Origin of the sequence: Vibrio sp. ED002 (assembly GCF_023277445.1) — a bacterium.
GTDB classification, from domain to species: domain Bacteria; phylum Pseudomonadota; class Gammaproteobacteria; order Enterobacterales; family Vibrionaceae; genus Vibrio; species Vibrio jasicida.
This window is the reverse complement of the sequence record NZ_CP080239.1, coordinates 922,132-979,802: the sequence shown is the minus strand read 5'-3', so window position 1 is coordinate 979,802 and position 57,671 is coordinate 922,132. Positions and strand designations below refer to the sequence as shown.

General features: G+C 46.1%; 45 protein-coding genes (2 of these 45 only partly in view). 27 read left to right on the top strand and 18 right to left on the bottom strand.

Translation table 11 applies throughout. From position 1 onward, the window contains the following. Positions 1–4,894 carry the end of a retention module-containing protein gene (locus ITG12_RS21050; RefSeq protein ID WP_248874999.1) on the top strand. Its footprint begins 13,736 nt before the window's first position, so the window shows 4,894 of its 18,630 coding nt (coding positions 13,737–18,630); its start codon lies off the left edge, out of view; the stop codon is at positions 4,892–4,894. Between the two features lie 147 nt (positions 4,895–5,041). Here ITG12_RS21050 and ITG12_RS21045 read toward each other — a convergent pair whose 3' ends face one another. The 3 genes from ITG12_RS21045 to yccS all read right to left on the bottom strand — a co-directional run bounded on the left by ITG12_RS21045 (position 5,042) and on the right by yccS (position 7,997). Continuing rightward, entirely contained in the window at positions 5,042–5,308 is a 267-nt protein-coding gene (locus ITG12_RS21045) for a hypothetical protein (protein WP_038867958.1), read from the bottom strand. Between the two features lie 114 nt (positions 5,309–5,422). Then, positions 5,423–5,584, bottom strand: a complete 162-nt coding sequence (locus ITG12_RS21040) for a hypothetical protein (protein WP_164492032.1) — start codon at positions 5,582–5,584, stop codon at positions 5,423–5,425. Positions 5,585–5,843: 259 nt separating this feature from the next. After that, positions 5,844–7,997 (bottom strand): YccS family putative transporter, encoded by a 2,154-nt coding sequence (gene yccS / locus ITG12_RS21035; protein ID WP_042606028.1) that lies wholly within the window; start codon positions 7,995–7,997, stop codon positions 5,844–5,846. Positions 7,998–8,290: 293 nt separating this feature from the next. Between yccS and helD the strand changes: the two genes are divergently transcribed. After that, positions 8,291–10,360, top strand: coding sequence for a DNA helicase IV (helD, locus tag ITG12_RS21030; RefSeq protein ID WP_248874997.1), 2,070 nt, complete (start codon positions 8,291–8,293; stop codon positions 10,358–10,360). Positions 10,361–10,458: 98 nt separating this feature from the next. Here helD and ITG12_RS21025 read toward each other — a convergent pair whose 3' ends face one another. After that, positions 10,459–10,914 (bottom strand): methylglyoxal synthase, encoded by a 456-nt coding sequence (locus ITG12_RS21025; RefSeq protein ID WP_038867953.1) that lies wholly within the window; start codon positions 10,912–10,914, stop codon positions 10,459–10,461. 64 nt (positions 10,915–10,978) lie between these two features. After that, positions 10,979–12,028 (bottom strand): TMAO reductase system periplasmic protein TorT, encoded by a 1,050-nt coding sequence (torT, locus tag ITG12_RS21020; RefSeq protein WP_283102968.1) that lies wholly within the window; start codon positions 12,026–12,028, stop codon positions 10,979–10,981. Positions 12,029–12,071: 43 nt separating this feature from the next. Between torT and torS the strand changes: the two genes are divergently transcribed. Further along, the gene (gene torS / locus ITG12_RS21015) at positions 12,072–15,035 is read left to right on the top strand and encodes a TMAO reductase system sensor histidine kinase/response regulator TorS (RefSeq protein WP_248874993.1); all 2,964 of its coding nucleotides are present in this window, start codon (positions 12,072–12,074) and stop codon (positions 15,033–15,035) included. An 81-nt stretch (positions 15,036–15,116) separates the two neighbouring features. On the opposite strand, the gene ITG12_RS21010 is transcribed toward torS, so the two are convergent. From ITG12_RS21010 to ITG12_RS20985, 6 genes are all read right to left on the bottom strand, one after another. Further along, positions 15,117–15,308 (bottom strand): hypothetical protein, encoded by a 192-nt coding sequence (locus ITG12_RS21010; RefSeq protein ID WP_005447215.1) that lies wholly within the window; start codon positions 15,306–15,308, stop codon positions 15,117–15,119. Between the two features lie 18 nt (positions 15,309–15,326). Next, positions 15,327–17,684 (bottom strand): fatty acid cis/trans isomerase, encoded by a 2,358-nt coding sequence (locus tag ITG12_RS21005; RefSeq protein ID WP_248874991.1) that lies wholly within the window; start codon positions 17,682–17,684, stop codon positions 15,327–15,329. 130 nt (positions 17,685–17,814) lie between these two features. Further along, positions 17,815–19,740, bottom strand: a complete 1,926-nt coding sequence (locus tag ITG12_RS21000; protein ID WP_095760160.1) for a TonB-dependent receptor — start codon at positions 19,738–19,740, stop codon at positions 17,815–17,817. A gap of 108 nt (positions 19,741–19,848) precedes the next feature. Beyond that, a complete protein-coding gene (locus ITG12_RS20995; protein ID WP_248874989.1) occupies positions 19,849–21,189 on the bottom strand; it encodes a sensor histidine kinase in 1,341 nt (446 codons plus the stop codon). Then, positions 21,186–21,944 carry a response regulator transcription factor gene (locus ITG12_RS20990; RefSeq protein ID WP_248874987.1) on the bottom strand — a complete coding sequence of 253 codons (759 nt, stop codon included), beginning with the start codon at positions 21,942–21,944 and terminating at the stop codon, positions 21,186–21,188. The genes ITG12_RS20995 and ITG12_RS20990 overlap by 4 nt, the downstream gene beginning before the upstream one ends. Positions 21,945–22,150: 206 nt before the next feature. Continuing rightward, entirely contained in the window at positions 22,151–23,716 is a 1,566-nt protein-coding gene (locus tag ITG12_RS20985) for an arylsulfatase (protein WP_038867939.1), read from the bottom strand. 345 nt (positions 23,717–24,061) lie between these two features. Between ITG12_RS20985 and ITG12_RS20980 the strand changes: the two genes are divergently transcribed. After that, positions 24,062–25,609: an arylsulfatase gene (locus ITG12_RS20980; protein ID WP_038867937.1), complete on the top strand. Its 1,548-nt coding sequence runs from the start codon at positions 24,062–24,064 to the stop codon at positions 25,607–25,609. A gap of 152 nt (positions 25,610–25,761) precedes the next feature. Beyond that, the gene (locus tag ITG12_RS20975; protein WP_248874985.1) at positions 25,762–28,113 is read left to right on the top strand and encodes a multiheme c-type cytochrome; all 2,352 of its coding nucleotides are present in this window, start codon (positions 25,762–25,764) and stop codon (positions 28,111–28,113) included. Here the strand turns inward: ITG12_RS20975 and ITG12_RS20970 are convergent. Continuing rightward, positions 28,100–28,969, bottom strand: coding sequence for a LysR family transcriptional regulator (locus tag ITG12_RS20970; RefSeq protein WP_038867932.1), 870 nt, complete (start codon positions 28,967–28,969; stop codon positions 28,100–28,102). The genes ITG12_RS20975 and ITG12_RS20970 overlap by 14 nt on opposite strands. A 126-nt stretch (positions 28,970–29,095) precedes the next feature. On the opposite strand from ITG12_RS20970, the gene ITG12_RS20965 reads away from it, so the two are divergent. From ITG12_RS20965 to yegS, 20 genes are all read left to right on the top strand, one after another. Further along, positions 29,096–30,619, top strand: a complete 1,524-nt coding sequence (locus ITG12_RS20965; RefSeq protein ID WP_248874983.1) for an arylsulfatase — start codon at positions 29,096–29,098, stop codon at positions 30,617–30,619. Positions 30,620–30,714: 95 nt separating this feature from the next. Beyond that, entirely contained in the window at positions 30,715–32,031 is a 1,317-nt protein-coding gene (locus tag ITG12_RS20960; RefSeq protein WP_248874981.1) for an anaerobic sulfatase maturase, read from the top strand. Between the two features lie 65 nt (positions 32,032–32,096). Continuing rightward, entirely contained in the window at positions 32,097–33,080 is a 984-nt protein-coding gene (locus ITG12_RS20955) for a MoxR family ATPase (RefSeq protein WP_038867926.1), read from the top strand. Between the two features lie 12 nt (positions 33,081–33,092). Next, the gene (locus ITG12_RS20950; RefSeq protein WP_038867924.1) at positions 33,093–34,055 is read left to right on the top strand and encodes a DUF58 domain-containing protein; all 963 of its coding nucleotides are present in this window, start codon (positions 33,093–33,095) and stop codon (positions 34,053–34,055) included. Next, the gene (locus ITG12_RS20945; protein WP_248874979.1) at positions 34,056–34,607 is read left to right on the top strand and encodes a DUF4381 domain-containing protein; all 552 of its coding nucleotides are present in this window, start codon (positions 34,056–34,058) and stop codon (positions 34,605–34,607) included. It begins immediately after the preceding gene. After that, positions 34,600–35,691, top strand: a complete 1,092-nt coding sequence (locus ITG12_RS20940; RefSeq protein ID WP_248874977.1) for a VWA domain-containing protein — start codon at positions 34,600–34,602, stop codon at positions 35,689–35,691. Before ITG12_RS20945 ends, ITG12_RS20940 begins: the two co-directional genes overlap by 8 nt. Beyond that, positions 35,684–37,429, top strand: a complete 1,746-nt coding sequence (locus tag ITG12_RS20935) for a VWA domain-containing protein (protein ID WP_248874975.1) — start codon at positions 35,684–35,686, stop codon at positions 37,427–37,429. The genes ITG12_RS20940 and ITG12_RS20935 overlap by 8 nt, the downstream gene beginning before the upstream one ends. Then, positions 37,426–38,733, top strand: a complete 1,308-nt coding sequence (locus tag ITG12_RS20930) for a BatD family protein (RefSeq protein ID WP_248874974.1) — start codon at positions 37,426–37,428, stop codon at positions 38,731–38,733. Before ITG12_RS20935 ends, ITG12_RS20930 begins: the two co-directional genes overlap by 4 nt. Positions 38,734–39,339: 606 nt before the next feature. After that, on the top strand, positions 39,340–39,738 hold the full coding sequence (locus ITG12_RS20925; protein WP_005431832.1) for an ATP synthase subunit I: 399 nt from the start codon (positions 39,340–39,342) through the stop codon (positions 39,736–39,738). After that, positions 39,739–40,506 (top strand): F0F1 ATP synthase subunit A, encoded by a 768-nt coding sequence (atpB, locus tag ITG12_RS20920; RefSeq protein ID WP_038867911.1) that lies wholly within the window; start codon positions 39,739–39,741, stop codon positions 40,504–40,506. 48 nt (positions 40,507–40,554) lie between these two features. Next, a complete protein-coding gene (gene atpE / locus ITG12_RS20915) occupies positions 40,555–40,791 on the top strand; it encodes a F0F1 ATP synthase subunit C (protein WP_004730405.1) in 237 nt (78 codons plus the stop codon). 43 nt (positions 40,792–40,834) lie between these two features. Continuing rightward, positions 40,835–41,305, top strand: coding sequence for a F0F1 ATP synthase subunit B (locus tag ITG12_RS20910; protein ID WP_038867908.1), 471 nt, complete (start codon positions 40,835–40,837; stop codon positions 41,303–41,305). A gap of 8 nt (positions 41,306–41,313) precedes the next feature. After that, the gene (locus tag ITG12_RS20905) at positions 41,314–41,856 is read left to right on the top strand and encodes a F0F1 ATP synthase subunit delta (protein WP_248874972.1); all 543 of its coding nucleotides are present in this window, start codon (positions 41,314–41,316) and stop codon (positions 41,854–41,856) included. Positions 41,857–41,868: 12 nt separating this feature from the next. Beyond that, complete coding sequence (gene atpA / locus ITG12_RS20900) at positions 41,869–43,407, top strand: F0F1 ATP synthase subunit alpha (protein WP_248874970.1); 1,539 nt, start codon at positions 41,869–41,871, stop codon at positions 43,405–43,407. 21 nt (positions 43,408–43,428) lie between these two features. Then, positions 43,429–44,289, top strand: a complete 861-nt coding sequence (gene atpG, locus ITG12_RS20895) for a F0F1 ATP synthase subunit gamma (protein ID WP_039976906.1) — start codon at positions 43,429–43,431, stop codon at positions 44,287–44,289. Between the two features lie 23 nt (positions 44,290–44,312). Then, entirely contained in the window at positions 44,313–45,698 is a 1,386-nt protein-coding gene (gene atpD, locus ITG12_RS20890; RefSeq protein WP_042602448.1) for a F0F1 ATP synthase subunit beta, read from the top strand. Between the two features lie 15 nt (positions 45,699–45,713). Beyond that, on the top strand, positions 45,714–46,151 hold the full coding sequence (locus ITG12_RS20885; protein ID WP_042602447.1) for a F0F1 ATP synthase subunit epsilon: 438 nt from the start codon (positions 45,714–45,716) through the stop codon (positions 46,149–46,151). A 207-nt stretch (positions 46,152–46,358) separates the two neighbouring features. Beyond that, on the top strand, positions 46,359–46,784 hold the full coding sequence (locus tag ITG12_RS20880) for a bifunctional diaminohydroxyphosphoribosylaminopyrimidine deaminase/5-amino-6-(5-phosphoribosylamino)uracil reductase RibD (RefSeq protein WP_009704172.1): 426 nt from the start codon (positions 46,359–46,361) through the stop codon (positions 46,782–46,784). Positions 46,785–46,923: 139 nt separating this feature from the next. Next, positions 46,924–47,826 (top strand): LysR family transcriptional regulator, encoded by a 903-nt coding sequence (locus ITG12_RS20875; protein ID WP_248874968.1) that lies wholly within the window; start codon positions 46,924–46,926, stop codon positions 47,824–47,826. A 12-nt stretch (positions 47,827–47,838) separates the two neighbouring features. Further along, the gene (gene yegS, locus ITG12_RS20870; RefSeq protein ID WP_248874966.1) at positions 47,839–48,744 is read left to right on the top strand and encodes a lipid kinase YegS; all 906 of its coding nucleotides are present in this window, start codon (positions 47,839–47,841) and stop codon (positions 48,742–48,744) included. A gap of 66 nt (positions 48,745–48,810) precedes the next feature. On the opposite strand, the gene ITG12_RS20865 is transcribed toward yegS, so the two are convergent. The 4 genes from ITG12_RS20865 to ITG12_RS20850 all read right to left on the bottom strand — a co-directional run bounded on the left by ITG12_RS20865 (position 48,811) and on the right by ITG12_RS20850 (position 51,889). Further along, a complete protein-coding gene (locus tag ITG12_RS20865) occupies positions 48,811–49,146 on the bottom strand; it encodes a NirD/YgiW/YdeI family stress tolerance protein (RefSeq protein ID WP_038867894.1) in 336 nt (111 codons plus the stop codon). A gap of 17 nt (positions 49,147–49,163) precedes the next feature. Further along, entirely contained in the window at positions 49,164–49,811 is a 648-nt protein-coding gene (locus ITG12_RS20860) for an AcfA family outer membrane beta-barrel protein (RefSeq protein ID WP_038867892.1), read from the bottom strand. Between the two features lie 136 nt (positions 49,812–49,947). After that, positions 49,948–50,928: an HAD family hydrolase gene (locus tag ITG12_RS20855; protein ID WP_038867889.1), complete on the bottom strand. Its 981-nt coding sequence runs from the start codon at positions 50,926–50,928 to the stop codon at positions 49,948–49,950. A gap of 172 nt (positions 50,929–51,100) precedes the next feature. Then, positions 51,101–51,889: an SUMF1/EgtB/PvdO family nonheme iron enzyme gene (locus ITG12_RS20850; RefSeq protein ID WP_038867887.1), complete on the bottom strand. Its 789-nt coding sequence runs from the start codon at positions 51,887–51,889 to the stop codon at positions 51,101–51,103. 176 nt (positions 51,890–52,065) lie between these two features. Between ITG12_RS20850 and ITG12_RS20845 the strand changes: the two genes are divergently transcribed. Together ITG12_RS20845 and ITG12_RS20840 are read left to right on the top strand one after the other, a co-directional pair. Further along, positions 52,066–53,388 (top strand): anaerobic sulfatase maturase, encoded by a 1,323-nt coding sequence (locus ITG12_RS20845; RefSeq protein ID WP_038867885.1) that lies wholly within the window; start codon positions 52,066–52,068, stop codon positions 53,386–53,388. Positions 53,389–53,398: 10 nt separating this feature from the next. Then, a complete protein-coding gene (locus tag ITG12_RS20840; RefSeq protein WP_105067075.1) occupies positions 53,399–54,472 on the top strand; it encodes a HEAT repeat domain-containing protein in 1,074 nt (357 codons plus the stop codon). 253 nt (positions 54,473–54,725) lie between these two features. Here the strand turns inward: ITG12_RS20840 and ITG12_RS20835 are convergent, their stop codons facing one another. Both ITG12_RS20835 and ITG12_RS20830 read right to left on the bottom strand, forming a co-directional pair. Next, complete coding sequence (locus ITG12_RS20835; RefSeq protein ID WP_248874963.1) at positions 54,726–56,372, bottom strand: VRR-NUC domain-containing protein; 1,647 nt, start codon at positions 56,370–56,372, stop codon at positions 54,726–54,728. Positions 56,373–56,467: 95 nt separating this feature from the next. After that, positions 56,468–57,671: the 3' portion of an OFA family MFS transporter gene (locus ITG12_RS20830; protein ID WP_042602439.1), read on the bottom strand. Its footprint extends 29 nt past the window's final position; only the last 1,204 of its 1,233 coding nucleotides appear in the window; its start codon lies beyond the right edge, outside the window; its stop codon occupies positions 56,468–56,470.

Genomic DNA, 57,671 nt, shown 5'->3' with positions numbered 1-57,671 from the left:
GGATGCGCTAGGTCATATAGACTTTACTATTAATACATCCGCAGGTGGCCAAGCGGGCGCCAATATCATCAAATATCAAGAATTTGATAATTCGTCAGATGAAGTTGTAACGCAGCTAGTTGTGCAGTTCAGCAATACCGACCCTGAAATTCTTGATCAATTAATCATTGTTGGTGCCTCTAATGAAGGTGATGGCCGTTGGACGATCACCGACGAGGAAAACTTTTCTATTATCGCACCTGCGGGGTTAGACCTAACGCCAAATGATGATTCTGATGATGCGGACAATGGTGGTATCTCATCGATTGGTTTGACGATTTATGCTGAAGTCAATGACTTAGGTGAAGATGCGGTAGAGAAAGACGCGACCGTTATTCGTCAAACCGATATCACTTTAGAGTTCCCAACTGATATCGCACCACAAATGAGTGTGGCGGCTGAGATTGATTTAGACAATACCGTCCAGATTGATGCTAATGAAGACAATCTGATTGATTTTGGCTCGCAGCTTGCGTCGAAACTTACCACGATTAACAGCGATGGTGTTGAAGACGTTCTTACGGTTGTGATTGACCCTTCTGTCCCTGGGGCTCCTCCGGGCCTAGTGGTTGTGGGTACAGACGTTGACTTTGTCGATGGTAAATACGTTTTCCAAGCGAGTATTGATGCTAGTGGCAATATTACGGGCTTAGACAGTCTCACCTTACGTGTTGGTGAAGACTGGGCAGGCGACTTTGAGCTACCTGTTATCTTTGTGACTACCGATACATTGTCAGGTGATGAGAAGAGCACACTTGAATCTATCCCGGTACAAGTATTGCCGATTGCGGACGTGCCGAGTTCTTCTGGTGATCAACCGCTTGATACTGATGTGACGCCAGATATCACATTGGATATAACTGGCACGCTTGGCCTAGACGCAGATAAACAGCCAGTAAATGACCTGAGTGTTGATGTCCCTACCAATGATGGCGTCGGCTATGAAGATGGTCTGATTCAACTGAACTTGAATATCGACTTTGCGGACGATCGCAATGGCATATTGGCAGGGAGAGAAACGCTTACCAATGTGAAATTGACGCTGGATGATACGACTCTAGGCGAATTTGTAGATTCGAGTGGTAACTCATTAGGCACAAGTGTTGAGTTCAGTGCTGCTGAGATTGCGGCGGGTGCTTTGGATGAAGTTTTATTCAAACCGAAAGAGAACTACCCAGTTGGTGGTGGACAAAATACGGTTCAAATTAACATTGAAGGAGAGATCACCGATACTGCTCTTATCGATCAAACGACGCTTGCGAATCCTGGAGATAACGTGGATGTGCGTACATTCACCGATAGTGTGTCGTTTGAAATTACGCCTGTTGTGGATGACATTACGATCAGCGGCGCCGATCCTACACAGCCAATTGAGATATCGGGTGATGAAGATACGCTCATATCACTCAGTCAGTCGGGCACTGGTCTCACCATTAGCCTAAATGATAATGATGGCTCTGAAGAATTTGTATCCTTGAAACTCACGGGGCTACCAACAGATTTTCTCGTGGATTCAAACTCGTCTGATTACACGGTCAAAAATAATGGCGGAGGTGAATGGAGTATTCAACTTGCCAACCCAGGTCAGACATCTATTGACCTAAGTGACATTGAAATTCAACCACCGAAAAACTTCAGTGGTGAGGTGGATATCGGTATCACGGTATTTACTCAAGAAGAGCTGTTGAAAGTACCGACTGAGCATACGGGTACTTTCAAGGTCACCATCGATCCAATTGGTGATGATGTTGATGTAAACCCAGATTCCTTGGTGTCAGGTAACGAAGGCGAGGACATTGATATCAACATCAATGCGCTGGTAGTTGATAACAAAGAATCGATTGGTGATGGTGCGAACTATCAAGAAAACGATCCAGAAACGCTACGTGTCGAGATTACAAATGTGCCAGATGGTGCAAGTATTGAACTTGCAGACGGCACGGCGTTTGTTGACCAAGGTGGCGGTGTGTTCGTTCTAGAGATTGATGCTCAAGATCTGGATAAAGTGGTCTTTAACTCTGGCGATCGCAACGACAATTCTTGGAATGGCACATTAGAGTTTAAAGTGCAGGCCGTTGATACTGGCTTAGATGGAAGCCAAAGCCTAGGCACACCAAAAGAGTTCGATGTTAATGTCGAGGTAGAAGCTGTTAACGATCGCCCAGAGTTCGTGAATACAGTGGATGTTGAAACGCAAGAGGATACTCCGTTACTGCTTGATGGCTTCAGCATTACAGACGTTGATGCGGTGCTAGATGATCCGAACGCTGAGTACGTGCTCAATGTTAATGTAGATAGCGGTATCTTGGAGTTCAACCCAACGCTCATCACTACTTACAACCTAACCGTGAGCGGTGATGGTACGGACTCTGTTGAGCTGAAAGGCACTGTGGCCGATCTAAACAATGCCATTGCAAACGGTTTGATTGAATTTAATCCGGACCTGAACTTCTTTGGTGACGTTCAGGTGGACGTGACAATCGATGACCAAGGCAATGAAGGTATCGTGATTGGTGGGGTAGATGACACCCTAAATACCAACAGCAGCAGCTTCAATATTGAAGTGACAGCGGTGAACGATACCCCAGAAACTACGCCAGTGACGCTACCGGATATTGAAGAAGACAGTGGTGTGTTCTCTATCTCTGAAGCGGATCTTATTGCGAATGCGACAGACGTAGAAAACGACAACCTCACTGTTAGCAATGTTCAGTTAACCGATCCAAGTTCGGGCAGCATTACTTTCAACAGCGGCACTGGCGAGTGGGAGTTTACTCCAGCACCAGATTACAACGGTCCAGTTGAAATCACGTACACCATTACAGATGATGGCACGACAGATGGTGCATCCGATCCTAAATCGGTTAATGGCAGCGCGTCGTTCAATGTAACGGAAGTAAACGATGCACCAACAACGTCTGAAGTGACACTTTCTGATGTAGCGGAAGACAGTGCGGCGGTGGAGATTACCCAAGCTGATTTATTAGCGAATGCGTCTGATATTGAGAACGACACGTTGACGGTGAGTAGTGTTCAATTGGCCGACCCAAGTAGCGGTACATTGGATTTCGATAACGTCTCAGGTACATGGTCATTTACACCTGCGCCGGGCTATAACGGCACGGTGAATCTGACTTACACCATTACTGATGACGGTACGACGAACGGCGCTTCTGATCCTCAGACAGTGTCAGGAACGGCAACCTTTGAAGTCACCGAGGTGAACGATTCTCCGGTAACATCTGAGGTAACGCTAAGCAGTACGGAAGAAGATGGCGGCGCGGTGACGATTACTGCGACAGAGCTTCTGAGTAATGCGAGCGACCCTGAATCGGACAACTTGACCATTAGTAATGTTGCTCTGGCGGATCCTTCGGCGGGTACGTTAACGCAAGTCAATGCGACAGAATGGACGTTTGAACCAGCTGCAGACTTCTTTGGTGACGTTAATTTCACTTATGAAATCACAGATGACGGAACCACTAACGGTGCGCCAGACCCAATCACAATTGCTGGCACAGCAGTGTTGAATGTTGAAGCGACCAATGACGCACCTGAAATCACAGCTACGTCGGTAACGGATACGATAAACGAAGCCGATGGTCAGAAAATTACGGGTATTAGTGTAAGCGACATCGACTTCACTGGTGCACAGGCGAATGAAATCATGACGGTGACTCTAGCAGTGACTGAAGGTGACGTTCGTGTTGAGCCGCCGGCAGGTAGTGGTGTCACTGTAGGGGCGGGTATGTTTGGTGAAATTATCCTAATGGGTACACCAGATAACATTAACTCCGTTCTTGGCGCGACAGATGCTTCTGAGGGCGTTTTTGTGGATGCAGGAGACGTGGATGCTGCTTCAATCACCTTATCGGTTAAAGTCGAAGACAACGGTGTGTACTTTGAAAATGCATCGGGTACAGCATTGGAGGCGAATCAAGATTTCACTATCAATGTGACCCCAGTGGCTGATGCGCCAACGTTAGGTATCGACCCTCAGTTTAACTACGTTCGTCAAATTGCTGCTAGCCAAACCGCGAGCAGCCAAGGTCTTGCAATTGTGGGTATTATGGCTGCATTGACGGACATTGACGAGGTGCTTTCACTGGAACTAACGGGTGTACCTGCTAGTGCAGAGGTGACAAGTGGTGTTTCTCCATCAGGCATTAGTTTCGATGGCACCACTTGGACAGTACCAAGCGATGAAATTGATACGCTAGAGATTGTGGCGACGGACACCAACAGTGGTATTGATATCGGTTCTTACGATATTTCTGTTACCGCGATATCAACAGAATCTAATGGTGATGAAGCCCAGTCTGCACCTGTCCAAATTAGCTTGGATGTGAGCGGTGATAACGACGATATTGATCAGTCAAGTGCAACAGACGACAGCTACCTAGTTGGTGGAGACACAGGCATTAACTTAATCGGTGGGGAAGGTGACGACCTTATCGTGGGTGGCGATGGTGATGATGTGCTTATCGGTGGTCTAGGCTCAGATATCCTAACTGGTGGTGACGGCAGCGATACCTTCAAGTGGACAGTGGATTCGGTTGATGAAGGGGCAGTGGATACCATCACTGACTTTACGGTGAACGAAGACATGATTGATTTACGTGAAGTGATCTCTGACCTGAACAGCCCAATGATCGATATGGATGATCTGTTAGGACATATCTCAGCGGATTATGACGCATCGACAGAAGCGGTATCGTTGAACATTACCACCGATACGAATGTGCATCAGACCATTGTAGTTGAGCACTTAGGTGACGCGATTGACTTCAATGGGCTCAGCTCGAATGAGATCGTTGAATCTCTACTCAATAATAACATTCTGTCTAACGGTTAAACGGACATAAAGCCAAAGCGCGGTAGCTCAATGAGTTATCGCGCTTTTTTGTATCTGAAAGGTGATGTTTTTGAAAGCAAGTGGATACAAACAAATTAACCCAAATACTTGTGCATCAGATGGAGCTAATACTGGAAATTTGGATGCTTAAACGTGTATATCGAGAAGGCTACCAATCACTTCATTACTTTTATCAACGACAGAAGCGCCGATTCGGTTGTAGCTTGCGGCTTGAGTCAAATTAACCAAAGGTTCGACGGCATTTGAAGAGGGAGTAAAGTTAGGAGCGTTAAATGAGAGTTCGGAATCTTTGACTAGTTCGACCTTATTGAAGTCTAGGTCGTTTTCTTTCACAAAGTCTTTTTGGATGTCATGGGCAGCGTCTTCAGCCATCTTTTGCGATAGCTGAATCATTTGATATCCGGATTGAATTCCTGATATTGGCATGCTGCTTCTCTCACTTGTTATGCTTTTGTTAGCATAGGAAGTGTTGTAAATTCGTGCAAGTGCTTTTGTTAATCTGTTTGATTAAGCAAACAGTTTTGAAAGCATTTCACGTTCTTCACTCGACAGGAGCGGGCTTTCCTTTTTATTCAGAGAGTGATTAATATCGCCTTGAAGCGACTTTAATTGGCTCGCTGTCAGGTCATTAATCTTTTTTCTTAATTCATTAAATTGCTGAGTAGTCATCTCGATCTCCTCACATTTCTTGGGCTTCTCCTTCATCCACCCACCTCAGCGACCTTCATGGTCACAATTAAAGAATGTTCTAATATTCTTAGATTAGTTTTTGAATGGTGTTTTTTTGTCCGAGTAATGTCAGTAAGCGTCAAGTGCCTTGTAAGACTTTTCTTATGAATAAGCACGCTAATCATAAAGGGGTAGAATCATAGTCTACCCCTTTAATATGGTTACTTAGTTCAATATTCTTAGTTCGTTCTAGGTTGGGTTAGTTCACGCGAACGGCAAACTTAGAAGCGAGTGAATGCAGCTCAGGCAACATACGGTAAATCAGATGCAGTTGCTGTAGCACCATGCGGGCTGAATGGTCGTCTTCATCACGCCATTCATTCAGTCTTTGCTCTAGATCTGCATCATTGATTGATGATAGGTCGCATTCTTCACAATGATGATGAAGTTGGCGATGCAGCACATCCAAATGCTGGTGAATGCAGCGATGTGCATCGAGCACAAGTTGATGAATAGATTCATCTTCAATTCTCGTGCGGTGGGCGCCTAACGCTGAGATGTAACTCAGCATCGCGTGGTTAAGCGTTAAGAAACGGAAACTTTCGTCTACCGCAGTGCGATACTTACCTGGTTCCGCCAACATTGTACTGATGGCAGAAGAAAGGTTTGCATCATTGTTGTGTGCTTGGCGGCGAGCAATACGATAGCTGAGGTTGTCTTTCTTACCAATACGGTATTGACCGATGATCTGCCCGAGATACTGCTTGTTGGCATCAATCGCATCGGACATCACTTTGTGTAAACGTTTTGATTGCCAATCTGGCAGAATCACCATGACGGCGCCTACTGCTAAAACACAACCAATCAACGTGTCCGCCAAACGTGGCAGTACTACGGCGTAGCCTTCGCCTAACTGATTGAACAAGAACAAAACCAACAAGGTAATAAACCCCGTCGCATAGCCGTAGTTGTTAATACGAAATGCAAAGAACATCACCCCCGAGAAAACAATGAATACTAACTGGCTTTCTTGGGAGGGGAAGAAGGTAAGTAGCGGGACACCAATTAACAAGCCCGCTAATGTGCCGATCACACGAGCAGTCAGCTTTTGTCTTGTTGCGCTGTAATTCGGCTGACAAACAAATAGGGTGGTTAATAGAATCCAGTAACCACGGTCGATATCAAATGCTTGAATGATGCCGTAACCGGCTGTCAAAGCAATTGACATACGCAGCGCATGACGGAACAACATCGAATCTTTATGTAGATTCGCCGCAATACGTTGCCACATTGCTTTAAACGTGTGTGGGTTGGTGTCATCGAGCACGTCTTCTTCTAGGCGTTCAGCATCTGGGTTATTGATGTTGCTCAGTTGCTTCTCAACAGTCGCTAAGTTATTGAACAAGTAGGTCAACTGAGCTAATAGGCGTTTCCAGTGACTTTGGTCTTGCTCTTCTAAATAGCCTAGTGAGTTTTGCAGTTCTGCTAAAGCCAAAATAGATTGGTCTGTGTGAGTATACTCGTTACCCAAGCGGATAGCATGGGCGATGTCGCGACACGCTTGTGCTTGTGATTCAAGCAGGTATTTGAAGCGAAACAGAACATCAGAACGCTCAAATTCTGTCGCAAGATCTTGATAACGATAGTGGCTTGAACTGACGCGTTCATGGATATCTTGTGCGATAAAATAGATGTTCAAGAAGCGGTCACTTGGACCATCGATATGGCCGCGCTTAGAACGGCTAAGCAACGTCGCTTTACAAGCATTCAGTGCATTCACAGTCGCAGCGTTGAGTTTTGCTGCTTCTATACGCATGGGTTGTGGTGTGAGGTTGGTGACTGGATGAAACAGCTTTGCCTTGGCATCTAGGTAGTTTGCAATTTGAAGAAAGACAGTCGCGAGGCTTTGTTGAACGGGTTGAAGCGGCCAGAACATCTGCCAGATCATCGACATAAAGTAGTACCACGCAGCGCCTGTCAACAACAGAAGCGGTTGGAACCAAATATTCGTGCTTTCGTGCGCCCCTAGCATGGTGTAGATCGCAATCAACAAAGAGCCAAAGGCAATACTAGCGTATTTAGGTCCAATGGCACCGAGCATGATAAAGCCGAAGGTAGAGACAAACAGGCCGATAGCAAACGCCCACGGTGTATCAAACAATATCTCGATAGAGAAGGCAGCAACGGCAAAACAAATGAAAGTGAGGAATAACGCCTTCACCCTACCTGTAAAACTGTCATCGCTTTCTGCCAGAGCTGCGGCAATGACACCTAAGATAAGCGGAGTGATCAAGGTGTTTTGGCCGAAATACCAAGTAGGTATCACCACACCAAGCAAGGTGATCAAAATGAGAATGCTATAGTTGATGGTTTTGTTTGCCCAATAGAGCCGAAGTTTTAAAGCTGCTTGCACGATGCGCCTTTCGTTGCCGGTGGAAAACGAGAGAATTTTAACAAACTCACTATAGCGTGTTTATGACCTAATTTAATAAAAATCATCAGTTGCTCAGGAAATCAACAGAATTGTCATTGGCTTACTGAAGGAGGCTTGTGATGGAAGCGTGTCTCTTGTTCACAAATTCAACAGTAATGTGAATTTTAATTAAGAATACTGACAGAACGCGATTTGTGCTTCATCCATCGCTACAATTTAACCGTCTAAAATGATATAAAACGAGAACTTCTATATCAAAAGGCGCACCTTTCATGCAGCTTACTGCCTCTAATAAAGCACAGTTTTTTATTCAAAATGAGTATTACCAAGTCGAAATAAAAGAAAACAGTGTTTTATTATGTTCAGTGGGTAGTGAAGAACACATCCCGTTTACGATTTGGAATGGCAAAGTGTCGGTCAAAAGAGGTCTTTTATGGAGCTCTTTGCAATTCTTTGCTCATGAGCAAGATGGCAAACAACAAAGCTGGTTAGTTCAAGGTCTACCTTGGCCACAATGTCGCAAGTTTGCTGTAGAAGCGGTGCGTCAATATCAGGATTGGCATAATACTCAATGCCGTAAGCTTGCCGAATTTCTGCCTAAGTGGGAAGACGAGTTATATCAGCTTAAAAACTTGCCTGCTTACTTACCGCATTCTCAAGTACAAAATTGGGTCGATAAACTCAACAACGAATTGGTTGAGATTAAAACCAGTCTCCTTGAAGCGAAAATGCGCATGCCAAAGCGCATGGCTGAAATCGAACCTTGGATTTCTGAAACGTCGAAAACTTTGAGCCAACGTAACCATGATTGGCTAGAAAATGAACGTCCGAATTGGGAAGTGTTGTTTAACCGTATTGAGTCGTCACCTCTGAACCTCTCCCAACAGCATGCCGTCTTACTCAATGATGATCATAACCTTGTGTTAGCGGGTGCTGGGTCTGGTAAAACGAGTGTATTGACGGCACGCGTGGCATATTTACTACAAAGTCACCAAGCGCAAGCAGAAGAATTGTTGATGTTAGCGTTTGGCCGTGATGCGGCTAAAGAGATGAAGGAGCGTTTGGTTGATAAGGTTGGCCTCGCGGCAGAAAACGTGCGCGTGAACACCTTCCACCAGCTTGGATTACGTATTCTTAATCAAGTCGAGCCTCAGCCGGTCGAAATTAGTCCGCTGGCTTTAGACGATAATCAACGCTCGGCTTGGTGTATTGACTGGCTTAAGAAACATTGGATGACACCAACCAACTTTAAACGTTGGCAGAAGCACTTGGATAAATGGCCGATTGCTTATTTGAAAGGTGACGATGAGCTAGGTAGCCATTCAGAAAACCCTAAGTTGATTGCTTGGTTAGACAGTCAGCTTTCGCAACTTGCTGCGGTCGGCTTGACCAAAAAGCAAGTGCAAGAGAAGCTAGTGAATCATCAAGACTACACGCGCTTGAATAGCGAACTGGCTTTGTGTTGGCCATGTTTTAGTGTATGGCAAAAAATGCTCAAAGAAACCAACCAGGTCGATTTTCCTACCATGATCAGTCGTGCGACGGATTATGTGACCAAAGGTAAGTTCATTTCACCTTGGCGTTTTGTGATGGTAGATGAGTATCAAGATATCTCTCCAGACCGCTTGGCTTTGATTGAAGCTCTGTGTGAATCGACAGAGAAGCAAACCGGCGCGACTTTGTTTGCTGTGGGGGATGATTGGCAAGCGATTTATCAATTTGCTGGAGCGGATGTGGATTTAACAACTGGGTTCCAAGATCGCTTTGTTCACTCAACGGTTCATCACCTTGATACGACCTACCGTTTTAACAATCAAATTGGTGACGTTGCGAACACGTTCATCCAAGAAAACCCATCGCAATTGCCGAAAACACTCAATAGTCATAAGCAACGTAAACAAAAGAGCGTACATACTGCACCAAGCAATCAAGTTGAGAAGATCCTAGATCAACTTAACCAGCAAGCGAAGAAAACGAAATCGGTACTGCTGTTAGGGCGAAACCATTATCACAAACCCGATCTATATGACGATTGGTTGAAGCGTTTTCCGAACCTTGAGATTCGCTTTATGACGTGTCATGCAAGTAAGGGTAGGGAAGCTGATTTTGTTATTATCTTGTCTGTTGACGAAGGGCAGTTCCCTGCTAAGAAGAAGCAAGCCCACATTGATGGCGCATTGACGGAGTCAAAAGACAAATTCTCTTATGCGGAAGAGCGTCGTTTGTTCTATGTTGCGCTGACTCGTGCTAAAGAGAAAGTATGGATCACGCACACCGGTGCAGGCTCTGGGTTTGTTCAAGAATTGGTGAACGGCGATTATCCAATTGTCACTTCTCGTTAGAAAAAGACTTCACGTTAGAAGCGTTTCTCTTCGGTTAGAAACAACAAAGGCGATACTCAGTATCGCCTTTGTTTTATGTGTGATTTAACGTTCAGAGCTTAGGTACGTTCTGCTAGGTAAGCGTCGTAGTCTGGCACTTCAATGTCCACTTCTTGGTCAATCAGTGGGGAATTGAATAGGAACTTAGCTGTAGCGCGGTTTGTCGCGACCGGAATGTTCCACACGCTTGCAATACGCAACAGCGCTTTGACATCTGGGTCGTGCGGTACGGCGTTCAGTGGGTCCCAGAAGAAGACGAGTACATCGATGTTGCCTTCAGAGATGAGAGCACCAAGTTGTTGGTCACCGCCCATTGGGCCACTGATCATGCTCTTGATTGCTAGACCGGTTTCCTTGCTTAGCATGTGGCCAGTCGTGCCTGTAGCGTACAAGAAGTGGCTTTGCAGTTTCTCTTTATTCTCTTTAACCCAACGAAGTAGCTCAGGCTTGCAGTTGTCGTGGGCAACCAATGCCACATGTTTGTGCGCTGGCATGGTACGAGTCTTTTTTTGCATCAAGTTATTTCCATTTTTATGATTTTAAATTCGTTGCTGTCCAATAAAACACGTTTTTTATCTATCAATCAACTGCATTAACGCTGAATGTCGGCCTATATTCTGACGGAGATAACGATTCTTCAATTGTGTCGTCATGAAGAGTCTTCGGAGTTAGCGCTTTAATGGTTGGTGACGCATGTTTCTCATACGGTTGCTGACGTAAATAATGCACGGCTTGCATCACTGATAAACGGCCTTGTTGGACCATTTTATCGGTAGGTGCAAATAGGACTTTGTGACGCAACAAACCTCGGTAAACACCATGGCTCAGGTAAACCGAAACTAAACCAATGTCATCGGTTTTACCCGCGCTGCGTAATTCACTGATTGCGGCCTCAATCGCAACGGCGCTGCCAACAATGTAATCAATGTTGCCCATATCAATCACACGTTGGACTAGATTGCGTTGCAGTTCTTTGTCGTTATCTGCCCAGTAGGAATCGACGATGTTAATGTCGCTGTCTTTGATCGCTTCATAAAACCCCGTGGTTACCGGTTTTGTTCCGCCACGTGTTCTTGGTCCAAGCAATAAAGCGATGTTGGTTTTGCCTGACCCTTTCGGATGTTTGTCTGCGAGGAACTTACCTGCTTCGTAACCCATCCAATACCAATCAACACCAACTTCACCTTGAAGTAGCTGTTTTTGTTCTTGATCGAGTTCAAGTTGGTTTACGGTCGCAAACACGGGCGTATTGCCTATCCAGTTTTTCAGGTTGTGTTCGTAAGCTTGTGGATCGACTGTTCCAAGAATAATGGCATCTGCACCCCATTGGGTACACAAAGCCAGTTGTTGCTCTTGGCGAGTTTTGTTTGGGTAACCACCAGCCTCTAAAACACGAAGGTTGATACCAAGTTTTTCCGCTTCGGAAACCATTCCATAGTTTACTGATAACCAGTATGAGTCCTTTAAATGAGGGTAAATAGCACAGACTTTCTCTGTCGCAAAAGCTGGCACTGAAGCGAAAAGTGACATTGCGAGAGCTGAATGCTTGAAAATTGTGCGAAATGAGCGCTGATTTATAACCATGAAATGAAGTTCGTTGGCATAGATTAAGTAAACACTGCAAAATATAACGTAATATGTCGCCGAACACGAATATTAAGGTCAGGAAAATATGTTGCTAGCTACCGCAAGCATCGGTCGCAAACTGTTATTGTCTTTCATTGCGATGGCAATGCTGGTCATGCTGTCTGCGCTAATCGGTGTATCAGGGTTTTCTCTGGTGGCAAAAACAGAAAGGAACGTGGTGGACGCTGCCATTCCGGCAATGATTGAAGCTCGACAAGTTTCGGAGCTCAGCACTCGCATTATTTCATCGGTGCAAATGTTGTCGAATGCGCAAAATGAACAAGAGCGTAAAGAGGCGGGACGAGTGCTGTTTGATCAGCTTGAATCGCTGCTTACTCACATCAAAGAACTGGGTGGCGAGTCGTTTGACGCTGATTTACTCGAAACCTTAGAAAATCACGTTCAAAACGTCATCAATAATCTAGCTGAATTGGGTGTGACGGTAGAAAGAAAGCTGTGGCTCGCCAAAGAGATCGATACGCGCGTAGAAGAAATGCGCTTATTGAGTGAAGAGCTTGAGCAACTGACTCGCACCCAAGTTCAAAACACCAGTACGATCGCGGTTGCTAACGTCACCCATATTTATGACCTTCTTGAAACCAACAAAAAAGCTCAAGTTTACCAAGCTTTGGATGCGCTCGTAGAAGTCGATCTCGATCTGACTGAGCGACTGCATGAATTGCACTTATTGGCGTTTAAGATGCTCAACCAGATTGAAGAAGCTCGCACCCTCACCAATGTGGATCGTATTCAACAAATCCAAACTGAGTTTGAAGACAATCTAAAAATCATGAAGCGACGTGTATTGGCGGTAGAAGACCCGACTCGCTCAGAGCAGATGGGGCAACTACTGAAAGAGCTGGGTAAACGACAAGTTGTGTTTACTATCCTGCTTCAACAATACGAAAACAACGAGCAGTCTCAAGAGTTAATGCAGGGGACGTTACAGCTCTTCTCTGAGCTAAATGGTACCGTCAACAAGCTGGTGGATGACTCAAACCAAACGACACGTGTGGCTGTCGATGAGCTTACGAATACCTTGAAGTTCGCACAGTGGTCCCTGACGGTGATTTCTATCATTGGTTTGATCATCGTTGTCTTGATCTTGTGGCGTGTCGTGTATGTTTCGGTGGTTAAGCGTCTGGGGGAATACTCGGCAGCGCTATTGTCGGTTGCACAAGGTAATTTGGCGGTTGAGTTAGAAGTAAAAGGCAAAGACGAACTTGCACATATGGGGCAGGCGATCATTACGGCACGTAACACTGCGCAAGCGCTTAAAGTCGTGGCCGAAGGCGAAGCGCAAGCTAAGCGAGAATTAGAAGAACACAAAGAGCACCTAGAAGAGTTGATCGAGCAACGTACCTCTCAGTTGAAACAAGCAAACCGTCGCTTAAATGAAGAGGTGCTTAACCACGCGAAAGCGCGGAAACAAGCCGAACAAGCTAGCCGTGCGAAGTCTGCTTTCTTGGCAACAATGAGTCATGAAATTCGGACACCGATGAATGGAGTGCTTGGAACCGCTCGCCTGTTAATAGACTCAGGGCTAAACCCAATTCAAAAGCGTTATGCAGAGATCATCAACCGCAGTGGTAAAACTCTATTGGCGATCTTAAATGACGTTTTAGATTACTCCAAAATCGAAGCCGGGCACTTAGAGATACGAAGTTTAGGTTTCGACTTGCATCAGATCGTTGAAGACACTTTCCAGCTAATGAACGGTAAGGCACAAGAGAAGAAGTTGCTCTTTTCTTACCATATTGAAAGCGATGTAGGTCGTTATTGGAAAGGTGACGTGACACGTATCAACCAAGTGTTGAATAACTTAGTTGGTAACGCGATTAAGTTTACTGAGGAGGGGGAGATTGATATCTACGTCAGCCTGAATCCAGAAGACGAATCACAAGTTTTATTTGAAGTCTCAGATACCGGAATTGGCATTGCGAAAAAAGACCAGAAGACGTTGTTTGATGCCTTCACCCAAGCGGAAGGTGGTTTAAATCAAACTGGTGGTACAGGTTTAGGTTTAGCCATTAGCCGTCGTATTATTCAAGCCATGGGTGGACGTCTGGACGTTGACTCTGATGAAGGTCATGGTAGCCGTTTCTGGTTCTCGATTCCTTTGGAGGAAAGTGAACCAGTTGAAACCGTTTCTATTGCGAGTGCACGGTGCAAGATCAAAGCGAAGGTGTTCATTGTCGAAGATAATCCGGTAAATCGGGTGGTTGCGGAAGGTTTCTTAGAAAGCATGGGGCATGAAGTCGTCATGGCGGAAGATGGTGCGCAAGCGGAACGAATCATGCAAAAACAGGACTTCGATATCGCATTAGTCGATATTAATTTACCTGACTGTAATGGCACTGACTTGATTCATCGACTGAAACAAATAGAAAGTAACAAACCAGCAGAGAAAGCACTTGCACCAACACCAATGGTTGCGGTTTCTGCTCACGTATTTGCTGAAGAAGTAGAAAGCTACTTAGCAGCGGGTTTCGATGGCTACTTACCGAAACCAATGGAAAAAGAAGCACTTGCTACGCTTATTCAAGACATGTTAGATGGCAAACAGCTTTTGCTGCCCCAAATGAGCAAGTGTGACCCTCAGGATGAGACGATAACAATCACTGATATTAACGAGACACCGGTCATCAATGAGCCGACAGCAGAGGAGCCAGCAATGGTTATCATCAATCCGAATGTGATTCAGTCAGACATGAAGATCTTGGGCAGAGAGAAAATGCTGCACATCATCGACTTGTTTAGACAAACCAGTACTGACGTACTGGGTCAGATGGAAACATCTGCGGATAATGGCGATAGCCGAGCAGTAAAAGATCTTGCTCACAAGTTGAAAGGCAGTGCAGGCAGCTTAGGTTTGACGGCATTGATGGATACCTGCCAAAGCATTGAAATTGCATCAGAACCATTAGAAGTATACTCAAGCGAGCAAGACATTATTAAGAAGCAAGTGACCGATTCGGTCGTTGCACTTGACCGTTTGATGGCAGAATAAAAGGCGTGTGATGCGCCTTGCGTCTTGCGGTTAGCTCGTGGGCTAAAAACAAAAACCTCCGGTTTGCGCCGGAGGTTTTTTCTATTCGGTCAGATCATCTTCCCACTCGAACCGAGTGTCTAGAGCATAAGGATCATCTTCGAACGGATGTTCCATTCTGCCACGCAAGTATTCGAGTTGGTGCTCAAGCATGTTGACCGTGTCGTAATCCCCCTCTGAGCAGGCAACGTATATCTGTTGCTCGAGAGCGGCGATGTTGTCTCGGATACTCATGAGAACCCCCTTAAATCATCATCGATTCTCAAAACGATTATAGTCAAGTAAACCAAATTCGATCGGTTGTTTTGTACGATACCAATCGTGGATACGATCGCTAAATGGCCAGAACTTTTCTGAGCTTCGGCGAATAGCAAAATTATCCAGTAACTTAACGTAATCATCCTCGGATTTAAGGGTGCTAAATTGATCGACAAATTCTTTTACTTGATCTTCTTCGATTGAGAAAAACGCCGCTGGATAGCTGCCAACCACGCCTCGAACAATGGTCATGTCATCGTTCGAAAAATCTCGATTGCTCTCTTCATCAAACAAGCTAGAAATGTTGATGTGAGCGTTATTATGAATAAGAGTGAAAAGCTCGTCCTCACCAGATTTGCTTCGCACCATCAGCATTGTGATTTGCGGTACCGTTTTTAGCCCTTCACCACGAACTTGGTTGATGCTCGCCAACTGCTGCTCATTCTCTACGGTCAGCGCGGTATCGACGATGTCGTATCGTGGCAACAAGATAGGTGATACTTGCTTGCGCAGAATATCCAATAGCTCCGATTTAGGATCGTCGGTGTGATATACAACACTGGTCGGTTGGCTAAATGGTGCCACGTTGCGTTGTAAGAAGTCGCTTAGTTGACGCGGTTGGTCCTGATACCAGCTTGAATGTTCTTGGTGGCGCATATCAGCAGGAAGTAGGGCAATAAAGTTACTTTCCCCTTCAAGGCGTAAGAAGTCCATGAACATTCGGGTAATCAGCTGGTGGCCAAAGTTACCGTACACATCGAAGCCTGCAACAAGTAGGTAGTGGATACGTTCAAGCAGGGCATAGTCCAAAACCCAAGCCGTTTTCGGTTGTTCACCCACTAAACCTTGCACCACTGACGCGCTGTCAAAGTGACGGAAGACTGTAAGAGCTGCATTTGGATTTGTACCGTTGCCGTCCCAAATTACGTCGGTCGATAGGTGCTCACCGTTCTTAAACCACTTGTTGATGAAGTCAGATTTGGCTTCTAGGTAGCGTGCTTGCTGACGCGAGTATTTCACCCAGTTGGTTACCGGCACAGTATTGCTTTCAAGTTCGCCGGGAAGTTTTAGGTTAGCTGCTTGTGAGCGATAGAACTCGTTCACTTCAGGAATGTCGGCCTTGTCTGGGTCTAGGAAGAATACCCAGAAGCGATCATTAATTACATTTAATGCCAGCTGACCACGACATACCGGACCTTTGATGTAAGCCATGATGGTGTTCTGAGCGTTGTCCAACATGAACTTAAAGCGCGACTTCACAGGCAAATCGATGAATGCGGTCATTGGGTTTGCGGCGATTTCAGGCTCGTAGCTTGGTAATTTTGCTACTTCATAATCGCCATCGATGAACCATTTTTTCCAGTTCTCGATACGTTGTTTGTTCAGCGCAAACGGCATGTGCGTCTTATCTACAATAGTGCCTTGCTCAGGAATGATTCGGTAGTACACACGTTCAACCCCCGGATCATCATACGGACGACGCGTTGTGATGCGTTTTACTGGCTCTCCCGGTGGCGTCGAAGATCGCACGAGAGTAAAGAAGCGAAGTTGCTCACCGTCCAGCTCCGAAAAGAACAGGTGCGATAAGAAAAGATGTTCGTAAATATAACGAGCGGCGAGCTGGTTTTTGCGAGAACTCTTGTTCAGCAGCGTCTCGTATTTCTGAACCTCAGCTTTTTGTTGCTCGGTAAGCGGGATATGCGCATTCATGATGCCGCCATTTTCCAGCCAAAGCATGAGCGTTTGATATTCTATCGCCGTTAAGTTCGGCATCCCGAAAGGCATTCCCCATGTCGGGTTGTCTTGTTCGTATTTTGCGTACTCTTCTATCGTCGGACACGTTTGTTCACGGTCGATAGAAAAATCGAAGCCTTCTAATTGAACTTGATCAGGGAGTGGATGACGTTCCTTTTGTTGCAACATACGAGCAATCAAACCTGCATCCATATTAGCCGCCATGCTCTGCTCACGCTCGTTGAGCACAGGATGGAAGCCAGCATCACGCCATTCTTGCGTAGTTTGCGCGTCTTCAAATAAGCGAGTTGGGGCTGCTGCGGTCAAGCGTGTGCCTTCGTAAACCAAAGCTTTGCTTGCACCACGGTCGATGCCTTCTACGGAAGAGAGTTTTAACTGACAAGGAGCATCGTAGCAGGCGTGACAAACCACACATCGATTATCGACGATAGGTTTTACTTCATGTTGAAAGAAGTCCGCTTGGGGCGTTTCAATAGCAACAGTACGCTCACGCACTTCTTCAGGGCCAAACAGTTTGTCGTAGTTTAGGCCCGCATAGGTCGCACAACCTGCAAACAGAGTGGCGATACACAGTGTAAAAATTAAACGTAAATTCATTGAGTTATTTTGAGTAAATTGAATTTGCGTTAATTAAAGCAAAATAAGCCGCCAAATACCAAAAATCGGAGCAAATTGCTCCGATTTCCGGGTTGTTATTGTTAGCTCAATGCCAAAGTAAGAGACAAACCTAGAACGCGTAAGTCACGTTAAAGCGGAAGTCTCGCCCCGGGCTTGCATAGCCTTGGGCGACAGGGCTGCCGATGTATTCCATGTACGACGCATGGTCAAAGTAGTATTTGTCGAATACGTTCTTAACAGACAGGGTTAGAGATAACTCTTCGTCTGCGAGTGGCATCCAATATGCGTAAACATCGTGTACGCCGTAGCCTGGCTTTTCTGGATGAACGGTTGGATCTGCCACGTCGGTTAGACGTTCAACAAATCGAGCATTCCAGCCAAACTCCAGTGTTTCCATCGGCTGATAGATCAGATCAAGCACCCAAGTGTCACCGATAGATGTGCCTAGAGTCGAGTCTTCATCCGAAAGTGGAATGCCATTGAGTTCTGGACGTGATTGGTTGTAGCTCAAGCGAGCTGACACATCTGAAATCGCATAACCTAGGTAAGCGGTGATGCCTTGATTATCTAAATCGCCAACATTGGTGTACACGGCCCCTTGATTGGTGACGACATCTTTGATGGTACTGTCAAAGAAGGTTAAGCCAGCAAAGAATTCGTCATATTGGTAGTTTGCACCCAGCTCTAGGTTGCGCGCTTCCTCTGGCTTACGGTTTGGATCATTTTCGCGGTAGTCGATGACAAATAACTCTTTGATTTGTTGCCCACGAAAGGCTTCCGCATAGCTCGCGAAGAGGTTCAAACCTTCAAAGGCGTTGTAATTGATACCAACGTTAGGGCTAAAACCACTTGAGTCAAAGTCTTGGCCCATGTTGTCGGTCAGTTCATACCAATCATAACGAGCACCAGCGGTGAGAATAAGAGCGTCTGTCAGCATCCAGTCGTCTTGAACAAACAAACCGTAGACAGTGCCTTTCTCTTCATCATCCTTTTTACCATCGTAATTGGTCTCAAATTCTGATTTGTCTTTCTTGTAATCTAGGCCGTAAACCAAAGTATGGCCGGTGAGTTTGCTAGTGTTGAAGATCTTCACGCCAGAAGTTTGAATTGAGCCATCGCTCGTTCCCCAACGTGGGTGATCTTTGTGGGCAAGACGACTGTCCGTGTAGTAGAAGGTCGTATCGAGATTGAATAGGTCACTCGCGCTGTATTTGTGGTTTAAGGTGAATGTCGAGCGGTCCGTCTCTTGGTCTAAAGGTTCGTTTTTGAAACTTGGTTGGAAGTGCGGGCGATTCAAGCGTCGTCCATCGTCATTACGATAGTCGTAGCTTACTGAGAGGTAGTGTTCGTCATTGAGTTGACCAGATAGCTTAAGGAGAGCAACTTGCTGTTCTAGCGCTGTATAAGGCTGCTCTTCACCTTTGCCATCTTGAATGTTGTCACCATCGATGTAACCGAATGATGCCAACAAACCAAGTTGATCGGCGACTTCACCATAAAGACTTGCCGATACTTTGTAGCCTTCATTGTTGGTGTAGTAGCCACCTTTCAACATTGCACCGTAGGTTTGGTCTGCAGCGAGTAGATCGTGTGCATCTTTTGTGGTGAATTTAATTGCGCCGCCAAGTGCACCAGGGCCGTCTGTCGCTCGTCCGGCGCCGGCACTCACATCGACTTGCTTAAGCAGCTCTGGCTCGATCGATAATCGGCCTTGGTGGTGAAATAGGTTACCGGATTGTTCTGCACCATCGATAGAGACATTCAGCATCGTATCTTCTAGACCTCGGACGTAGATCTTTTGAGAAATACCTGATGAGCCACCGACACTGACTTCGGCATCCTTTCTGAAAATATCATTAAGATCTTGAGCTTGGGATTTTGCTAGTTGGTCAGAGTCTATCGAGATATCGACACCTTCCGGTGTGTGACCAGTCACCTCGATAACTTCCATATCATCCTTGGCGTAAGTCGCTTGTGACGCCACTAAAAGCGCGATGGTAAGTGGGCTTAGCTTAAATACGGTTGAAGCAGACACCGTAACCTCCATTGTTAATGAGAATTATTATCGAGTGAGATTTTGGTGATTCTTCCACGCTGAGTAAACGACTTTTACAACTGTTACAATCCTTGTTATAGGTGAGGCTTAACGTCGTTTGGGCAAGGTAATATCCATCACTAAACCTCGCTCTGGTGCATTGTAGGCAACGATCTTGCCGCCAACGGCTTCAATGTGCCTCTTCGCTAACGCTAGCCCAACACCAAAGCCCTTACGTGATGCGACTTGATTATTGGCTTTAAAGAAAGGTTTGAAAATTTGTTGATACAAACTTGGGTCGATACCAGGCCCAGAATCGGCAATGACGATTTGATAATGCTCGCTACTGTTTCGCACCTCAATTTTTAGCGCTTCATTAGGTTGGGTGTAACGTAAACCGTTGCGAATGACGTTTTCTAACGATTGGCTGAGTGCCATTTGGTTGGAGTCATTGATAGGTAGTGGTTCGTCTTGCTGCAGGAACACGTGCCTATCGGGGTATTCAAATCGTGCATCTTCAACGATGATTTCAACCAGTTCCGCTAAGTCAAATGCTTCCGTTCTGAGGTTTGGTTGTTCGTTTTCAATCCATGCAAGGGTGAGGGTGTCTTCTGCTGTACTACGCATCTTATGAGTGTCGCTCTTAATGCGTTGCAACATTTGCTCGCGCTCAATGTTTTTATCGACGCAGTCTATGGCCATTTCTATACGAGCGAGTGGGGTACGTATCTCATGTGACATGTCGGCGATTAAGTTTCTGTTGTGTTGAATCACATCTGAGGTTCGTTCCGCCATTTTGTCGAAAGTTCGCGCGACTTGGCTTATTTCATCGTTGCCTAACTTCATGGTCTGTCCAATTCGCGCCGAATAATCCCCTTGGCTGAAAGCTTGGCTTGCTCGGTGGAACTGCTGTAATGGACGCATGACGTAACGGTACAAATACATCGTAAGTGCCAGTAAAGAGAGAAATGGAATCACAAAACGAAACAACCAAAACGCATGGGACATGTAAGTACCAGGGCGCATTCGGTCGGGCAGTAGAATCAGAAAATGATACCCAAAAGGAGAAAGCGGCACTTCCATGATGGGATTATCTGGAAAATCGAGGTGGATTTTCCACTCAACACTTCGACCAATGCCGTAGCCTTCCCAAAAGCGCTCATTGAGCGGATTGCCGCCTTTTACGTCTAGATGTGATTGCAGAACCGTTGCCCAAGTAGACTCATTCGCAGCGAGTTCTTCTAACCAAGTGTCCAAACCTTGCCAATCTTGCTGGTCGATATATGTTTGTGCTGTAGAGCCCCAATCGAGGATCTGCTGACGATGGGACTTCTTAAGGTAGCTCATCTTTTCATTAGAAAGAATGGCAGCGCTATGAATCAAAGAAAAGAAGATCACCACACCGAGAGATAAGACGACAAACAGTCGCCAGAACAACATTTTCTTCATTTGAAAATATACCCTTTGCCATGCACGGTCTGGATACGGTCGTTCGACATACCTTCTGCAATGAGACGTTTGCGCACACGGCTCAAGTGCATGTCTAGGGCACGGTCATATTGGCTAAATTGACGCTCTAGTACGGTCTGATAAAGAAAGGGTTTACTCAGCACTTCTTCGCGGTGCTCGATTAACGTCCACAGCAGTTTAAATTGAATAGGTGTCAGTTGAATGGGGTTCATCTCAGGACGATGATGGAGCGTTACCGTGTGAGTTTGTTTATCGAGGAGTAACTCTCTCTCACTGAGTTGCGTCGCGGAATTGGGCTGCTTGATGAGTTGGGTGCGACGTAAAATTGCTTCTATACGTAAACTCACTTCGGTGAAGTTACAGGGTTTGGTGATGTAATCATCCGCTCCGCATTTAAGGCCCTGAATTCGATATTCTTCTGCGCCAAATGCAGTCAGCATAACTACGGGTGTTTGTGACTGAGAACGAATGACATTAAGCACTTCGAAACCATCGAGGTTAGGGAGGTTGACATCGAGTATGACCAAATCAAAGTCTTGCTGCTGAAAAGCCTTAACGGCTTCATCCCCGCAAAACATCGAGATGACTTGATAGCGTTGCTCTTTAAGTAGTCGGGTGAGTTGAAGGTTTAGATCTGGGTCATCTTCGACCAATAAGATTGAAGGAGCAGGAACAGGTGAACTCGATGACCAGTTTGGCTTTGGCTGAACGGGGACTGACGTTGGGCTAAACATGTTGATATATCACTTATTATCGATAATGCGAACTATTATCAATGATGACTTGGTTAAAATCAACGTGATGAATGAGAAAGCTATCAGTTATTTATAAAGAGCCTTCAAAGTGCGACATGTCTAGAAGTTTTGCTTGAGCGGGGAAGGTCGCGACAAAAAGAAAGCCCACCTGAATCGATGGGCTTTTTCGGTAGTTGCAAAAGAAACTAGTTCATTTTTTTAACTTCTTGCTGAAGTTGCTCTAGCTGCTTCATCTTGCCTTGTAGGCCAAGAGATTGGTAGCTAATCGACGCTGGGTTCATCATCTGACCTTGCTGCATTGGGTAATCTGGCAGCGTCTTGAAGAACTCACCAAGAACGTCTTGGATTGGTACGAACAACCACATGTTGTCTGCCATCCAGCGTAGGTACATACCAGATTCGTGCGGTGCTTTCTCGAATGGGTCAGCACGTAAATGGATGATCTTCGGCCAGTTTGGAGAGAAACGAACTGCATCGGTAATGTTACCTTCTAGGGTTGCGAAGTGCAGTTTCCAGTCGTTCCAACGAACTGCGTTTAGCTCACCATTAGCAGTGAAGTAAAGCAGTGACTCACGAGGACCTTTCTCTTCTTTACCTTGGAAGTAAGGCATGAAGTTGTAACCATCAATGTGTACGCGCCAGTCTTTACCGTTCGCTTTGTAGCCTTTCGCTAGCTTCTCTTTCACGTCAGGAACGCCGGCTGCAGCCATTAGAGTTGGTAGCCAGTCTTGGTGCGCCATCATTTCGTTGATCTTAGTACCTGGTTCGATTACGCCAGGCCAACGAACAAGTTGAGGTACGCGCATACCGCCTTCCCATGTCGTGCCTTTTTCACCATGGAATGGTGTTGCACCGCCGTCAGGCCACGATACAGTTTCTGCACCGTTATCGGTTGAGTAGATAACGATGGTGTTGTCTGCGACACCTAGCTCATCCAGTTTATCCAGTAGAATACCCACTTGATCATCATGCTCTAACATGCCGTCGGCGTAGATACTGATGCCAGATTTACCTTGGTATTTTTCCTGAAGGCGAGTCCAAACGTGCATACGAGTGGTGTTGTGCCAGATAAAGAATGGCTTGTCTGCTTTCACGGCTTTTTCCATGAACGCCAGTGACGTTTCTAGGAATTCTTCATCCGCGTGCTCCATACGCTTACGCGTCATTGGGCCTGTATCTTCAATCTTACCGTCAGCAAAAGACTTGATTACACCACGAGGGCCGTAGTTTTTACGGAACTCAGGATCTTTCGGGTAGTAGTAAGTTTCTGGTTCTTCTTCAGCATTGAGGTGATAAAGGTTACCGAAGAACTCGTCGAAACCGTGGTTAGTTGGCAAGTGTTGGTCTTGGTCACCTAAGTGGTTTTTACCAAACTGAGCCGTCATGTAACCTTGACCTTTAAGTAGGTCTGCAATGGTCGGTGCCCAATCAGGGATACCGTGAGTAGAGCCTGGCATACCGATTGTAAGCAAGCCAGTACGGAACGGTTCTTGGCCTGTGATAAATGCTGCACGGCCTGCAGTACAAGATTGCTGACCGTAGTGATCAGTAAATAGTGCCCCCTCGTTTGCAATACGGTCGATATTCGGGGTTTCGTAACCCATCATACCTTGGTTGTATGCACTGATGTTCCAGTAACCGACATCATCACCAAAGATCGCTAGGATGTTTGGTTTGTCTGCCGCCACTGCTGCGCTTGAGGTTGCCAGTACGCCGAGACCGACAGCCAGCTTGCTCATTTGGTTAGCCATAAAAACTCCAAATTGGTTGTAAGTTGGAAAAGAAGCCTAGGTACCGCCCATGCTTCGTTGGCTATTAAGTTAATGATGCAATTGAAGAATGTCGCTTTATAGTGTTTATAACCATAAGTTATGTAGAGAAATAACTTGTTGTTTTATCAGTTGATTGTTTCGACCTTAGGATTTGTAGGGAAAACTGAAGCGAGACTCAGGTCACGTTAATCCGCTTTCTAAATAGGGATATAAGACCTTAGTTTTAACCAAAGTGTAATTATGCTATTTGATTCGCATTCGTCTGTTTTGTGAGCTATACGTTTGTGTGCAGGATGCACTTTTCTATTACATACAGAGGTTTATATGACAGCGAATTATGGCGTGAAACGCCGATTAGCGATTCTTGCCGCTGCTTTTATCGGCGCGACAGGTAGCAGTATCGCAGCAGAGAAACCGAATATTCTGGTCATTTGGGGCGATGATATCGGTCAATCTAATATCAGTGCTTACACATTTGGCTTAATGGGATACAAAACACCGAACATCGATAGCATTGCGAAAGAAGGCATGATGTTCACCGACTATTACGGCGAGCAATCTTGTACTGCAGGCCGTTCTACCTTCATTACCGGACAAACGGTATTGAGAACTGGCTTAAGTAAAGTTGGCCTTCCGGGTGCAGATTTAGGTCTTCAGGCGGAAGATGCAACGATTGCAGAAATGCTTAAACCACTTGGCTACATGACAGGTCAGTTTGGTAAAAACCACCTTGGCGACAAAGACGAACACCTTCCAACCAATCACGGCTTCGACGAATTTTTTGGCAACCTTTACCATTTGAACGCCGAGGAAGAGCCTGAGAATGTGGACTACCCGAAAGATCCAGAATTCCGTAAGAAATTCGGTCCTCGTGGGGTTATTAAGTCCTTTGCTGACGGCAAAATCGAAGATACCGGCCCTCTAACGCGTAAGCGTATGGAAACGGTGGATGGAGAAACGTTAGATGCGGCGCTTGATTTTATGGATCGAGCAGTGAAGGCTGACAAGCCTTTCTTTGTCTGGTGGAACGCAACACGCATGCACTTCCGCACACACGTGAAAGAAGAAAACTTGGGCAAAACTGGTATCAGTTTTTATGCCGACGGTATGGTAGAACACGATAACCAAGTAGGCGAGCTGCTGAAAAAAGTGGATGACTTGGGCATCAAAGACAACACCATCGTATTTTACTCAACCGATAACGGCCCGCACATGAACTCTTGGCCAGATGCGGGTACAACCCCATTCCGTGGTGAGAAGAACACCAACTGGGAAGGTGCGTTCCGTGTTCCTGCAATGGTACGTTGGCCAGGTAAGATTGAAGCGGGCAGCGTTTCTAACGAAATTATGCACCACATGGACTGGATGCCAACCTTGGTGGCGGCGGCTGGTGATGACCAAATCAAAGAGAAGCTGCTGAAAGGCTACACGGCGGGTGATAAGACATTTAAGAATCATCTCGATGGTTACAACTTCTTGCCTTACCTAACTGGTAAAGAAGAGAAAGGCCCACGTGAAGAGATCTTCTACTTCACTGATGATGGTGATTTGAGTTCACTTCGCTTCCGCAACTGGAAGATCGTATTCCTAGAGCAGCGCGCAAAAGGCACACTACGTATCTGGGCTGAACCGTTTACGCCATTACGTGTGCCTAAGATCTTCAACCTACGCATGGACCCATACGAAGTGGCGGACATTACGTCTAACACTTATTACGACTGGCTGATTGACCACGCATACATGCTGGTTCCAGCACAGGCTTATGTAGGTAAATTCTTGGCAACGTTCGAAGAATTTCCACCGCGACAAAAAGCAGCAAGCTTCTCACTTGATCAAGTGATGGAGAAGTTGCAGGAAAGTCACAACAAATAAATTGATTGCAACCAAATGTGGGGCTCTTCGGAGCCTCTTTTTTTTGCACTGTGTTTAATTTTTTCTTAAAACGCATGTAATTGCTTGTCTAAAAAGGAAAAACACTTCTATCTTTGATTGGAGAATAAAAAGAATCACACACAAGGACAGTTATGACTCAGTGGGCAAGTTGGAAGCAGGCTTTGATCGGCCTAGCAGCGCTCGTCAGTTTTTCTCTGTTTGCACAGGAAACAGTATCTAAACGGTCAGCTTCTGCACAAGAAACCGTGTCGGTCGTACCACAATCAATCAATTCTTCAACGCAAACTTACGTAGGCAGCGAAGCGTGTATTGATTGCCACAAGAAAGAAACCGAAGCGTGGCAAGGTTCTCATCACGATATGGCGATGCGTCATGCCGATGCGGAATCCGTTCTCGGTGATTTTGATGACCACACATTCACTTTTGAAGGTAAGCCAAATCGCTTCTATCGAAAAGGGAGTGAATATTGGGTCAATATCCAAGGGCCTGATGGTGAGTGGCATGATTACAAAATCAGCTACACCTTTGCGTGGGAGCCGCTCCAACAATACATGGTGGAATTTGAAGACGGGCGTGTGCAGTTAATTCCTTTCGCTTGGGATTCGAGAGCCAAGCAAGAAGGCGGACAGCGCTGGTTCCATCTTTATCCCGACACCACTCCCAAAGATGAGTTTTACTGGACGAACACGGGTCAGAATTGGAACTTCATGTGTGCTGATTGCCATTCAACCAATCTAGAAAAAAACTACGATGCAACTGCCAATACGTATTCAACAACATGGTCAGAAATCAATGTCGGTTGCGAAGCATGTCATGGCCCAGCCAGTGAACACGTAGAACTTGCCAAACAAGCGGAAAAATCTGGGAATACCATCACCTCAGCGAACCATTATGGCTTTGATCGAGATTTAGGTATGGCAGTAAAAGAGTGGGTCTACGAAGAAGGGCACAGCACGCTCCAACCAAAAGAAATCGCGATGACTCATCAAGTTCAAACCTGTGCGCAGTGTCATAGCCGTCGTACACAGTTAAATGAAAGTGCGGACCATGTTAAAGGCTCCTTCTTGGATAAATATCGTCTAAGCCTAATTACACCGGAGCTCTATTATCACGATGGTCAGATTTACGATGAAGATTACGTTTATGGCTCATTTTTGCAGTCTGCCATGGCAGAGAAAGGGGTAACTTGTACCAACTGCCACGATCCTCATACCGCAGAGTTAAAAATCCCTGAAGAAGCGGTTTGTGCTCAGTGCCATATTGCGTCTGACTACATGCCGGAGAATCACACCTTCCATGAGGCAAATACCGAGGCATCCCAATGCACCACTTGCCACATGCCGGAAACGACCTACATGCAAGTTGACCCGCGTCGTGACCACAGTTGGCATGTGCCACGTCCAGATCTGAGCCAGCACATCAATACGCCAAACGTCTGTACATCATGTCATGAAGACGAAACCAATCAGTGGGCGGATCAGAAAATAGGTGAGTGGTTCCCGAATTCGAAATACCGCAATCAAAAACACTTTGCCGTGGCATTCTACGCCGATTCTATTGGTCATCGTGGTGCGCCTGATGCGTTAGCGTATTCTGCTCAAGACTCATCGTTGAGTGATATTATTCGTGCATCAACTTTGGAGAGAATGGGCGGCAATACTGGGCAAAACACCTTAGTGTCATTGGCAAGAGCGGTGAAGCATGAAAGCGACATGATTCGTCTTGGGGCTGTTGCTGGGTCTTCTGGTTATGAGTTCAGTGACCGGTGGCAAATCCTCGAATCATTACTGAGTGATCCTGTCTTATCGGTGCGTGCTGAAACTGCGGGTGCGTTGGTCCGTCATTATCCAGAGATGAACCCGCTGCAACGCGATAAGATTCGTCAGCCGTTGGAAGATTACATGGAAATCCAGCGTTTCAATGCGGATCGAGGCTTTGGACGAACTAATCTGGCGAACGTCTATCGAGACCTTGGCGAAACAGACAAAGCCATTGCGTCTTACCAAAAGGCGATTGAAATAGAACCTTACTTCGAGAACAGCTATGCAAACTTAGCCGATTTGTATCGTGCACAGGGCAATGACAAAAAAGCATTAGAAACCTTGATGGCCGGGATTGAAGCTCAGCCGAAATCGAGTGCTTTGCCTTACAGCGCGGGTTTGGCATGGCTTCGTGTTGGAGATAGCGCTAAGGCAAACCAATATTTGAAACAAGCGGCTGAAACGGCAGAACACAACCCGCAGTATTGGTATGTTTATGGGCTCGCTCTGGAGAACTCAGACGTGCTTGCGGCCAGTAAAGCGTTGAACACCGCTTACAAAGTGGGAGGCAACCCACAGCACTTGTTTGCGGAATGTGAGGTGCTGGCTAGAAACTACAAAGATGGCTCTGTTGCATTTGCTTTTGAGCAGTGTTTGAAGCAACTAGGAGAGTTTGCGACAGCTGATGTGATTCAGCGTTTAAGAGCCTCTATAAATCAATAGGAGCGGCATGGGCAAACTCAAGTTGTTGCTTGACCTGTTCCCTTAAGCGCTGATGAGCGGGATTGTGCTCATCACGCTTATGATAGACGAATTTATAGGGGATACGGTCGATTTCAATCGGGCATTCAAGGATCTGTAACTTGAGTGCCTTACTCCATTTCATCGCAAACGATCGAGAAACAACGCCTAGACAATCTCGTTGTGCAACATACATTGCCATCCCCGCCAAAGATGACGTTACGATCTCTACATTTCGCTCCTGAATCGGCTCTTTTGCCAGTTGCTCGAAGCCAGAAGTGTTGTTCCACTTGCCTGAAAATATACAGTGAGTTTCACGATAAAAATCTTCTCGGCTCAGTGTCCCTTGGATTCTTGGATGACTTTGACGACAGATGATCATTGCGGGTTCATCGTAGGCGTTTTCTATCACGAAAGAGGAGTCTTTGGTGATAATGGTATCAATCACTAAATCCATTTTTTGCTGTCGAATTTGTTCAAACAACAAGTACTTTTCCGGTGGAGACTCGTGGAAAACAACGTTTTCAATCGGATTTAAACTGTGGAGTAAGGTTTCTGAGCAGCAGACTTGAAAAGTGGTTCTTTCTGAAATGGCGTTGTCTACGATGCTCACTGCCTGACGAAACTGCGGCATGAGTTGATACGCGGTTGAAGTGGGTGCGATCCCTCGTCCTTGTTTGACGAAAAGCTGTTTTCCTACCACTTGTTCGAGCCGTTTAATCGAAGCGCTCACCGCAGGTTGCGTAAGGCCTAAATAGTCGGCCGCTTTGGTGTAGGACTGATACTCAGCGACCACCAAAAAAGTTTGAATCAAGTTTAAGTCCATCTTGTTACCCATAAACTAAATTTATATATCAACGTATCTGAACTCTATTTATCCGTCAAATAACAAGTTTTATCTTAATCAAATCTTGGTATCTGATTTCTACCAAGATTCGCAGCAACGGATTTATGGAGCCCTTTTATGGCAAACCACGATAAAAAACGCGTCAAGAAGTTGGTATTAAACGCTTGTACGCTTGCGATCGGAGCGGCATCAGCGACCGCGACCGCTTACTCGGCAGAACAGCCTAACATTCTCGTTATCTTTGGTGACGATGTCGGTTACTGGAACTTGAGTGCTTACAACGGTGGTATGCTGGCTTACAGCACACCAAATATTGATAGCATTGCAAGAGACGGTGCTAAGTTTACCAACTTCTACGCTCAGCAAAGCTCAACGGCAGGTCGCTCTGCGTTCATCACGGGACAAATGCCAAAACGTACCGGCTTGTCTAAGGTTGGTTTGCCAGGAGCGAAAGAAGGGATTTCTGAGAAAGATCCAACTATTGCGACACTGCTACGTGACCTTGGTTACGCAACGGGTCAATTTGGTAAAAACCACCTTGGTGACCGCGATGAACACTTGCCGACCAACCACGGTTTCGACGAGTTCTTTGGCAACCTCTACCACTTAAATGCGGAAGAAGAGCCGGAGAACGTTGACTACCCACAAGATCCTGAATTTAAGAAGAAGTTCGGTCCTCGTGGTGTGATCCACTCTTATGCGGATGGCAAGATTGAAGATACCGGCCCATTGACGCGCAAACGCATGGAAACGGTTGATGACGAGTTCCTAGATGAAGCGGAGAAGTTTATCGAGAAACAAGTCAAAGCCGACAAGCCTTTCTTTACGTGGTTTAACACCACGCGCATGCACAACTTCACGCACGTTCCAGACGACTACAAAGGTAAAACAGGTGCAGGTTTTTACGCCGATGGTGTGAAGCAACACGATGATCAAATTGGTCACTTGCTCAATAAGATTAAAGAGCTTGGCGTTGATGACAACACCATCATTGTTTACACCACAGATAACGGCCCAATGATCAACTTGTGGCCAGACGCGGGTATGACGCCATTCCGTAGTGAGAAAAACACCGGTTGGGAAGGTGGCTTCCGTGTTCCTGCAGTGATTAAGTGGCCGGGCCATATCCAAGCGGGCACGACGTTTAACGGCATTGTGTCTCTGGAAGACTTCTTACCAACATTGGTCGCTGCGGCGGGCAACAGCAACGTCAAACAAGAACTGTTGAAAGGCAAGAAAGTGGGCGATATGAACTACAACGTTCACTTAGACGGTTACAACCAACTGCCTTACCTAACGGGTAAAACGGACAAGTCTGCTCGTAACGAATTTGTTTACTGGAGTGATGACGGCGATTTACTGGCTTTACGTTACGGCAAATACAAATATCACTTCTTGATTCAAGAAAACGAAACCGGTTTAGATATCTGGAAGAAACCATTTACTAAACTCCGTGTACCACAAATCTATGATTTGAGTATCGACCCATTTGAGCGTGGCGATACTGGTATGGGTTACGACCGTTGGATGTACGAACGTTCATTCTTGATGATGCCTGCGGTTGAAAAAGTAAAAGAGGTCATGGAAACCTTCAAAGAGTACCCGCCGCGTATGGCTCCGGGCTCGTTTGTTCCGAAATAACGTTTTGTCCATAGGTCTATAGACCCTAGTTATTGTCCTTAAATACAGCGCCCAACTTGGGCGCTGACTTTCTTCTGCTTTCGAGATCGTTCTTTATGAAAAAACAAACTCACATTCATACTACTCAAATGGCATTAACTCCCCTCAAAACGGCGTTTGTATCTAATAGTGATAAAGTCGAACGACGTTTTCACGTGATGGCGAAACCGGGCGGGGCAAAATGCAATATCGATTGTCAGTACTGTTTTTATCTGCACAAAGATGAATTACTCAATCAAGGCACTCAACCAAAAATGGACGATGCAACACTTGAGGCATTCATAAAGAGCTATATCGAAAGCCAAGATGGTGAGGAGGTTGTGTTTTCTTGGCAGGGTGGTGAACCAACACTGTTGGGGTTGGATTACTTCAAGAAGGTTGTCGAACTGCAAAACAAATACGCTAAACAAGGCGTTCGCATCGAAAACGACCTTCAAACCAATGGCCTGTTATTAAACGAGGCTTGGTGTCAGTTTCTGCATGACCACGGGTTTCTGGTTGGTTTATCGATAGATGGTCCTGAATTTATCCACGATAAATACCGCAAAACCCGAAGTGGAAAACCGACCTTTCAACGCGTCATGCAAGCCGTTGACCTGATGAAGCGTTATAATGTGTCATTCAATGCGTTGGTGACAGTAAACCGCTTTAACGCCAAATATCCGCTCGAAGTGTATCGCTTCCTCACTCAAGAACTCGGCGTCACTTATATCCAATTCACACCTTGTGTTGAACCTCGGTCTTTCACTCAAACCGCTCCCCATTTCTGGAAAGAAAACATGTCTCCAAAACTTGGCAGCGAATTAGCAAAGCCGGGACATTTGATGTCAGTGGTTACGGACTGGTCGGTCGATGCAGAAGAGTGGGGCGAGTTTCTGATTGCTGTATTTGAAGAATGGGTGAACAACGATCTTGGCAGAGTCTTGGTCAACCTTTTCGAAACCGCTGTCGTGCAAGTGATGGGGATGCCTTCGCAGTTGTGTGTTAGCGCAGAGTTCTGCGGCAAAGGCCTAGCGATTGAACACAATGGGGATGTGTTTAGCTGTGATCACTACGTTTATCCGGAATACCAACTGGCTAACATTCATGACCGATCTCTGAATGAAATTGCAATCTCAACTCGTCAATACAGCTTTGGCATGGCGAAAAAGTCTTCTTTGCCGCAATACTGCCTTGATTGCCCGTATTTGAAGTATTGCTGGGGAGAATGCCCAAAAAATCGGTTACTTACCGCGCCGAATGGTGAGGCTGGTCTAAACTACTTGTGTCCGGGAATAAAAATGTTCTTTGACCATTCGCTGCCAATCCTGGTTGGCATATCAAGGTTAATAAAGTCTTACAACTCAGGTGAATATAGCGAATATAACCTTTAGTTATTACTTTCAGTCTTATACTCAACTTTTAACGCTCAGGCTCCCGTAAACTCAATAGGCACACTATGAACCACGCACAACAAGCCATTAATGAATTAATCGAACAAACTGAAAAAAGCGTCATTGGACAAAGCCATGTGGTTCAGGCTTTGGTGATAGGGTTATTGACCAATGGTCACGTACTTTTAGAGGGCTTACCGGGAACGGCAAAAACCCGCTCGGTGAAGTCGCTTGCGAACCTACTTAACACCAGTTTTGGTCGTATTCAGTTTACACCCGACTTATTACCTTCAGACGTAACAGGTACCGAAGTGTACCAAGAGTTGGATGGTAAGCCTCAACTCCACTTCCAACCGGGACCAATTTTCAACAGCATTGTGTTAGCGGATGAGGTGAACCGTGCGCCAGCAAAAGTACAAGCCGCACTGCTAGAAGCAATGGCAGAAGGTACGATCACAGTGGGTGATAAGACACACGTCTTGCCTGAGTTGTTTATGGTGCTTGCAACGCAAAACCCTGTGGAGCAAGAGGGGACGTATCCATTGCCAGAAGCGCAGATGGACCGTTTTATCATGAAAGTGACTGTTGATTACCCAGAAGATGAAGCCGAGCGCGATATCATTCGTCTGGTACGCAGTGAAGAGTTGGGTTCAGAAACCAGTAATGAGCTAGTGACGCCAAAACACATCGAGCCTGAATTAGTGATTGAAGCGCGTCGCCAACTTCCTTCTATAGCCGTGTCTGAATTAGTCGAAAGCTACATCGTAGCGTTGGTAATGGCGACACGTAAACCAGAGCGTTACGCCGATTCCCAGCTACAAAAATGGATCGAAATCGGTGCGAGTCCTCGTGCATCTATCTCGTTAGACAAATGTGCTCGAGCTTATGCGTGGCTACAAGGGCGTGACCATGTAACGCCTGATGACGTACGTGCAATGGTGCCTTCGGTGCTGGGACATCGCTTCTCACTATCTTACGATGCGCTTGCCGATGGTGTTGATCATCAACGTGTAGTGCAAGAGTTGCTTGATTGTGTAGAAATCGGATAAGCAGGAGGGACTATGGCAAAGCCAACGCTTGCTCCTCAATCCCAAGGGCTCGACCCTCGCTTGTATTGCGATTACTCACGCTTGGTGCGTTTACAAGCGCAAGCCGAATCTTTCAGCCTGCTGCCTCATTTAAAAGCGGGCAGTGTGCTTTCTGGTCGTCATAACTCATTGTTCCGCGGACGTGGTTTGAACTTTGAAGAACTGCGCCATTACCAACTAGGGGACGACATCCGAAACCTAGATTGGAAAGTCACCATGCGCACAGGCAAGCCTCATGTGCGCAGTTACACCGAAGAAAAAGATCGTAATGTGATTGTCTGTGTAGATCAGCGCAGTGCGATGTTTTTCGCCTCGACCGAGGTCATGAAATCTGTGGTCGCTGCTGAAGTGGCGGCTATGTGTGGTTGGCGAGTATTGAAAGACGGTGACCGAGTTGGGTTTGTTATCGCCTCTGATTCTGCTCTATACCACAGCAAAGCTCAGCGTTCCCAAAACGATTTGCTCGCTCAACTGAAACGACTCTCTCAAGCCAACCAGCGCTTAAATGTGGACTCGTTAGATTCAGACAAAGTGACGTTCAGTAAATGGATTGAGCTCATCAAACGGATGAAGCTAAAACAATCTACGCTGATTTTCATCAGTGATTGGCGCGATTGCGAAGAGCACCACCTTGATCACCTTAAGCAGCTTCAACAGCATAATGACGTGTTAGCGGTGATGGTAAGCGATCCTCTAGAGCAGTCGCTTCCTCAAAATTTGGCGAAAGTGAAATGGGTGATTGGTGATGGTCGTTACCAGCTCAACTTAGACAGCAAAGCCAAAGTCGATGCCGCCAGTGCCAGTTTGGTTGAGAAAGCTCAGTTACAACGTCAATCACTAGCACAACTCATGGCAATCAAAAAGCTGCCTCATATCGAAATCGATACAACAGGTGACCACATTACTCAATTCCAAAAACTCGTTGGAGGCCGGTAAATGACAGACTTACACACGCCTCCAAGCACGTATATTCTGCGTGAACTGCATGATGTCGCGGTGCCAGAAAGCGTCAGCTGGGTGCCACAAACCATTGGTTGGAAGATCCTTGCAATTGTGGGTGCGATTGTACTCATGTATGTCGGCTACCGACTGGCACACCACTGGTGGGATAACCGTTACCGTAAAGAAGCTATTGAAGCGATTTCTCGTTTAACACCAGATGACGTCAGCATGCCGAAAGCGCTGTTCTCGATTCTGAAAATCGTCTTAATCCATCTTGATAGCTCTCATGCTCGCTTGTTTGATACCGCGTTCCTGCGCAAGTTAGATGAGCTTAACCCCAAGCACAAATTGTTTGATGATGAAATATCTAAGCGATGGCTGCAAAGTATCGTTGACCCAAGTGTCGAACTGGAAAAAACAGAGCGTTTACAACTTTTTGAACGTGCAACTGAGTGGGTGAAAGAGCACGATGAGAACGCTCACAACATTGAAAAGCGCACGCTTGCCTACAAAGCGCGTGCATTAAAAGGAGGTCGCCATGGGTGATCTTCTTGCTTCATGGCTTGGCATGAGCAGTTTTGAGTTTGAGCATCCGCTTTGGCTCATCATCTTGCCGCTGCCTTTGGTAGTGTATTTCCTCGTCCCAGCTTACCGCACCAAACAAATGGCCATCAAAGTGCCGTTCTTTAGTCAGCTTGTGGATGCGATTGGTGAAACGCCGTCAGAAGGCGCAAGCCAACTCACTCCGAGCTGGTGGCAGCGCGCAACGCTCATCATCTCTTGGCTTTTGGTCGTGACCGCAATGGCAAAGCCGACAGTACTTGGCGAGCCACAGGTGCGTGAAAGCTTAGGCCGCGATGTTATGGTCGTCGTCGATTTGTCTGGCTCAATGGCAGAGCAAGACTTCACATCCAAAACCGGTGAAAAGATCTCTCGTCTCGATGCAGCCAAAGAAGTATTGAGTGACTTTGCCAAAACGCGCAAAGGCGACCGCTTAGGGTTAATCTTGTTTGGCGATGCGGCATTTGTTCAAACCCCTTTCACGCCCGATCAAAAAGTGTGGTTAGAGTTGCTTAACCAAACGGATGTGGCGATGGCTGGGCAAAGTACTCACTTAGGTGATGCAATTGGCTTGGCGATTAAGGTGTTTGAGCAAAGTGAAAAGTCGCGTACCGACGTAGAAGAGAACAAAGAGAAAGTCGCCATTGTTCTGACAGATGGTAATGATACCGGAAGCTTCGTTGAGCCGATTGATGCGGCGAAAGTCGCGAAAGCCAAAGATGTACGTATCCACGTGATTGCCATGGGTGATCCACAAACCGTGGGTGAAACTGCACTAGATATGAATACGATCAAACGTATTGCCAAAGAATCCGGTGGTGAGGCGTTTGAAGCGCTCAACCGTGACGAACTTGCTAAAGCCTATGATGAGATTGGTAAGTTAGAGCCACAGCTTTATGAAAGTACCACTTACCGTCCCAAGCAAAGCTTGCATCATTACTTAATGGCTTTGGTGGTTGCGATGTATTTAACCGCGTTCTCGTTGGCAACATTTAAGCGTCGTCGACTATCAGTGACCAGTGAAGCTTCTGCACAAGCAGACAACGTAAAAGGAGAGCGCCATGTTTGATTCTCCTTTCACTAGTATGGGGCTAGAACAGTTCTTCACACAGTTCCATTTCATTCGTCCAATGTGGCTATTGGCGTTCATCCCTATGTTTCTTTTGCTTTGGTTAAGGTGGCGAGAAGAATCCAAACCAAGCTGGAAAGACATTCTTCCTGAGCATTTACGTAAAGCACTAACGATTGGCGACTATGGTTGGCGAAAACAACTGCCACTCAAGCTGCTTATGGTGATAGTAGCGATTGCGATCATCATCTGTGCCGGACCTTCTTGGGAGCGCCAAGCTTCTCCATTTGGCGAGGATAAAGCCTCCATGCTGGTGGTATTAGACAACAACGATTCAATGTTGCAAAAAGACCTTCCTCCAAGCCGTTTGGAACGCTCAAAGCAAAAGATCCGTGACCTATTGGCAGCAAGAAAAGGTGGCAGCACTGGGTTGGTTGTGTATGCGGGTTCTGCTCATGTCGCGATGCCTGTGACGCAAGACAGCAAAGTATTCGAACCGTTTCTAGCGGCGATAACACCAGAAATCATGCCAGTTGAAGGTAAACTTGCTGAGACGGCGTTGCCTTTGATTGACCAACAATTACAAGGCCAACCGGGTTCTACGGTTCTGTTGGTTACGGATGGTGTCAACCCGGCAACCATTACCGCTTACAAAAACTACTTTGCCGACAAGCCTTATCAATTGCTTATCTTGGCAGCGGGTAACTCGGACATTGTTTCTAACAACCCTGTCGACTTGGACTCGTTAAATAATCTTGCCGGCGCGACTGGTGGACGCCTTGTTGAAGTGACGGTATCCAACAGCGATATAGACAAGCTGAACCGTTTTGTTGAGCGAAACATGCAACTCAATGGCGAATCATCCATGCCTTGGAAAGACATGGGCTATCAACTGCTGTTCCCAATTGCGCTCATTATGATGCTTTGGTTCCGCAAAGGCTGGCTAGTGCAATGGTGTGTGGTGGCGATGGTATCAACGTCCCTATTTATGACGCCAAAAGCAATGGCGGAAACCGTCTCGCTCAAAGCGGATAAGCCTGGAGTGGTGCAAGAGGTAACTGTCTGGGATAAAGCGTCTCAATGGTGGTGGGATTTATGGCTCACGCCAAATCAACAAGGACAGCGTTTGTTCAACAAAAACGAATACCTTGAGGCAGCAAAGCACTTTACGGATCCGTTGCGTAAAGGGACAGCTTATTATTACGCAGGCGAATACAAACTGGCTCATACCGCTTTCTTGGAGATGCAAAACGACCCATCAGATGCGGTAAAAGACTATGGCTTATACAACGCTGCGAGTGCGTTGGCGCGTCAACGTGAGTATTTGGCCGCACTTAATTTGTTGCAAACACTGGCAGACAAAGACACCTTGAGTGAGCAATTACGACCAGACGTCGAGCACAACCTAAAAGTCATTGGTGGCATTGTCGAAGAGATTAACCGTACCAGTGAAAGCCAAGCGGGGACAACAGACGGACCCGAAGAGTCGTTTGAACTGGGTGACAACCCGCAAACGGCAGATGGGGCAGACGAAAAAACCGCGGCTGAATTAATGCTGAAAGAGAAACTCAATGCGAACGAAATCCTTGGCAGCCAAGAACTGGCGGATAAGTGGTTAAAACGCGTAGAGGCCGATCCTAAGTACTTCTTGCGCGCTAAATTCCAAATTCAACTGCGTGAACCCTTGAAAACGGAGCCGAAGCCAGAACCGCAACAAGAAGAGGAGCAAGCACAATGATGAATGCATTCAAACTTGGCGCTGACTCCGTGGTTGGGCGTCTAAGCACTATCTTGATGATGTTTACCTTGTTTTTTACTGGCTTGGCGAACGCGCAAGACATTCAAGACTTGCAGCGCAGCAATGATGTTGAATTGTTAGCATGGGTTGGTAAGCAGGGAGCAGGGGCCGATACGAAGGAAGCACCTAAGTTCAGCGTGAATGAGCAGGTGATCTTGTACATCGAAGTAGCAACCCCTCGCTGGTTCAGCGGTGGTACACGCATTGGCAGCGTAGAAATCCCTAACGTGATTGCGAAGCAGCGTAACCAATTAGCAACTAACTATACCGAGCGTAAAGGGGGGCAAACGTGGTCTCGTCAGCGTTGGGAAATAACCTTGTATCCGCAAGCCTCGGGACAATTTGTGATTCCACCGGTCGCCGTTGGTGTGCAAGTCTCTGCGCCTGATGGTTCGAAAGTGGCTGGTACGCTTTATACGCAGCCAATTAAGTTCGAAGCGTCTATGCCTTCTGGTTTGCTCAGTGATGAGTCTGCATGGTTTACCGCGACTAAGGTGAGTGTGGATCAGAAATGGACAACGTCTAACGATGAATTGAAAGTCGGTGATGCAATCACTCGCACTATTACGATTAATGCACAAGACAGTTTGTCAGTGTTGCTTCCAGACTTGTTATCCAATGATTCTACTGCCAGTTATCAAGCATACCCTCAACCAAACCGCTTAGACGATGAGCAAACGCGTGGCGATTACCAATCGAGTCGAATAGAAGAAAGCGTGTATGTGATCCAACAGGGCGGTGAGTTCACTTTGCCTGAACACAAGTTCCAATGGTGGAATAGTAAGAGTAAAGAGCTGGAAACGGTGGTGATTGAGGGCAAGACCTTCAAAGCCAAGCATACATTCAAATCGTTTGTTAGAGCTTATTCGGGCTGGTTGATTGGCAGCGCAGTGACGCTATTTGTTCTCGCTATCGCCGCCTTGAGCATTCACCGTTATTATCGTTCTCGTCCTACGCCTCCATGGTTAGTGTTCAGACGAATGGTGAAAGCGAATCGATGGGGCGCTGCTCGAGCAAGCTTGTATAAGCAGCTGAGAAGCAACACGGGTGGTCTTGAAATGAGTAAAGCCAATGACTCTGACGTTTGGCAGAAGCGTTCACAGCGCCTACATGAGGGGCAAGAGGACGCAAGCTTGATGAATGCGCTTTGGAAAGGGATACAAGCACTGAAGCCAAAACGCCAGAAGTGGGCAATACCCAAAGCCTTGCCGCAACTCGATAAGCAGGCAAGTAATAAGAAATAAAACGAAAAAGGACGCTGAATCAGCGTCCTTTTTTTGTTCTTTTTAATCGCAATAAGTACATGAGATGTCTATTTTAACGTGCTACAGATGACGCAAAGAAATAATATATTTCACATATATTTAATTCTTATCTTTTAAGTTTCTATTTAAAAGCTATTTCATTGCAATATTAAACAGGTTTATTAGTAGGCTATATATTAATGTCGGTATATTTTAAAATTATATAACCTATAAATCACTTTAACTCCTTTCGTGATGGAGTGTCACTTCCATGTGACAAGCTTTTCGTCTTAACCCTGATAAAGACGGCTTAACCAATGTATATTTCATTTTTGGAATGTTCAAATAAAATAACACTTCAAAAATGGAATGATAATTTGCAAGTTTTTCGATTCAGATTATTAAAATTATCGGTGTATATTTCCTGGGAAACGGAAATACGGAGTGGTTCCGTTTTGATTTATTAATATGTGAACAATAATTATCAGGTTAAATTAATTCTGTGAGTAGGTTTTATCAGAATATAATTTGTCGTCACTTGGCTGATGTATTTTGTGAAGTTTAATTATCAGAAGTTTAATTCGAAATTATTTTAAAGGGTGATTTATGGAAGCTAATATTCACGACGATCCAATATTGGTAGCTGGTAAAAGGATTCTTATTGCTCAAGCAACTTTGGGTCTGGTATTCATCGCTTATGAATACATGCGAAGTGGATCTCTAAGTGCTGAGTCAGCGATTACTGGGGTGCTCATCGCGATTCTACCATCTCTGTTCGGCATGGTATTCGCGTCCATTAAATCTAGGGTGAAACCAGAAGAGAGTTTGCGTGACCTCATGCATCTGAGTCGAAATATCAAAGTCATCTACACCATTGTAATGTTTGTTTTGACGTTTCGATTTATGGCTCTTCGCAACATCGTGGTCCTGATAGGCTTTTGTGTGACGATGTTTGGTCACTTCTTAACGCCGCTGTTCAGAGACCGCTTCGAAAGGAAGGCATAAATGGATACTGTCCAGTCCGCTCATGAGTATATTGAGCACCACCTGACCTTTCTCACCACCGGAAACGGATGGTTTGGAATTAACCTTGATTCCATGATCATGGTTTGGTTGACGGGACTTGTTTTCATCCTTTCATTCCGCTTTGCGGTGACGAAAGGAACGAAAGGAGTTCCGGGACGATTCCAGTGTTTGATCGAGATGGTATTTGAGTTCGTCGATAATATCGTAAAAGAAATATTTCTAGCTAAAGACAAGATTATAGGCCCTTTAGCTCTGACAATATTTGTTTGGGTGTTATTAATGAATGCCGTTGATTTGTTGCCGGTTGATTTGATTCCAGCGCTGACTCGTTCAGTAGGTGTCGAGCACTTCCGTGACTTACCTTCAGCCGACGTCAATATTACGATGTCGATGGCATTAGGCGTATTTATTTTGGTTTTAGGTTATACGTTTAAAAACAAAGGTGTGAAAGGGTTTATTAAAGAGTTAACTACTCAACCATTTTCTCATCCTCTGTTATACCCAGTGAACTTAGTTCTTGAATTGGTAACATTAATTTCTAAACCAATATCTTTAGGTCTTCGATTATTTGGCAATATGTACGCAGGTGAAATGATATTCATACTAATTGCGTTAATGCCATGGTGGATGCAATGGGCACTTAGTGTTCCTTGGGCACTATTCCACATACTAATTGTTGTGCTTCAAGCATTTATTTTTATGGTTCTGACCGTGGTTTACCTCGGAATGGCTGTTGAAGAGCACTAAATCAAAAAATTTATTTCTTAATTAAAAAATTCAATTCTAGGAGTTGTTATGGATATCGTTAGCGCAGTTCTTTACGTGGCGGGTGCATTGCTGATTGGTCTTGGTGCAGCGGGTGCCGCATCGGGTATCGGTAACCTTGCAGGTAAATACCTTGAAGGGGTCGCTCGTCAACCTGATTTAACCCCAATGCTTCGTACTCAGTTCTTCATCATGATGGGTCTTGTGGACGCGGTGCCAATGATTGGTGTGGGTATCGGTTTGTACATCATCTTCGCTGTAGCGTAATTCGAATTAATCAATTTCATAACGTTATAGAAGAGAGGGTGCTATGAACTTAAATGCCTCAATGTTTGGTCAGGCGATCTCCTTCGTGATTTTCGTTTGGCTTTGCATGAAATATGTCTGGCCACCACTTGTAAAACTGATTGATGAGCGTCGTGCTGAAATTGCTCAAGGTCTTGAACAAACTGAAAAAGCAGCAAAAGAGTTGGAACTGGCAAAAGCGAATGGTGAAGCGCTACTGACAGAAGCTCGCTCTAAAGCTCAGGCCATCATCAACCAAGGTAAACAACGTCAAGATCAAATGGTTGCAGACGCCGTTGAACTGGCAAAGCAAGAGAAAGCGCGCATTGTCGCAGAAGGCAAAGCAGAAGTGGAAAGCGAGCGCAGCAAAGTTCGCCAAGAGCTGAAAGATGAAATGGCGGATCTGGTGATTGAGAGTGCCAGTAAGCTGATAAATCGCAATCTGGATAGCTCGGCTAACCGCGACTTGGTGAACCGCTTCATCAACGAAATGTAGGAGGGCACATGTCCGATTTGACAATAGTGGCTCAACCCTACGCGAAAGCGGCGTTTGATTACGCTCGTGACGCAGAGTGCTTGGATGACTGGCAACAGATGTTTGCCATTACTCAAGTCATCATGGAACAACCAAACACACTTCTGATTCTGGATGATCTCAGTGAAGAAGGCTCGGAACAGCCATTACTGGATTTGATTCTTCACGCTGGTGGCGAATGGCTAAATCAAAGTTTCGAGAACTTTCTTCGCATTATGGAAGAGAGCAAGCGTTTAATAGCGCTGGGAGAAGTGGCGGTTCAGTTCTTTGAAATGAAAGCCGAATACGAGCGAACCATGACAGTAACAGTGCGTGCTTCAGAACCTCTGGATGAGGAACAAATGGCAAGGCTTAAACAAGCATTAACCGAAAAATACGGTAAAGCCATTACGTTAGAAACACAACTGGATCCATCCCTTGTAGGTGGTGTGGTAATCACAGCAGGACAGACCGTGTATGACGGCAGTGTTCTTACCAATCTCAGTCGATTGGCGACCAACCTACATGTGTAACGGGGTATAGAAATGCAATTAAATTCAAATGAAATTAGTGAATTAATCAGAGACCGAATTGATAACTTCAACCTCGAAAGTGAAGCGAGAAATGAAGGCACTATCGTCTCTGTGAGTGACGGCATCATCACAATTCACGGTCTTGCAGATGTTATGCAAGGCGAGATGCTAGAACTGCCAGATAACCGCTTTGCGTTGGCACTGAACTTAGAGCGTCATTCCGTCGGTGCCGTTGTGATGGGCCCATATGCGGACTTGTCAGAAGGGATGAAGGTAAAAGGCACGGATCGTATTCTTGAAGTGCCAGTCGGTAACGGACTTCTCGGTCGTGTGGTGAACACGCTAGGTCAGCCAATCGATGGTAAAGGCGCAGTGTCATTCGACCGTATGGACCCAGTTGAGGTGATTGCCCCTGGTGTTATCGACCGTAAGTCTGTCGACCAACCAATCCAAACCGGTTACAAAGCAGTAGACTCCATGGTGCCAATCGGCCGTGGTCAACGTGAGTTGATCATCGGTGACCGTCAGACAGGTAAAACCGCGATGGCGATTGATGCCATCATCAACCAAAAAGAACTGGGCGTTAAATGTATTTACGTCGCAATTGGTCAAAAAGCATCGACCATTGCCAACGTGGTTCGCAAGCTAGAAGAGCACGGCGCACTAGAAAACACCATCGTTGTGGTTGCGTCAGCATCAGAAGCGGCAGCGCTGCAATACCTAGCGCCATACGCAGGTTGTACCATGGGCGAATACTTCCGCGACCGTGGTGAAGATGCGCTGATTGTCTACGATGATCTATCAAAACAGGCGGTGGCTTACCGTCAAATCTCACTACTTCTAAAACGTCCACCAGGTCGTGAAGCCTTCCCGGGTGATGTTTTCTACCTCCACTCACGCCTATTAGAACGTGCAGCACGTGTTAACGAAGAATACGTTGAGCGATTCACTAACGGTGAAGTAAAAGGCAAAACAGGTTCTCTAACCGCACTGCCAATCATCGAAACCCAAGCGGGTGACGTATCGGCGTTCGTACCCACCAACGTAATTTCGATTACCGATGGTCAAATCTTCCTCCAAACTCAGCTATTCAACTCAGGCTTACGTCCAGCGGTTGACCCAGGTATTTCGGTATCTCGTGTAGGTGGTGCAGCGCAAACCAAAGTGATCAAGAAGCTGTCGGGTGGTATTCGTACCGCGTTGGCGCAATACCGTGAATTGGCCGCATTTGCTCAGTTCTCTTCTGACCTAGATGAAGCGACACGTCGTCAGCTTGACCACGGTGAGAAAGTCACTGAACTCATGAAGCAAAAACAATACGCACCAATGACGGTCGCAGAGCAAGCGTTGGCGATTTTTGCTGCTGAGAAAGGTTTCCTCAATGATGTGGCACTAAATCAAGTGTCTCGTTATGAAGAAGAGCTGATGGCATTTGGTCGAACTAACGCACAACCACTACTCGATAAAATCAACCAAACTGGTGATTACAACGATGAGATTGAGAGTGAATTGAACAGCTTGCTGACAGAGTTCACTGCGCTGCAATCGTAGGACCACTAACAGGAGTCCGTTATGGCAAATACCAAAGAGATTCGCACCAAAATTGCTAGCGTGAGTAGCACGCAAAAAATTACGAGTGCAATGCAAATGGTCGCCGCCAGCAAGATGCGCAAAGTGCAGGAGAACATGCAGGCGTCCCGTCCTTACGCGGAGAACATGCGTAAGGTTATCGGTCACGTCTCGTCCGGTACGCTGGAGTACAGCCATCCTTTCCTTCAAGAACGCGAAGTGAAGCGAGTGGCTTACATCATCATCTCATCCGATCGGGGTTTGTGTGGTGGCCTGAACAGTAACTTGTTCAAAAAAGTATTGGCAGAAATGCAAGGCTGGCAAGAGAAGGGCGTTGAGGTAGATACGACGCTCATCGGTTCGAAAGCAATCAGCTTTTTCCAGTCCCTCGGGAAAGTAATGGCGCAAACTTCTGGCCTTGGTGATGCACCAAAACTAGAAGACATGTTGGGCGCGGTTAACGCCATGATGGAGCACTACTCCGAAGGCAAAATCGACCGCTTGTTCCTCGTTTACAACCAGTTTGTAAACACCATGGTGCAAAAGCCAACGGTACTGCAAATGCTGCCGTTCCCGAAAGAAGACATTTCACGTGATAAAGAAGCTCGTTGGGATTACCTCTACGAGCAGTCTCCTCAAGACATTCTCGACCACTTGATTCAACGTTATGTCGAATCGCTGGTTTATCAGGGTGTGGTTGAGAGCATCGCTTGTGAGCAAGCCGCGCGGATGATGGCAATGTCAGCCGCGACTGATAACGCAGCGCAACTTATTGAAGACCTACAACTGGTTTACAACAAAGCGCGCCAAGCGGCAATTACTCAAGAGTTGAGTGAAATTGTATCCGGCGCGCAAGCGGTTTAGAGAGAGAATTTGAGGTTTAGATTATGAGTATTGGCAAAATCGTCAAAGTCATCGGTGCGGTGGTAGATGTCGAGTTCGAACAAGGTGAAGGCCCAAAAGTCTACGATGCACTGAAAGTAAACGATGGCAGCGATGGCTCACTGATGCTGGAAGTGCAGCAACAGTTGGGCGGCGGTGTGGTTCGCTGTATCGCAATGGGGTCTTCTGACGGCCTTAAACGTGGGCTGGAAGTCGAATCAACAGGCCATCCGATCACGGTTCCTGTTGGTGAAGAAACCCTAGGTCGTATCATGAACGTGTTGGGTCATCCAATCGATGAGTGTGGTCCTATTGGCGAGCAAGTGTCTTACGAGATTCACCGTGAAGCACCGAGCTATGAAGAACAATCAAGTAGCACTGAGTTGCTCGAAACGGGTGTTAAAGTTATCGATTTGATTTGCCCGTTCGCGAAAGGCGGTAAAATCGGTCTGTTTGGTGGTGCAGGTGTTGGTAAGACTGTAAACATGATGGAGCTTATCAATAACATTGCAAAAGCTCATTCAGGTTTGTCGGTTTTTACCGGGGTTGGTGAGCGAACTCGTGAGGGTAATGACTTCTACTATGAAATGAAGGAAGCGGGTGTTCTGGACAAAGTAGCCATGGTTTACGGTCAGATGAACGAGCCACCGGGTAACCGTCTACGCGTTGCGCTAACAGGCTTGACCATCGCAGAGCGTTTTCGTGATGAAGGCCGTGACGTACTGTTGTTCGTGGATAATATTTACCGTTATACGTTGGCTGGTACAGAAGTTTCTGCATTGCTTGGTCGTATGCCATCTGCGGTAGGTTATCAACCGACACTCGCAGAAGAAATGGGTGTGCTTCAAGAGCGCATTACCTCAACCAAGAATGGGTCTATCACCTCTATCCAAGCGGTTTATGTGCCTGCGGATGACTTGACTGACCCGTCTCCTGCAACCACATTTGCGCACTTGGATGCGACGGTGGTACTTAACCGAAACATCGCGGCAATGGGCTTGTACCCAGCGATTGACCCGTTAGATTCGACGTCTCGTCAATTGGACCCATTAGTAGTAGGTCAAGAGCATTACGACATCGCTCGTGGTGTGCAGCAGACATTACAACGCTACAAAGAATTGAAAGACATCATCGCCATTTTAGGCATGGATGAACTGTCTGAAGACGACAAACAAGTGGTATCACGTGCTCGTAAGATTGAACGTTTCCTTACTCAGCCATACCACGTAGCAGAGGTATTTACTGGCGACCCAGGTGTTTACGTTTCTCTTGCCGATACAATTCGCGGCTTTAAGGGGTTGTTAGCGGGTGAATACGACGATATACCTGAGCAAGCGTTTATGTATTGCGGCAGCATTGATGAAGTGCTTGAAAAAGCGAACAAACTGTAAAGCGCGGGAGGCACTATGGCCATTGCGGTTACCCAAAGTACGTTTCAACTGAATGTGGTGAGTGCAGAAGGTACTCTCTACTCTGGTCCGGCCCATGCACTTGCCGTCGCTGGTGCGGATGGTGAACTCGGTATTCGTCCGGGCCATTCTCCATTGATCAGTAAAATCAAGCCAGGCGTTGCTCGCATTTCGGGGGATTTATCGAAACCAGAAGAGATCTTATACGTTTCTGGTGGGCTAGTTGAAGTTCAACCGGATGTCGTTACGCTGCTTGCTGACACCGCGTTACACGGTAAGGATATTGATAAAGCTAGGGCGGAAGAAGCCCGCAGGGCGGCGGAAGAAAATATTCGTGCGCACATGGACGACATTAGCTTTGCACAGGCACACATGGAGTTGAACAAGGCATTGGCACAACTTCGTGCAGTTGAACTGACGATGAGAATTCGTTAGTCAACACTTCGGAATGCGGTCTGAAGAGTGGTAATCAACGGGGCAACTTCGGTTCGCCCCGTTTTATTTTTTGTGAAAATCATAAAGGGATTGATTTGTTTGGAGAGGCCAAACGTAAGAGCTTTGCAAACACTTTTATATAGCGAGGAAAGCATGCTGGCGTTAGAATCCATCACCCAAATTTTGAATAACGAGTATCAGATCCAAATGAGCCAACAATTTATGCTTCGTGCGTTGGAAGTGTCACGCAACGCGCTGCCTGCTTGTCAACCAAACCCACCTGTTGGTTGCGTGCTGGTCAAAGACGGCGAAATCGTATCAGAGGGGCATACACAGGCTATTGGCGGCAATCATGCAGAAGTTGAAGCTCTCAAGGCTTACAATGGCGATTTAAGTGACGTGACCGCGTACGTAACACTAGAGCCGTGTTCGTTTGTTGGACGTACACCTGCTTGCGCGAAAACCTTAGTGACTTGCGGCATCAAAAAAGTGGTGGTTGCCATGTTAGATCCTGACCCTCGAAATGCTGGTCGTGGTATCGACATCCTAAAAGAAGGCGGCGTAGAAGTAGAAATTGGTTTATGTGGAGAAGAGGTGAGTGCCTTTTTAACCCCTTACCTAGGAAAATCTTGAGCGATTTTCAGAATATTCTTCGTCAATGCGAGGTTAAAACTCGCGAAAACATGCATAGACGCTCAAATCCGGTGTTCTGAGTCGTTAACTATCATACTGTTAGCTAAAATAAGACCATGTCCTGTTTTATGTTTGCAAAATGAAGAGCACCGATTTAAACCTTATCCCAATTTTTGTGGCGATTTACGAAGAGCAGAACCTGTCTAAGGCCGCTGCTCGTCTTGATATCAGCCAACCTGCGGTGAGCAAAGCACTGGCTCGTCTGCGTGATATCTACGATGAACCACTTTTCCACAGAAGTACTTCTGGCGTCGAGCCAACCAGCTTTGCGATGGATATCTATCCCGCAATGGTTGCTGCGTTAAAAAACTTCACCTCTACGCTTTCCGCTTCTAGCAGTTTCGATCCTAAAGTTTCTAACCGCATTTTTTCGATCGCCTGTGTATCCGTAGCGAGCTATGAGTTGATGCCACAACTGATGCGTCAGATCCGTGAGCAAGCCCCTAATATCGGGTTAGAAGTGCATCCGCTGTTTACCGAAGATTACGAAAGCGACTTACGTTTACAGAGATACGATTTGATCATTGATTTGCCGCCGCGTGGGCGAACGGTATTAAAAATGGACCCAATCTTTTCTGAGCGTTTGATGGTGGTATGCAGCTCTAAGCACCCGCGCATTGAAGATTCTTGTTCAGTTGAGCAATTCTTGGCGGAAGAACACGTTGTTGTATCTCGTTGGCACGCTCGCAATAGTTTGTTAACGGGTGAAGACATTGAAGATTTGGCGAGTCGCAACATTGTGTATCGCGCGGCCGGTGCAATGGAAATGTTGCCAGTGATCAACGGCAGTGAATACATTGGAATGTTGCCACAGTCGACCATCGAACACTTCTCAAAAACCTATGACATCAAAGCCGTGCCGTTGCCTTTCAATGACAGTGTGCATGACCTTTGTGCAATTTGGCACTCTAGCCGCAGTAATGAAAGCGCGCATCAATGGCTAAGAGCTCAGTTAAAACAAGCGGGTAAAACGATTCGATAACGAGGAGCGAGCATGAAGACAATACGTGCCATTCTAAACGGTAAGAAAGCCGGAACCCCTGAACTTCGCAACGAGATCATGCGAATGCGAGAGCAGGGTGTAGATTTGCAAGTTCGTGTGACTTGGGAGTCTGCGGACATGAAGCGCTTAGTTAAAGAAGCGGTCAATGAAGGCATTAGACGTATTGTTGTTGCGGGTGGTGACGGGACTGTCAACGAAGCGGTCACAGCGCTCAACCAGATTGACGCGAATGCTCGGCCTGAATTGGCCATTATCCCAATGGGGACGGCGAATGATTTTGCGACGGCAACAAAAATCCCAACCACGATTCGAGAATCCATTGATCTCGCAGTCAATGGTGACGCCGTTGCGGTAGATAGCGTTCAAGCCAACGACCGTTATTTTATGAACATTGCAGCAGCAGGCTTTGGCGCAGAAATTACCGCAGAGACGCCCGTAGAGCTGAAGAACTTTTTAGGTGGTGGCGCTTACACATTAACAGGACTAGTAAAAGCGTTAGGCTTTAAACCTTATGATGGCTCGTTGACGATAGAACAGGGTAGTTATCAGGGAGAAATTCTCGTTGGCGCGTTTTGCAATAGTCGTTTAGCTGGCGGTGGACAAGAGCTCGCGCCAAATGCACTTATTGATGATGGTTTAATGGACATTACTTTGGTGCATCCATTCTTGCCCCATGAGCTACCTCAAGTAATTGATGAAATTCAAAATCCAACCGAACTAGGGCAATTCGTTAAACACACTCAGGCAAGTTGGTTGGAAATCGATTTTCCTAAGTTGTTGCCGCTCAACTTAGATGGTGAGCCTTACCGCTCGAGTAAAATTCGTTTTGATGTTCAAGCTAGAAGCATCAACTTGGTACTTCCACCGAATTGCCCTTGCTTATGTGTCGATTCATAATAAATTTAAACTTATACACAAAAGCCACCTAAGTGAGGTGGCTTTGTCGTTATTAGCGCGGAGAGCTTAGATTTTTTGGATAGTATCAACGTCGATTTGCATTGTTGTCCACTCTGAATCAACTTCACCACGAATCGCGACCTTATCTTGTGGTGATACGTCTTGGCCCATCCAATCTTCGTTGTCGATTTCAACTTGGATTTCGCCCGTCTCATCCTTAAACAAGTAAGTCTCGTCACCTAAGGCTTGGACAATGTTCCCCGTTAACAGAACAAAACTATCGTCAGCGGCATTCTGCGCTTCTTTGACGGTATTAATGGCAGATGTCGTTGGGCCAGTAAAAGCGGCCAACGCAGAGCCTGATAAAAGAGCGAGTGCGGTAGCTAAGATCAGTTTCTTCATGCTAGAGGCTTCCTATATTAAAAGTAGTAGGTTGAACCTACGTTAATCGATGCTGTGTTTGCGTAGCTATCAAGTTGGTACTTCGCGTTTGCGCCGATGGTCAATTGAGGGAAGATTTTGTATTCCGCACCAACAGAGAAGACGGCACCCAACTCGTTATTCTTTTCTGTGCTGTGGAAAAGTGTTTTGCTCATTTCCACATCGTCATTTGAAACCAGTTCGTGCTCTTCGTACTTACCGGCTTTCGATTCGTATTGTGTGTAGCTCAGACCCGCTTTTACTTTGGTGGTCCATTTATCGTTTAATGCATAGCTAAACACAGGAGCAAGCGTGATTTGTTTTGCCTTGATGGATGAATCCCATTCCATTTCGCGGTGGTAGTCTTTTCCATCAATATTCTGGATGCCTAGGTTCTTTGAGCGGCTATCTTCTAGTTCAAATTGGTTGTAACCCAGTTCTACTGCCCAAGAGTCGTTGATAGAGTAGCCAACAAAGCCACCAAAAATACCGTCTTCCAATTCAGGGTTTAGATTCACACCGTCAGCGTCAAAAGATGTCTCAAAATCGTGGTCAGTCGTGCCGAATCCATATTCCAAACCTACATAGGGCGCTGCTGCAACAGAGAAAGAGCTTGCCGCTAGGATTGTCAGGAGTGTTCTTGTCATTTTTGTTTTACCTCTTCGTTTTGATGAGAGGCATTATGTGTGAAGAGTCGTGAAGTGATCGTGAAGAAAAGCCTAACGTTTGAAAATAAATAAAAAACTCCCCATGAAGGGGAGTCTCTCATCTACAAAGGCGTATTTAGTAAACCGTACACCACTCATTTTTCATGTCGATCAGGTGCCAGTTATCACGTTGGTTGGCCTCATCCATCGCTTTGTCTAAGTGCCCCACACTCGATTTACGGTCGTACTTCCACTCGCGATCTTCATCAGTGTGATGAACGATCATTGCCATAGAGTTTGGTTGGCTTGTTGCCCATTGCATCATTGCGTGGTCACCATCTGAGTTACCAATAGCGAGTACTGGTTTCTTACCAATGATTTGTTGAATATTTTCAACTTTGCCCGCTTTGTCATCAATGGTCAGGATCTCATCTAGCTTAGTGACGGTTGGCTTACCGTCGTTGTAGTCGTACTTGTATTTCAGTGCACTACCAATGATTTGTTGTTCTGGAATGCCGTAAACCTCTGGTGCCCAAACACGCATAAAGTCCACGCCACCGCCGGAGACAATGTAAGTTTTAAAGCCGTGTTCTTGCAGGTAGGTCACCATTTCACGCATCGGCTTATAAGTCAGCTCTGTGTAAGCTTTGCCGAAACGCGGATCTTTTGCGGCTTTCAACCACTCAGAAACTTTCTGTTGGTATTCTTCTACTGTCATGCCACTGTGGGTGACTTTTACGATCTCAAGTAGCGCTTTTTCACCACCCTTAAAGACGCTTTCGATGTCATCATTCAATACGGATTTGAACGGCTCTTTTGTCTTCCATTCTGGGTGGTCTTTTGCCATGAGTTTCACTTCGTCTAGCGCATAAGCCAGTTGGAAGTAGAATGGCTTCTCTGACCATAACGTACCGTCGTTATCGAACACGGCAATACGGTCTTGCTCAGGGATGAATGTCGATTTCGTTGTATCCAAAGATTGGTCAATGTAGTTTACGATGGCGGTCTTACTTGCTCCATCTTTCCAAGAAGGCAGCAAGCTTGGGTCGCAATCTAAAGCCATCGCTGAGAACGATAAACCAGATAAGACTGCAAGGGCACAGATGTGTTTCTTCATATTATTATTTACCTAAGTTTGAATGTATTGCTTGTATACATTTGAGGTGAAACGTAAATGAGAACAACGTGGATTTAGCCTCTTTCCCTAACCATTTCCCTAACCAAGAGACGTGTTAATTGGTAAGAATGCGCAAAGGGGCAGTAACTTCGCTTCTCATGCGTAATCGTGCTTAATCAGCATCTTTAGCAAGGCGAAGTCCCATGTCCGACATAATTATAGACTGGCTAGCGAAATCACGACGGAAATTCTCTGATTCATCAGAATCATAAGCAAAGCTGCCGCCTCGCACGGACTTGTGTGCTAGGCCGGCTTTTTCATCTTTAGCGTTGTTTGGATTCTCGGTTGGGCCATAGCGGTAGAAAGTATCGTCATACGCGTCGATCACGAACTCACCAACGTTACCTGTCATGTCATACAGACCAAGTTCATTAGGTTGTTTTTGACCAACGGGATGAGCTTGGTTTTTGGAGTTGTCGGCATACCACGCCACATCAGCAATGTTGTTTGAACCTGCGTAAGTGAAACCTTGGCTCTTGTTACCCCCTTTTGCGGCAAACTCCCATTCCGCTTCTGTCGGCAAGCGGTAGGTTTCACCGGTCAGCTCGTTCAACTTCTCGATGAAGTAATTCGCCTGCTGCCAGCTCAAGTTGTTAACCGGGACGTCTGCACCTTGGAAGTAACTCATTGAAGAACCCATGACAGATTCAAACAATTCTTGAGTGACCTCGAATTTGGAAATATAGAAGCCATCTACGCTCACTTCGCGTGCAGGGGTTTCTGCCTTCTTGGCGGAGTCGCTGTCCGATCCCATGACAAATGAACCGCCTTCAACCAACACCATATCTTGATCAATGTTGAGCGCGATAGGGTGCGGTGATTGAGTCGCACAACCACTCATTAATACGCTGAATGATAGAATGGAAAGTGCGGTTAACGATTTGCTTTTAAATGATTTCATCAATAGTTTCTCGCCAAAAAAGTCATGATGAAGATTAGCAATAAACGCTATGAAAAAAGGTTATAAACGGTATAACAAGCCTCTTGTATTAATGAGATTTATGATTAGGTCATCAAGGTGAAAATGGCGTTGTTATGGTCGTATCATCTTAACTTTCATTACGCTAAAGGTGACTCATGCATATTACTCAAGGTCCTCAGTTCAATGGTAAAGCGTCTAAGCGTTTACATGTGATGGCAAAGCCAATTGGTGCGGCATGTAACATAGACTGTACGTACTGTTACTATCTCAGCAAGCAGGACTTACTTGAGTATAAAAAAGGCTGCACGCCAGTAATGGATGAAGCAACACTTGAAACTTACATTCGCCAATACATTGAAGGGCAAAACACACCAGAAATCATCTTCTCTTGGCAGGGTGGTGAACCAACGATGTTGGGTTTGGATTACTTCAAGAAAATTGTTGAGTTTCAAGCGAAGTACAAGCCTGAAGGTGTGATAATTTCCAACGATTTGCAAACCAACGGTACGTTGCTGAACGATGACTGGTGTGCATTTCTAAAAGCGAATAATTTTTTGGTCGGCTTGAGTATCGATGGACCAGAGATGTTACACAATGCTTACCGTACCAACCGAGCAGGGCGAGGCACGTTCAAGCAAGTGATGAACGCTGTGGAGCTTTTGCACGCTCATGAAGTAAAGTTCGCGACACTGACTTGTGTGAATAACCTAACGAGCCGTAACCCAATTGAAGTGTACCGATTCCTACGTGATGAAGTTCGCTCTCCTCAAATGCAGTTTATTCCCATCGTGGAACAAAAAACGTTCCGTACTACCGCACCTCAAACATGGGAGCCGCAAGAGCAGTTGAAACAAGGCGACAAGCGTCTTATTCCTGGTCACAAAGACTCGGTCGTTGAATCTTGGTGTGTCGCGGACGAGGCTTGGGGTAACTTCCTTATCGCTATTTTCGATGAGTGGGTACAAAACGACATTGGTAAAGTCTTCGTTCAATACTTTGAAGCGAGTGTCGAGGCGTGGATGGGTCGCAGAAACCCGCTTTGTACACTCGGTGAAATCTGCGGTAAAGGCTTGGCAATGGAACCAAACGGCGATGTTTTTGCTTGTGACCATTACGTTTACCCAGAATACAAGATTGGCAACATCCACCACGAAAAATTAGACACGTTGGCGTATGGTCCTGAGCAGCAAAAGTTTGGCTTTGCCAAGACTCGCTCGTTAACCAAGCAGTGCCAACAGTGTGATTACCAATTCGCTTGCTACGGCGAGTGTCCGAAAAACCGTTTCATTCGCACCAAAGACGGTGAACCTGGGTTGAACTACCTGTGTGCAGGTTGGAAAAAGTTCTTCTCTCATGCTGATAAGGCAATGGCATACATTCTTCGTGCAACGGGTAACCCTGTGGCACATGGCAAATACAGTGATGCAGTGTTACGCCAACAAGCGGCGAAGCGTCCTGTATTCGAAACCAAATTTTAAGGGGATTGATATGACATTCTCAAAAACGTTATTAGCCATCGCTCTAGGCGTCACCGTAAGCCAATCTGTTGCAGCGCAGGATGAAACCTTGCTAGCACCGGACCAAGTTTCTTCTGCGAGCGTAACAAGTGCTGAGGAAACCCATTCAGCACAGATGTCGCCACAGCAAGTGGTTGCGAAGTGGTCTTATCAAGCTCAAGACGTGAAACAACCAGTAGAAAAGCGCATTGAAGCGTTGCATGAGTTGGCGAAATACCCAAGTCAAAACGCGCTGGTGGCAGTTGCACGCAGCCTTCAAGACCAAGACCCCGCGGTTCGTGAAGCCGCGATTGTCGGAGCAGAACCTTACACGATTGAACATCGCTGGCGCATGATTGAGCCACTGTTGAGTGACCCAGAGGCTATGGTCCGTATTACTGCTGCGACCAACTTAGTGCGTGACTTTGCTAACGTGAGCAGCGAGCAACAGCAAACGCTTGAAGCTCCGGTTGCTGAACTGATCAGCTACTTAGAGCACAAGAAAGACGACGGCTCCAAACTGTTATTAGCGGATGTGTATCGTTGGCATCATGAATGGGATAAAGCAGATAAAATCTATCAAGCTTTAGTGACCAATCAACCGGAGAATCCACAAATCTGGTTGAGTCTGGCCGATAACTTCCGTGCGCAGCAACGCGATGCCGATGCGGTCAAGACGTTGGATTCTGCGATCAAACTTCATCCTGATAATGCGTCTTTGCATTACTCGAAAGCGCTGACGCTGGTGCGTTTGGATGAGAAGAAGAATGCAGCGACAGAAATCGAAAAAGCGGCCAACATGGCGAAAGATAACAGCTACTACTGGTATCTCAATGGCGTACTGCAAGAAGACTACAACCTAGACAAATCGGTGAAGTCTTTTGAGCAAGCGTATTTGATCTCTGGTGCGCCGGAACAGCTTTATGCGGTTTGCGACATTTATGTTCGTTACGACAACCCGAAAACAGATGAGTGCTTGGGCGAACTAGAGAAAGTCGCACCAAGCTACGTGATTGATCAATTGAAAGAGAAGAAAGGGCAGAAGAACGCCAAAGTAAGTAGCTAAGACCATTCTGGCTCTTTTCTAAGCTTGTGCTGTTATACCCAAGTAACCTCGAGATGCAAGGTTCAGCGAGAATGACTTGGTTTGTAGACGCGGCGGCGATTTAAAGATCTAGTCACTCTAAATCAAGAATCGACAACAAAGTATACAAGCCAAGACAGCTCGCCCTTCGGGAGCGTGTCATTGCCCCGATCTCTGCGTCAAACAACTTGGAAAGAGCTGGCTATTACGCGGCGTCGTTTTCCTTGACCTCGAATCAATGACAACGCTCTGAATCCTGCATCTTGAAGTCACTTGGGTATACATAACAGACTGAGAACGGCACATTGAGGCGATTGAACTCCTTGATCCAACGCCATTGGTTATCTTGGAGTTTATCGCCCGGACCTTTCACTTCTATCCATTCAAACTTCCCATCTTTAAATGCAATCAAATCCGGCATACCGTTTCGATAGAGTTTTAGGTCGCTTAACTGCACGTTAAACAGTTCGACCAACAGGGCATTAGGGATGTGTTCAAGAGCAAGGGATAACAACTCTTCGTTCACATATGCCCAACTGACGAAGGGATTACTGATACCAATTTTATCTCGGTATGTATCAAACAAAGACTGTGTATTCCCTTGTTGAACTTGCTCAAGCGCATTGTCGATAAGCTGCTTTCTTTTATCGGCAAAATCGGCGTGATACAAATCCAATGGTCGATGTTGATAAGCGTTAATGAATGCGCCTTCTATCGGTGCAAAAATCGCATCCCACAGGGTTAATCCTAACAAGCTGTTGAGTAGGGAATTCTCGGAATAGAAGACGGCCCAACCTAAACTTTCGAAATGCGCTTTGGTTGCCAGCTCCACCCGTTGCTGAGATAGATCCAATTCGATGTGGTATTCGCTGCATTTTGGCTTAGTGGCTCTCGGGACTTTCAAGCCTTGTTTACGTTTAACGCGTTGTTCGAGCTTCTGTGCTACCTCAAACTCAGAGACATCAATAGGCTGAGTGAGCATTTCCGTGACAATGTCACCAAATAAATCGTTTTGTTCTAGCTTGTCGTAGATGCGAGCACGACGTTCTCGGCTTGGCGCGAGTGTGGTCGTCTCAAACAGCGCAATTGCCATCTCAAGTTCGTTTATGCGTTCGTAATCACGTGCAATGTCGTTAATCATGTGCTCACGTTTACGGTCGACGTAGCGATGTTCAACTCGTTCTGGCATTGCTTCGATAAGAACATCGAGGTTTGCTTTTTGTTTTCTATCGCTTTGCCAATAAAGGTTGGAGATTTGACTGAGTTCGATCAGGCGATCTATTTGTTCTCTATTTTCAAAGAATCGTCGAGCGTCACTAAGTTGGTACGTTTCAAATTGATTCAAACCTAAATCATCAAGGACAAACTGACTTAAGTCCTGATGAGTATTCGCGAAGAATAGGGCTAGCAGTACATCAATCATATGCGCGGAGTTCAGCTTAATCACCGTGAAATCCAGAGCCTCAAATAGCTCGAAACGCTCTGCACTTAGGCATGCCACTAATGCTTCTTTCTTGAGGGATTTAGGATGCTCAGGATAGAGCGTGACGATCTCTGGTTTGGTCAGTAGATTCGCTGCTAACTCTTGCGTTGTTAGGTCAGGGGAGAGCGAGACAAAATCATGACCAGCCAATTCACCCAAAGCCGACTCGATATTCTCGATTTCTTGATAGTTGAGTTTGTCGCTACGAAACCAACAGCCTTTGCGACTGTACAAGCGTACGAGAAGACATTGAGCGGGTTTGGATAAGCTTTCAAAAACTGATAACCACAGATGCTCTTCTGAAGTGAGCAAATCACAGTACCACTCGGTGGCGTGCTGCGTGAGTTTAAAGAAGTTATTGAGATAGTAATCTGGGGCGAGTTCGACCGTGTTTTCCATAACCAACTAACAATAAAAAAGGCTTAACCCATAGGTTAAGCCTTTTTCGAATCAATTTCTGCAGATCTATTAGATAAATAGAGCTGGACTGGCGATTAAGCGTTTTTCAGTTGTGCTACTTTTGCTTCAGTCAGTGGCTTAGTGATGAACGCTAGTACGATACATACCGCCATCATTGCTGCTGATACTGTGTAAGCCAGTGTGTAGCCTTCGCCATTTGTCATCGAGAAGCCAACAACAGCAGCACCGATTGCACCACCGATACCCCATGCTGTGTATAGCACGCCGTAGTTAGTACCGTAGTTCTTCAGACCGTAGAATTCAGCCGTTAGAGTAGGGAATACTGCTAGAAGCGTACCGTAACCTACTGCCGCGATTGCTGTACCGATGATCAGCGTGAACTCAGTCTTGAACGTTGCGAACAGAACCATGTTGATGCCCTGTAGAACGAACGCTAGAAGAAGAGTGCGTACGCCGCCGATCTTGTCTGCAAGCATACCTGCTGCTACACGACCGCCTGAGTTAAATACCGCAAGGATAGACGCTAGGTAAACTGCGTTTGGTAGGTTCGCTTGAACACTTGCGATAGTCGTGATGTTACCGATGATCATTAGACCAACAGAAGCTGCGAACGCGTACATGATCCATAGAGAGTAGAACTGTGGCGTTTTAAGCATTGCTTTCCACGTTAGGTCGTCAGACTTCTTAACAACCTTAGGTGCTTGACCTTCTTTTACTTTAGGCTCTGCTGGCGTGTAATCCGCTGGTGGGTTGTTGATTGTTGCTGCTAGAGGAACAGCGATAGCAAGGATACCAACACCAAGAACTAGGAAGCTTGTTTGAATGCCCATGCTGTCGATCAGCGCAGAAGTCACAGGAGCTAGGTAGATAGCTGCTAGACCGAAACCTGCTGCGATGATGCCGTTAACCATACCTTTCTTAGATGCGTGGAACCACTTCATTGCTGAAGGAGAAAGACACGCGTAACCAAAACCGATACCTGCACCAGTGATCACACCGAAAGTGATGTTCAGCATTAGAGGCGAGTTAACAAAACCAGACGCAATCATGCCTAGACCTGTAAGCACAGTACCTAGGATAAGGATCAAACGTGGGCCCATACGGTCTTGAAGAATACCTGCAACAAGAAGACAGATAGAGAAAGTAATAGTTGCAGTCGCGTAAGGTGCAGATGCTTCTGCTGCGCTCCAGCCTGACTCTGTCACTAGTGCTTTGTTGAATACACTCCAAGCATACAGGATGCCAAGACAAAGGTTGATACAGAATCCTGCTAACAGG

Bases quoted from the DNA above. Each gene is read 5' to 3' on its own strand.
- ITG12_RS20960 (WP_248874981.1), top strand. From the start codon at position 30,715: ATGAAAAAACAAACTCACATTCATACTACTCAAATGGCATTAACTCCC.
- ITG12_RS20985 (WP_038867939.1), bottom strand. From the start codon at position 23,716: ATGGCTAACCAAATGAGCAAGCTGGCTGTCGGTCTCGGCGTACTGGCA.
- ITG12_RS20975 (WP_248874985.1), top strand. From the start codon at position 25,762: ATGACTCAGTGGGCAAGTTGGAAGCAGGCTTTGATCGGCCTAGCAGCG.
- ITG12_RS20955 (WP_038867926.1), top strand. From the start codon at position 32,097: ATGAACCACGCACAACAAGCCATTAATGAATTAATCGAACAAACTGAA.
- atpG (WP_039976906.1), top strand. From the start codon at position 43,429: ATGGCAAATACCAAAGAGATTCGCACCAAAATTGCTAGCGTGAGTAGC.
- ITG12_RS21045 (WP_038867958.1), bottom strand. From the start codon at position 5,308: ATGATTCAGCTATCGCAAAAGATGGCTGAAGACGCTGCCCATGACATC.
- ITG12_RS20995 (WP_248874989.1), bottom strand. From the start codon at position 21,189: ATGAAGAAAATGTTGTTCTGGCGACTGTTTGTCGTCTTATCTCTCGGT.
- atpD (WP_042602448.1), top strand. From the start codon at position 44,313: ATGAGTATTGGCAAAATCGTCAAAGTCATCGGTGCGGTGGTAGATGTC.
- ITG12_RS20950 (WP_038867924.1), top strand. From the start codon at position 33,093: ATGGCAAAGCCAACGCTTGCTCCTCAATCCCAAGGGCTCGACCCTCGC.
- ITG12_RS21025 (WP_038867953.1), bottom strand. From the start codon at position 10,914: ATGCAAAAAAAGACTCGTACCATGCCAGCGCACAAACATGTGGCATTG.
- ITG12_RS20930 (WP_248874974.1), top strand. From the start codon at position 37,426: ATGATGAATGCATTCAAACTTGGCGCTGACTCCGTGGTTGGGCGTCTA.
- ITG12_RS20940 (WP_248874977.1), top strand. From the start codon at position 34,600: ATGGGTGATCTTCTTGCTTCATGGCTTGGCATGAGCAGTTTTGAGTTT.
- ITG12_RS20880 (WP_009704172.1), top strand. From the start codon at position 46,359: ATGAGCCAACAATTTATGCTTCGTGCGTTGGAAGTGTCACGCAACGCG.
- ITG12_RS20840 (WP_105067075.1), top strand. From the start codon at position 53,399: ATGACATTCTCAAAAACGTTATTAGCCATCGCTCTAGGCGTCACCGTA.
- ITG12_RS20865 (WP_038867894.1), bottom strand. From the start codon at position 49,146: ATGAAGAAACTGATCTTAGCTACCGCACTCGCTCTTTTATCAGGCTCT.
- ITG12_RS20965 (WP_248874983.1), top strand. From the start codon at position 29,096: ATGGCAAACCACGATAAAAAACGCGTCAAGAAGTTGGTATTAAACGCT.
- atpE (WP_004730405.1), top strand. From the start codon at position 40,555: ATGGATATCGTTAGCGCAGTTCTTTACGTGGCGGGTGCATTGCTGATT.
- ITG12_RS20850 (WP_038867887.1), bottom strand. From the start codon at position 51,889: ATGAAATCATTTAAAAGCAAATCGTTAACCGCACTTTCCATTCTATCA.
- ITG12_RS20860 (WP_038867892.1), bottom strand. From the start codon at position 49,811: ATGACAAGAACACTCCTGACAATCCTAGCGGCAAGCTCTTTCTCTGTT.
- ITG12_RS20945 (WP_248874979.1), top strand. From the start codon at position 34,056: ATGACAGACTTACACACGCCTCCAAGCACGTATATTCTGCGTGAACTG.
- ITG12_RS21005 (WP_248874991.1), bottom strand. From the start codon at position 17,684: ATGAATTTACGTTTAATTTTTACACTGTGTATCGCCACTCTGTTTGCA.
- ITG12_RS21010 (WP_005447215.1), bottom strand. From the start codon at position 15,308: ATGAGTATCCGAGACAACATCGCCGCTCTCGAGCAACAGATATACGTT.
- ITG12_RS20925 (WP_005431832.1), top strand. From the start codon at position 39,340: ATGGAAGCTAATATTCACGACGATCCAATATTGGTAGCTGGTAAAAGG.
- ITG12_RS20875 (WP_248874968.1), top strand. From the start codon at position 46,924: ATGAAGAGCACCGATTTAAACCTTATCCCAATTTTTGTGGCGATTTAC.
- ITG12_RS20855 (WP_038867889.1), bottom strand. From the start codon at position 50,928: ATGAAGAAACACATCTGTGCCCTTGCAGTCTTATCTGGTTTATCGTTC.
- helD (WP_248874997.1), top strand. From the start codon at position 8,291: ATGCAGCTTACTGCCTCTAATAAAGCACAGTTTTTTATTCAAAATGAG.
- torS (WP_248874993.1), top strand. From the start codon at position 12,072: ATGTTGCTAGCTACCGCAAGCATCGGTCGCAAACTGTTATTGTCTTTC.
- ITG12_RS20980 (WP_038867937.1), top strand. From the start codon at position 24,062: ATGACAGCGAATTATGGCGTGAAACGCCGATTAGCGATTCTTGCCGCT.
- ITG12_RS20970 (WP_038867932.1), bottom strand. From the start codon at position 28,969: ATGGGTAACAAGATGGACTTAAACTTGATTCAAACTTTTTTGGTGGTC.
- ITG12_RS20905 (WP_248874972.1), top strand. From the start codon at position 41,314: ATGTCCGATTTGACAATAGTGGCTCAACCCTACGCGAAAGCGGCGTTT.
- ITG12_RS20885 (WP_042602447.1), top strand. From the start codon at position 45,714: ATGGCCATTGCGGTTACCCAAAGTACGTTTCAACTGAATGTGGTGAGT.
- ITG12_RS20845 (WP_038867885.1), top strand. From the start codon at position 52,066: ATGCATATTACTCAAGGTCCTCAGTTCAATGGTAAAGCGTCTAAGCGT.
- yegS (WP_248874966.1), top strand. From the start codon at position 47,839: ATGAAGACAATACGTGCCATTCTAAACGGTAAGAAAGCCGGAACCCCT.
- ITG12_RS20910 (WP_038867908.1), top strand. From the start codon at position 40,835: ATGAACTTAAATGCCTCAATGTTTGGTCAGGCGATCTCCTTCGTGATT.
- ITG12_RS20935 (WP_248874975.1), top strand. From the start codon at position 35,684: ATGTTTGATTCTCCTTTCACTAGTATGGGGCTAGAACAGTTCTTCACA.
- ITG12_RS21040 (WP_164492032.1), bottom strand. From the start codon at position 5,584: ATGACTACTCAGCAATTTAATGAATTAAGAAAAAAGATTAATGACCTG.
- ITG12_RS20835 (WP_248874963.1), bottom strand. From the start codon at position 56,372: ATGGAAAACACGGTCGAACTCGCCCCAGATTACTATCTCAATAACTTC.
- atpA (WP_248874970.1), top strand. From the start codon at position 41,869: ATGCAATTAAATTCAAATGAAATTAGTGAATTAATCAGAGACCGAATT.
- atpB (WP_038867911.1), top strand. From the start codon at position 39,739: ATGGATACTGTCCAGTCCGCTCATGAGTATATTGAGCACCACCTGACC.
- ITG12_RS20990 (WP_248874987.1), bottom strand. From the start codon at position 21,944: ATGTTTAGCCCAACGTCAGTCCCCGTTCAGCCAAAGCCAAACTGGTCA.